Source organism: Micromonospora sp. BRA006-A, assembly GCF_033433935.1.
Taxonomy (GTDB): domain Bacteria; phylum Actinomycetota; class Actinomycetes; order Mycobacteriales; family Micromonosporaceae; genus Micromonospora; species Micromonospora aurantiaca.
Window position 1 is genome coordinate 5,272,848 of sequence record NZ_JANCLW010000001.1, and the last position, 57,482, is coordinate 5,330,329.

The 57,482-nt window shown below is 72.9% G+C and carries 49 protein-coding genes and 1 pseudogene (1 of these 50 only partly in view); 9 read left to right on the forward strand and 41 right to left on the reverse strand.

Annotation, left to right across the window (positions count from 1 at the left end; all coding sequences use genetic code 11):
• Positions 1–40: 40 nt before the first annotated feature.
• Positions 41–1,660 (reverse strand): hypothetical protein, encoded by a 1,620-nt coding sequence (locus tag NMK34_RS23975; protein ID WP_318335314.1) that lies wholly within the window; start codon positions 1,658–1,660, stop codon positions 41–43.
• Positions 1,596–2,141 carry a hypothetical protein gene (locus NMK34_RS23980; protein WP_318335315.1) on the reverse strand — a complete coding sequence of 182 codons (546 nt, stop codon included), beginning with the start codon at positions 2,139–2,141 and terminating at the stop codon, positions 1,596–1,598. The genes NMK34_RS23975 and NMK34_RS23980 overlap by 65 nt, the downstream gene beginning before the upstream one ends.
• 546 nt (positions 2,142–2,687) lie before the next feature.
• On the opposite strand from NMK34_RS23980, the gene NMK34_RS23985 reads away from it, so the two are divergent.
• Complete coding sequence (locus tag NMK34_RS23985; protein WP_318335316.1) at positions 2,688–2,999, forward strand: hypothetical protein; 312 nt, start codon at positions 2,688–2,690, stop codon at positions 2,997–2,999.
• Positions 3,000–3,169: 170 nt separating this feature from the next.
• Positions 3,170–3,631 carry a hypothetical protein gene (locus tag NMK34_RS23990; protein WP_318335317.1) on the forward strand — a complete coding sequence of 154 codons (462 nt, stop codon included), beginning with the start codon at positions 3,170–3,172 and terminating at the stop codon, positions 3,629–3,631.
• Between the two features lie 137 nt (positions 3,632–3,768).
• Here the strand turns inward: NMK34_RS23990 and NMK34_RS23995 are convergent, their stop codons facing one another.
• The 18 genes and pseudogenes from NMK34_RS23995 to pepN all read right to left on the reverse strand — a co-directional run bounded on the left by NMK34_RS23995 (position 3,769) and on the right by pepN (position 23,408).
• The gene (locus NMK34_RS23995) at positions 3,769–4,473 is read right to left on the reverse strand and encodes a hypothetical protein (RefSeq protein WP_318335318.1); all 705 of its coding nucleotides are present in this window, start codon (positions 4,471–4,473) and stop codon (positions 3,769–3,771) included.
• A gap of 28 nt (positions 4,474–4,501) precedes the next feature.
• Positions 4,502–5,530 (reverse strand): tyrosine-type recombinase/integrase, encoded by a 1,029-nt coding sequence (locus tag NMK34_RS24000; protein ID WP_318335319.1) that lies wholly within the window; start codon positions 5,528–5,530, stop codon positions 4,502–4,504.
• A gap of 32 nt (positions 5,531–5,562) precedes the next feature.
• Positions 5,563–5,793 carry a hypothetical protein gene (locus tag NMK34_RS24005; protein ID WP_318335320.1) on the reverse strand — a complete coding sequence of 77 codons (231 nt, stop codon included), beginning with the start codon at positions 5,791–5,793 and terminating at the stop codon, positions 5,563–5,565.
• Entirely contained in the window at positions 5,790–5,975 is a 186-nt protein-coding gene (locus tag NMK34_RS24010) for a hypothetical protein (RefSeq protein ID WP_318335321.1), read from the reverse strand. Before NMK34_RS24010 ends, NMK34_RS24005 begins: the two co-directional genes overlap by 4 nt.
• Positions 5,976–6,374: 399 nt before the next feature.
• Positions 6,375–8,786, reverse strand: a complete 2,412-nt coding sequence (locus NMK34_RS24015; protein WP_318335322.1) for a bifunctional DNA primase/polymerase — start codon at positions 8,784–8,786, stop codon at positions 6,375–6,377.
• Positions 8,787–8,794: 8 nt separating this feature from the next.
• Positions 8,795–10,405, reverse strand: coding sequence for a DEAD/DEAH box helicase (locus NMK34_RS24020; protein ID WP_318335323.1), 1,611 nt, complete (start codon positions 10,403–10,405; stop codon positions 8,795–8,797).
• Positions 10,402–10,980: a hypothetical protein gene (locus NMK34_RS24025; RefSeq protein ID WP_318335324.1), complete on the reverse strand. Its 579-nt coding sequence runs from the start codon at positions 10,978–10,980 to the stop codon at positions 10,402–10,404. The genes NMK34_RS24020 and NMK34_RS24025 overlap by 4 nt, the downstream gene beginning before the upstream one ends.
• A 74-nt stretch (positions 10,981–11,054) precedes the next feature.
• Positions 11,055–11,222, reverse strand: a complete 168-nt coding sequence (locus tag NMK34_RS24030) for a hypothetical protein (RefSeq protein ID WP_318335325.1) — start codon at positions 11,220–11,222, stop codon at positions 11,055–11,057.
• Positions 11,219–11,506: a hypothetical protein gene (locus NMK34_RS24035; RefSeq protein WP_318335326.1), complete on the reverse strand. Its 288-nt coding sequence runs from the start codon at positions 11,504–11,506 to the stop codon at positions 11,219–11,221. Before NMK34_RS24035 ends, NMK34_RS24030 begins: the two co-directional genes overlap by 4 nt.
• 852 nt (positions 11,507–12,358) lie before the next feature.
• Complete coding sequence (locus NMK34_RS24040) at positions 12,359–13,921, reverse strand: recombinase family protein (RefSeq protein ID WP_318335327.1); 1,563 nt, start codon at positions 13,919–13,921, stop codon at positions 12,359–12,361.
• Positions 13,922–13,947: 26 nt separating this feature from the next.
• Positions 13,948–16,122, reverse strand: a pseudogene (locus tag NMK34_RS24045) (ComEC/Rec2 family competence protein); the annotation flags it as partial.
• Positions 16,119–16,904, reverse strand: coding sequence for a helix-hairpin-helix domain-containing protein (locus NMK34_RS24050; RefSeq protein ID WP_412098966.1), 786 nt, complete (start codon positions 16,902–16,904; stop codon positions 16,119–16,121). The pseudogene NMK34_RS24045 and the gene NMK34_RS24050, both read right to left, overlap by 4 nt.
• A 478-nt stretch (positions 16,905–17,382) precedes the next feature.
• A complete protein-coding gene (locus NMK34_RS24055) occupies positions 17,383–18,159 on the reverse strand; it encodes an SDR family NAD(P)-dependent oxidoreductase (protein WP_318335328.1) in 777 nt (258 codons plus the stop codon).
• Between the two features lie 9 nt (positions 18,160–18,168).
• Positions 18,169–19,023 carry a DegV family protein gene (locus NMK34_RS24060; protein ID WP_318335329.1) on the reverse strand — a complete coding sequence of 285 codons (855 nt, stop codon included), beginning with the start codon at positions 19,021–19,023 and terminating at the stop codon, positions 18,169–18,171.
• 48 nt (positions 19,024–19,071) lie between these two features.
• Complete coding sequence (locus tag NMK34_RS24065) at positions 19,072–19,701, reverse strand: histidine phosphatase family protein (RefSeq protein ID WP_318335330.1); 630 nt, start codon at positions 19,699–19,701, stop codon at positions 19,072–19,074.
• Positions 19,698–20,102 (reverse strand): ribosome silencing factor, encoded by a 405-nt coding sequence (rsfS, locus tag NMK34_RS24070; RefSeq protein ID WP_013287996.1) that lies wholly within the window; start codon positions 20,100–20,102, stop codon positions 19,698–19,700. Before rsfS ends, NMK34_RS24065 begins: the two co-directional genes overlap by 4 nt.
• Positions 20,103–20,212: 110 nt before the next feature.
• The gene (gene nadD, locus NMK34_RS24075; RefSeq protein WP_013475510.1) at positions 20,213–20,809 is read right to left on the reverse strand and encodes a nicotinate-nucleotide adenylyltransferase; all 597 of its coding nucleotides are present in this window, start codon (positions 20,807–20,809) and stop codon (positions 20,213–20,215) included.
• Positions 20,810–20,891: 82 nt separating this feature from the next.
• Complete coding sequence (gene pepN / locus NMK34_RS24080) at positions 20,892–23,408, reverse strand: aminopeptidase N (protein WP_318335331.1); 2,517 nt, start codon at positions 23,406–23,408, stop codon at positions 20,892–20,894.
• 66 nt (positions 23,409–23,474) lie between these two features.
• Between pepN and NMK34_RS24085 the strand changes: the two genes are divergently transcribed.
• A complete protein-coding gene (locus tag NMK34_RS24085; protein ID WP_013287999.1) occupies positions 23,475–23,693 on the forward strand; it encodes a DUF397 domain-containing protein in 219 nt (72 codons plus the stop codon).
• 7 nt (positions 23,694–23,700) lie between these two features.
• On the opposite strand, the gene NMK34_RS24090 is transcribed toward NMK34_RS24085, so the two are convergent.
• Entirely contained in the window at positions 23,701–24,087 is a 387-nt protein-coding gene (locus tag NMK34_RS24090; protein ID WP_318335332.1) for a hypothetical protein, read from the reverse strand.
• 238 nt (positions 24,088–24,325) lie between these two features.
• Here NMK34_RS24090 and NMK34_RS24095 point away from each other — a divergent pair, with 238 nt between their 5' ends.
• Both NMK34_RS24095 and NMK34_RS24100 read left to right on the forward strand, forming a co-directional pair.
• Positions 24,326–25,609, forward strand: a complete 1,284-nt coding sequence (locus NMK34_RS24095; protein ID WP_318335333.1) for a cytochrome P450 — start codon at positions 24,326–24,328, stop codon at positions 25,607–25,609.
• A 129-nt stretch (positions 25,610–25,738) separates the two neighbouring features.
• Positions 25,739–26,824: a glycosyltransferase family 2 protein gene (locus tag NMK34_RS24100; protein ID WP_318335334.1), complete on the forward strand. Its 1,086-nt coding sequence runs from the start codon at positions 25,739–25,741 to the stop codon at positions 26,822–26,824.
• A 65-nt stretch (positions 26,825–26,889) separates the two neighbouring features.
• On the opposite strand, the gene NMK34_RS24105 is transcribed toward NMK34_RS24100, so the two are convergent.
• The 3 genes from NMK34_RS24105 to NMK34_RS24115 are packed head-to-tail and all read right to left on the reverse strand — an operon-like array spanning position 26,890 to position 28,794.
• Entirely contained in the window at positions 26,890–27,528 is a 639-nt protein-coding gene (locus NMK34_RS24105) for a DUF3618 domain-containing protein (protein WP_318335335.1), read from the reverse strand.
• Entirely contained in the window at positions 27,525–27,977 is a 453-nt protein-coding gene (locus NMK34_RS24110) for a phage holin family protein (RefSeq protein WP_018787295.1), read from the reverse strand. The genes NMK34_RS24105 and NMK34_RS24110 overlap by 4 nt, the downstream gene beginning before the upstream one ends.
• A gap of 31 nt (positions 27,978–28,008) precedes the next feature.
• Positions 28,009–28,794: a hypothetical protein gene (locus tag NMK34_RS24115; RefSeq protein WP_318335336.1), complete on the reverse strand. Its 786-nt coding sequence runs from the start codon at positions 28,792–28,794 to the stop codon at positions 28,009–28,011.
• 206 nt (positions 28,795–29,000) lie between these two features.
• Between NMK34_RS24115 and NMK34_RS24120 the strand changes: the two genes are divergently transcribed.
• Positions 29,001–29,465 (forward strand): DUF4383 domain-containing protein, encoded by a 465-nt coding sequence (locus NMK34_RS24120; protein WP_318336410.1) that lies wholly within the window; start codon positions 29,001–29,003, stop codon positions 29,463–29,465.
• Between the two features lie 99 nt (positions 29,466–29,564).
• On the opposite strand, the gene NMK34_RS24125 is transcribed toward NMK34_RS24120, so the two are convergent.
• The 10 genes from NMK34_RS24125 to NMK34_RS24170 all read right to left on the reverse strand — a co-directional run bounded on the left by NMK34_RS24125 (position 29,565) and on the right by NMK34_RS24170 (position 42,566).
• Positions 29,565–30,014, reverse strand: a complete 450-nt coding sequence (locus NMK34_RS24125) for a GNAT family N-acetyltransferase (RefSeq protein WP_318335337.1) — start codon at positions 30,012–30,014, stop codon at positions 29,565–29,567.
• Positions 30,015–30,073: 59 nt separating this feature from the next.
• Positions 30,074–31,525 (reverse strand): GTPase ObgE, encoded by a 1,452-nt coding sequence (obgE, locus tag NMK34_RS24130; RefSeq protein ID WP_318335338.1) that lies wholly within the window; start codon positions 31,523–31,525, stop codon positions 30,074–30,076.
• Positions 31,526–31,614: 89 nt separating this feature from the next.
• Complete coding sequence (gene rpmA / locus NMK34_RS24135; protein ID WP_013288010.1) at positions 31,615–31,869, reverse strand: 50S ribosomal protein L27; 255 nt, start codon at positions 31,867–31,869, stop codon at positions 31,615–31,617.
• Between the two features lie 11 nt (positions 31,870–31,880).
• Positions 31,881–32,195, reverse strand: a complete 315-nt coding sequence (rplU, locus tag NMK34_RS24140) for a 50S ribosomal protein L21 (RefSeq protein WP_018787289.1) — start codon at positions 32,193–32,195, stop codon at positions 31,881–31,883.
• A gap of 302 nt (positions 32,196–32,497) precedes the next feature.
• A complete protein-coding gene (locus NMK34_RS24145) occupies positions 32,498–35,833 on the reverse strand; it encodes an Rne/Rng family ribonuclease (protein ID WP_318335339.1) in 3,336 nt (1,111 codons plus the stop codon).
• Between the two features lie 130 nt (positions 35,834–35,963).
• Complete coding sequence (locus NMK34_RS24150; RefSeq protein WP_318336411.1) at positions 35,964–36,683, reverse strand: TIGR03936 family radical SAM-associated protein; 720 nt, start codon at positions 36,681–36,683, stop codon at positions 35,964–35,966.
• Between the two features lie 324 nt (positions 36,684–37,007).
• Positions 37,008–38,450 (reverse strand): type VII secretion-associated serine protease mycosin, encoded by a 1,443-nt coding sequence (gene mycP, locus NMK34_RS24155; RefSeq protein WP_318335340.1) that lies wholly within the window; start codon positions 38,448–38,450, stop codon positions 37,008–37,010.
• A gap of 10 nt (positions 38,451–38,460) precedes the next feature.
• On the reverse strand, positions 38,461–39,957 hold the full coding sequence (locus NMK34_RS24160; RefSeq protein ID WP_318335341.1) for a hypothetical protein: 1,497 nt from the start codon (positions 39,955–39,957) through the stop codon (positions 38,461–38,463).
• Between the two features lie 14 nt (positions 39,958–39,971).
• Positions 39,972–40,409: a hypothetical protein gene (locus NMK34_RS24165; RefSeq protein WP_318335342.1), complete on the reverse strand. Its 438-nt coding sequence runs from the start codon at positions 40,407–40,409 to the stop codon at positions 39,972–39,974.
• Between the two features lie 171 nt (positions 40,410–40,580).
• Entirely contained in the window at positions 40,581–42,566 is a 1,986-nt protein-coding gene (locus NMK34_RS24170) for a TIGR03960 family B12-binding radical SAM protein (RefSeq protein ID WP_318335343.1), read from the reverse strand.
• A gap of 206 nt (positions 42,567–42,772) precedes the next feature.
• Here NMK34_RS24170 and NMK34_RS24175 point away from each other — a divergent pair, with 206 nt between their 5' ends.
• Positions 42,773–44,626, forward strand: a complete 1,854-nt coding sequence (locus tag NMK34_RS24175; RefSeq protein WP_318335344.1) for a hypothetical protein — start codon at positions 42,773–42,775, stop codon at positions 44,624–44,626.
• A 4-nt stretch (positions 44,627–44,630) separates the two neighbouring features.
• Here NMK34_RS24175 and NMK34_RS24180 read toward each other — a convergent pair whose 3' ends face one another.
• From NMK34_RS24180 to NMK34_RS24190, 3 genes are all read right to left on the reverse strand, one after another.
• Positions 44,631–45,338, reverse strand: a complete 708-nt coding sequence (locus tag NMK34_RS24180) for a lysophospholipid acyltransferase family protein (RefSeq protein WP_318335345.1) — start codon at positions 45,336–45,338, stop codon at positions 44,631–44,633.
• A 157-nt stretch (positions 45,339–45,495) separates the two neighbouring features.
• Entirely contained in the window at positions 45,496–48,642 is a 3,147-nt protein-coding gene (ileS, locus tag NMK34_RS24185; RefSeq protein WP_318335346.1) for an isoleucine--tRNA ligase, read from the reverse strand.
• A gap of 376 nt (positions 48,643–49,018) precedes the next feature.
• Positions 49,019–50,578 (reverse strand): alkaline phosphatase D family protein, encoded by a 1,560-nt coding sequence (locus tag NMK34_RS24190; RefSeq protein ID WP_318335347.1) that lies wholly within the window; start codon positions 50,576–50,578, stop codon positions 49,019–49,021.
• Positions 50,579–50,774: 196 nt separating this feature from the next.
• Between NMK34_RS24190 and NMK34_RS24195 the strand changes: the two genes are divergently transcribed.
• On the forward strand, positions 50,775–51,215 hold the full coding sequence (locus NMK34_RS24195) for a carboxymuconolactone decarboxylase family protein (protein ID WP_318335348.1): 441 nt from the start codon (positions 50,775–50,777) through the stop codon (positions 51,213–51,215).
• Positions 51,216–51,275: 60 nt separating this feature from the next.
• Here NMK34_RS24195 and ndk read toward each other — a convergent pair whose 3' ends face one another.
• Positions 51,276–51,701, reverse strand: coding sequence for a nucleoside-diphosphate kinase (ndk, locus tag NMK34_RS24200; protein WP_013288023.1), 426 nt, complete (start codon positions 51,699–51,701; stop codon positions 51,276–51,278).
• A 145-nt stretch (positions 51,702–51,846) separates the two neighbouring features.
• On the opposite strand from ndk, the gene NMK34_RS24205 reads away from it, so the two are divergent.
• Positions 51,847–53,226, forward strand: a complete 1,380-nt coding sequence (locus tag NMK34_RS24205; protein WP_318335349.1) for a VOC family protein — start codon at positions 51,847–51,849, stop codon at positions 53,224–53,226.
• A 72-nt stretch (positions 53,227–53,298) separates the two neighbouring features.
• Here NMK34_RS24205 and NMK34_RS24210 read toward each other — a convergent pair whose 3' ends face one another.
• The 3 genes in view from NMK34_RS24210 to NMK34_RS24220 are tightly spaced (at most 58 nt apart) and all read right to left on the reverse strand, a layout consistent with a single transcriptional unit that may run on beyond the window.
• Positions 53,299–53,760, reverse strand: a complete 462-nt coding sequence (locus NMK34_RS24210) for a DUF4233 domain-containing protein (protein ID WP_318335350.1) — start codon at positions 53,758–53,760, stop codon at positions 53,299–53,301.
• Positions 53,757–55,100 (reverse strand): folylpolyglutamate synthase/dihydrofolate synthase family protein, encoded by a 1,344-nt coding sequence (locus NMK34_RS24215; RefSeq protein ID WP_318335351.1) that lies wholly within the window; start codon positions 55,098–55,100, stop codon positions 53,757–53,759. Before NMK34_RS24215 ends, NMK34_RS24210 begins: the two co-directional genes overlap by 4 nt.
• 58 nt (positions 55,101–55,158) lie before the next feature.
• Positions 55,159–57,482, reverse strand: the 3' portion of a protein-coding gene (locus NMK34_RS24220) for a valine--tRNA ligase (RefSeq protein WP_318335352.1). Its footprint extends 295 nt past the window's final position; 2,324 of the gene's 2,619 nt are visible here — the last part of the coding sequence; its start codon lies off the right edge, out of view; its stop codon occupies positions 55,159–55,161.

Genomic DNA, 57,482 nt, shown 5'->3' on the forward strand with positions numbered 1-57,482 from the left:
CCGGCGACGAACAGTCAACACACCCGCCCCCTTCACCTGGTCACACGACCATCAGCTCTGCGTTGTCGTCCTCATACGCCGACCGGCGCTTCTGCGGCTTCACCGCCAGCACCGCCCACGTCCCCAACGTCACCGCCAGCAGCGGACCCGCCGCCGGATCGGTGTAGTCCCACGCCGTGCCGCCCGCCAGGGGTCGCGTGCCGCACACCCCCAGGGCCACGTTCAGCGGCCCCTCATCGAGGTGGAACAGCCGGCCCTCATCGACGACAGCGTCCAGGAACAGCCCGTACGCCATCGCCACGTCCGCCGCCCACGGCACCACCAGGTCACCGCGGCGCGGCTTCTCCCGATCCGCCGCCGGCACGATCCCCAGATCCGCCAGCTCCGGCAGCAGCGAGCCCGTCGGGCCCTTGTCCTGCGCCACCACGAACAGCGGGTTGTGGCGCCGCTTCAGGTCCGCCAACCGGCCCGGCGCCCACCGGGTACCCGACCGGTGATCCACGATCGACGCCAGCAGCGTCCCGTCAGCCCGGGCACCCACCGCAGCGATCGTCGTGTGCGAGCGGTTCGCGTTGACCTGCACCACGAACACCACATCGCGGGGACGCACCACCGACGCCGGGTCGTCGCATCTCGGGTCACGCTGTCTGCGCCACACCTCGTCAGCGATGACACCAGACTTGCCGGTAGCCCGCCGAGGCCAGATCCCCAGACGCTCCCGGGCGTAGCCGGCCGGGTCGCCCTTCGTTGCCCGCCGCTCGCGGGCAACCGTCTCATGCGTCAGCCCCGACCCGTTCGACCGGCGGATGCCCAGCGCCGGATTCGACGCGGCAGCCAACGCCATGTCATCAAGGTCCAGGTCATCCAGATGATCCAAGTCGCCGGCCAGACCCCAGTCCCGATAGCCCAGCGACGGATCCTGCTCCCACGGGCCGTCCTCGGCCACCCGCGGCGCCGTCTGGTCACCGCGCTGCCGCAGGGCGAACATGATGTCGCCGGTGTCGCCCGTCAACGGCGGCGACGACGTGTAGATGAACTGCGGGTTGGGCCGCGAGCTGACCGTGTAGAGCAGCGCGCTGTGCTGCTCCGGGGTGTACGCGAACGCCTCGTCGATGATGTTCACATCGCCGGAGAAGCCCCGGCCGGACCCCTTGCTGCGGGCGATGAACTTGATGCGCGCGCCGGTGTCGAGCCGCTCGAACGCCTCTTCACCGTTCGTGTTGTTGACCTTGATGAGGATGCCGTCAACGTCGAACAGGTTCCCCGCCGCGTCGACCTGCGTGCCCAGCGCCCGGATGATGCCCTTGACCCGCCGGAACGCCTCCATCGCGGTCTTGTACTCGTGCGCCGACCACATGATCAGCTCTTCGCCGAGCAGCAAGAACCCCGTCAGCGCCCGCGCTTCGAGGATCGCGCCCTTCCCCTGCTGTCTACAGACCCACTCGCAGTACTCGAAACACGCCCACTTGGCGTCGTCCCGGACCGCGAGCATCAGCGTCACCGCGTCGACCTGCCACGGGTCCAGCGGCCGGCCGGCCCGAGCCATCAGCTCGGCGGCCTCCTCGCCGTAGCTGAACGCGTAGTCGGGGTGGGTCTCAACCCGCGGCTTGAGCGCGCCGAGCGGCAATCCGAGCGGCGATGTCAGCGACGCCTGCGACACCTCCGCCTCCCGTCCCGGCCGACGCCGGCTGTTTCCCGCCGACCGGCTTAGCCGGCCCGCCCGCCTGCGACGTCCGCAACTCCGCCAGCAGCGCCTTCAACGCCACCTGCTGCTGCCGCGCCTCCGACAGCACGTTGTTGACCACCACCGACACCACTGAGCCGTCATCGTTCAGCGACCGGAACCGCATCCACACGTCCTCATCGCCCCGCAGGATCCGATCCAGCACGTCCAGGCGGTCGGCGGTCCGGCACGCCTCCTCGGCGAGCACCCGCTCAGCCGGCTTCAGCGGCGGCGCCGTGCCGGTGAGTTGATCCCAGAGCAGCCGGCCACGCGGACCGAGCTGCGAACCGTCCGGTGTTACGGCGTTACCCGTAACGCGCTCCGTGACGGACGACGTAACGCCCTGAGCGCCGCCGCCCTGCTCAGCACGCCTCCGCTCGCGGTACCGGCGCTGCCGCTCAGCGTTCGAAAGCGCCACAAGCCGCCTCCAAGATCAGTCCGGGGGGAGAAAAGGGAGACGTAGCGCGGGGTCTCCCTGCCTGGGCGGCCGAGCGATTCCGACCCCCCTACCCCTGTGACCTGCGGTTTCACCACCGCAGCGCGGGCTTGAACACCTGCGAGGTGCGTCGTGCGCCGCGCTCTTGGTTGCAGCGTCGGCCGCAGCGAGGGCAGGGGTTGTCCAGTCCGCGCTTGGGGTCGCCTGCTCCGTGGGCTGGGCGCATGGTGTGCGGGTCGATGGGCTGGCCGGGGTCCACGCTGATGGGTGTGAGGTGGTCTGCCTGCCGTGCCCCGCGGTGGCCGCAGATGTGGCAGCGGTCGCCGTAGAGGGCGAACATCTGCTGCCTGGCGATGCGGTAGGCGTGGCCTACTCGGTGTCTGCTGCGGGGCATGGTTGTGCTCCTGGTGGACACTGAGCGCTCGCGCGACGCAACACGCTGGACCGGGGAATGCGCCGCAGCGGCAGCTAGGTTGACCGGTAGCAATGGGCCAGCAGTGGGCTGGCCACTGTCGAGAGGGCCATTGCATGCGCGCGACGATTTACCAGGGCGGGATCCGCATCGACCTAATCCGCTCCGAGACTCAGATCGGGGAGCTGATCCAGATGGTGACCGGGTGCGGTCTTCTGGACGTCCGCATCAGCCCGGACGGGGAGGGCCCGAGCGTGGCCGTGGACATCCGGTTGCCGGAGGGCCAGTTCGCCAGCGACGCGCTGGCTGCTCTGCTGTCTGTGGTGGCGGCGGTCAATGGCCGGACCGTGAAGGACGAGTTGGACCAGTGGACCCAGCAGTCGCAGCGATCGGTGTCCTCGGTGGAGCGGTACCTCGCCGAGCGCTGACGGGCGTGGTGCGGGCCGGCTTCCCGCCGCGATGGCTTGTCCGCTTTCCCCGCGCCCAGATGTCCCGACCCGAGACGCACCCCGGGGGTGTCGGCGTGTGGGCGGTGAACGCACCCGCTCGGCCTTGAGTATGGTCGCCTGCGGTACCCAATCCCACGCTCTGGAGCGACATGACCACCACACCTCTGAAGTCTTGGCAGTGCGACCGGTGCCCCGATCTCATCACCGACCCCGACATGTCGCTCGTGATGTGGCGCCGCGAAGACGGCAAGTTCACGGACTTCTTGATCGTGCACAAGTCCACCGACGGCCGGAGTTGCGATCCGGGCAGCCGAGCCGGATACCAAGAGAGTGTTGAGCTGAGCAACTTCCTCGGGGACACGGGGGTCGCGCTGATGCTCAGCTGGCTGAGCATGGGTCCGGTGCGGGGCGTGCCCGACACCAACCGGGTCGGCGACCTCGACAAGTTCGTTGATCTGTTCCGCCGGCTGCAGGTGCCGTGGTACGAGGAGGCACGTCCTCGCTTCCAAGATGAGGAGACCCAGCACTGGCTCGGGGACACGAACGAGTACTACCCGTACCTCCCTGACACCCTTAAGCGGACCGCTGAGGGGCGTCTTGGCGGCAGGTAGACGAGCGGGGCCGCCGGACCCTGGTTAGAGACGTCTACAGCCCGGAAGCGTCAAGGGCGCTCAACCGGGCTGTAGACGTACTCGTCCACAGCGATCATGCGTTAACTTCGGACATTCTGCAAGCTGCGACGCGCCGTCTACCCGATCGGCCGATCCGTCAGCCATCCGCCGTACCCCTGCCGTCCGGAGCGGATCCGGTTCGGGCGATGCGCTGCGGGTTCGGCGACGGCCTGGATGTACGCGGCGAGCGCGACGTACGAGCCGTCGCTGTCGTCCCAGCGGGCCTGGCAGGCGGTGCAGTACGCCAGGCGGCGCTCGGTGTGGATCCGCAGGCTGGTGGTGCGCCCGCAGTCCTGGACGGGGCACGCGATGCTCGGCGCCCACATCGGTGTCGACCAGCCGGTCATGACGGCCGCGATGTGCCGCCAGCGGCGCATCTGGCCGAGCAGCTCGGCGGCGGTGTCGTCGTCCAGCGTGGAGGCGTGGTTGGCGAGCGCGCGCACGTTCGCGGTGACGGTGTCGGCCTGCGGGAGTTCCAGGTCGATGACCCAGGCGAACACCTCGACGCAGATCGTGGTGTGGGTGCTGAGCGCTTCCCACTGGCCGGGTGGCCGGCTGCCGGGGGTTGGCCGGCCGCCGCCGCTGTCGCCGGGCTGGCCGGTGCTGCTCTCGGCGGCGTCGGCGAGCTGGTCGAGCAGGCCGGGCTGGGTGGTGACCCACACCGAGCGCATCGTCTTGTTGCGGTGCCGGTCGCGGGAGTGGACGGGTTCGATGTGCTGGCGCGCGTCGGCCAGTTCTTCGGCGAGCTGGGCGATGTCGAACGCCTGGCTGGTGGTGGTCATCGTCTACTCCCTGGTTCGTGTTGTGCGCTTACAGGCCGATGCCGGCGAGCGGGTTCTTCCGCCACCGGTCGACTTCCTCGATGTAGCCGAGCAGCGTGGCGCTGCCGTCTTTCCATCCGCCGTGGCGGGCGATGCGCAGCACGTCGGCGTCGGGGGCGGCGTACGCGGCGGTGGCGAATCCGCGGCGCAGGCTGTGCCCGGAGAAGGCGTCGGCGGCGTCGAGGCCGGCGGCGGTGGCGGCGTGGCGGACTACTCTGGCGACGGTCGCGTCGGCAATGCGCCCGTCGTCGCCGCCTCGGCCGTCGGGCGACCGGCCGAGCACCCCGTGCTTGTCGATGCGGACGAACAGGGGGCCGGTGGTGCGTCCGCCGGCGGCGAGGGTGGTCGTCCAGTCGCGGAGGGCGCGTACGGGGCAGGTGGGCACGTTGGAGCCGTAGGGCAGGGCGACGGGGCGGCCGTGGGCGTCCTGGTCGGTCTTGGACTTGCGGATGAGCACCTGGACGCCTTCCTCGTGGGGGGTGATGTCCTCGATGTTGAGGGCGGCGAGTTCGGAGCGGCGGGCGCCGAGGGCGAAGCCGACGACGAGGATCGCGCGGTTCCGGATGCCGCCGAGGGTGTCGGGGTTGAGGGTGGCGACCATGGCGCGCAGGGCGGTGACGCTGACGGCGGGGGCCTTGCGGGTTTTGCCGCCGCGCTCGGCGTATTCCTGCCGGTAACCGCGGAGCACCTTGTCGAGCAGGGTTCTTACCGGCTTGGGTTGGCCGGCGAGTTCGTGTGCCTTGCCGATGGCGGCCATGGCGCGGTCGATGGTGGACGGGGCGCGGCGGAGGTCGGCCAGGTGTGAGGCGTAGTCCGCGATGGTGCGCTCGGAGGCGGGGACGGCGGTGCGTTGCTGCGTGGTGCACCACTCGACGTACCGGCGGAGGTCGCCCTGGTAGGCGCGGCGGGTGGAGTCGGGGACGGACTTCTCGATGCGGCGCCACGCGTTGTCGGAGAGGTAGTCGTCGCGGGTGGCGACCGCGCCGGCTGTGGGGTGTGTGGGGGTCAGATCGGTCATGGGTCGGATCACCTCCTGGTTGATCTCGTGTGTCACGAACGGGAAGGAGGGTTATCGTTCGTGAGCGTTGAATCGGGACGTGAGCCTTGGCCCGGCTTGCTGTCCCGCCGGATCCGGTCGAGGTCGCGCCTCAGCGCGGTGATCTCGGTGAAGAGCAGGCTCAGCTTCTCGACCTGATCGGGGTCTACCTTGGGTCGCCGGTCCAGCCAGGCGAAGAAGCAGACGGTGGCGAGCAGCGCGACGAGAGCCAGGACGGACGTCATCGGGCGCTCCGGGTGGCGGACTTGATCAGGGCCAAGGCGCGGGCGAGGTGCTTGGTGCAGAGCAGGACGTCCCCGGTGGGGTCGACCGCTTCGGCGGTGCACAGCTCGTCGTTGCGGCGCATGTAGCGGCACCGGACGGTGCGGCCGACGGCGCCGGCGGGGCTGGGGGTCGGGGTGGGCATCAGGGCCTCCGAGTTAGTTCGCAGGTTCTTTCGCAGTTAGTTCGCAGTGGCCGGTGTGGCCTGGATGTGGGCTCTGGGCTGGGCTTTCGTAGATCAGCCGGGGGGTTAGTTCGCAAGTTCGCTTTTTTCGCAGGGCTCGGGTTGGGGGCGTTGGTAGCCAGGAGGGAGGAGGGGTGTCTATAAGGGCTCTGAACAGGAGGTATATAACGTCATCTATATAATCTTCCTACGTTATAGAGCCCTCTCCCCCTCCCCTCTCTCCCGTCCTTCCTTCGCCTGTCCCTAGCGAACTAAGCGAATTAAGCGAACTAACCCCACCTGGAGGGCTGTTTTCGCAGGTCAACCGCCATGCCCTCACCTCCTCGCCGGTTGCGAACTAACTGCGAAAGAACCTGCGAACTAACTCCCGGCCAGCCGGACGTACCGGGTCGCCGGGCGCCCGCCGTTGGGTCCGGGCACCTTCTTGACCCCGTAGCCGCCGCGCGCCAGCAGCTTCTCCAGCAGCAGGTCGAGCTCGGCCTTGGTCTTGTGCCGCGCGAAGAGGTCGACGGAGATGTCGGTGCGGCTGCGCCCGGCGGACTCGTTGACGTACTCCATCAGTCGGCCCAGGTCCCGGTCGCCGGCCTCGGATCCGAACACGTACCGGGTGGAGTCCTCTACGTAGTCCCAGGCGGCCAGGGCGGCGCGCACGTGCACCTCGTCGACCTTCAGGCACCCGTCGAGCAGCGCGTAGATGACGGACAGGCGGGCGCTGTTGGCGTGCCACCGGGCGAGCAGCGACTTGACCGGCGACTCGGACTGCTTGCGCCGCTCCTCGAACCGCCGGTGGTACTCGGCGGTCCACAGGTCGCGGGCGGCGGGGGTGCGGGTCAACTCGGCCTGGTCGCGGCAGGCCTTGAACAGCCCGGTGGCGACCTGGTTCAGGCGGTCGCCGAAGGCATGGAGGGCGTCCGGGTCGGGTGCTGAGCCTTCCGGCAGCACCTTGCTCATCCGGGACGCCACGATCATGAACCGGTTCGCGAGCCCGTTGGCGACGTCGGTGGCGGTGAGCTTGGCGACCAGTTCGGCGGGGGTGACCTGCGGGGTGATGACGATGTGCGTGTTGGTGGCCTTCAGCGGCGACCCGGACGTCATGGACTGGAGGACGCCAGCGTCGTACGCCTCTCGTAGAGTGCCGGAGAGGCTGTTGCCTTCGCGGCGGGACTTCTCCAGCACGCTGGCGAACTCGGGCGCGTCGACCCAGAGCCGCTTGTCGTGGACGCCTTCGTCGAAGCCGGGCGCGCTGGGGTCGTCGCCGTTGGCGTCCCGGACGGCGCGGATGAGGCCTTCGCCGGTGGACAGGCCGGTGGCGGTGTTCATCAGCATGAAGTGGCTGTCGAACTCCCGCCAGAACGACTTGACCACCGCGATCGCGGTGCCCTTGGCGCCGGTGGCGGTCTCGCCGGTGATGACGGGCCACACCTTGGGGGCGTGGCGGGTGTTGCCGCCGGCGATCCAGTAGCCGTACCCGAACCGGCAGCCGACGGTGGCGAGGAACGCGTGCAGCACCGCGGCGGGGTCGGCTTCGGTGTGCGGGTCGTAGAGCCGGACGAAGTCGCCGGCGAGCCCGAGCATGGCGTCCTGGCCGAGGGTGGGCCAGGGCGGTCCGCCTGGCCCGGCCGGCTCGGTCGGCCCGGCGGCCGGTTCGGCCACATCGGGCTCCGGCTCGGCGACCACCGCCGCCGGGGCCGGCACCGACGTGGGCGCCGGGCGGGTGCGGTCGCCGTATCCGGCGCGCCGCAGGTCGGAGGCAGCGGACCGATCGTCGCCGCCGTGGTTGAGGATGGCGAACGCCCGGAACTTGGTGATGCTGACCTCGGTCGGGAACTCGGTGCTGGTCGACCAGACGTACAGGCCGTCGTGGGTGCCGCCGGTGCGCGCGGACCAGCCGATGCGCTTGCCGGGGCGCCGCCAGAAGTCCATGTCGCCCTGGCGGTGCACGAGCTGCCAGCCGTGGGGGGTGAGGATGTCGTCCCATGGCGTCTGCCGGGCCCAGGCGTCGCCCGGGCGCTCGCCGTCGCTGTCGTCGCGCGGCCGTGGGTCGCGTGACTGGATGGGCTCCGGCTCGGGCATCTCGTCGAGGGCGGCGTGGATGGCGGCGAACAGGGCGACCCGCTGCTCCCAGGTGATGGTGGGGACCAGGCCGGGGGTGGAGTCGCCGGAGAACGACCAGGGCTTGCCGGTTTCGTGGGTGGTGCCGTGGCTGGGGGCGACCACGACGAAGCCGCCCTCGCCGCGCGTCTCGGCCAGCACCCGGGTGAACACCTTGTTCGGCTTGCGCCGTAGGACGTTGCGTTCCTGATCGGTGAGTTCGTCGGGTCGCGCGGGCCGCTCGGCCACCTTCTTGTTGCCGGGCACGGGATGGTCGGTGATGCGGTAGAGGATGTGCAGGCCGCCGCTGGGGCTCCACTCGGCGTATCCGCTCCGGGTGAGGTGTCGCCACACCTCGATGACCCCTGCGGCCTTGAGGGCGGGGACCAGGCGGTCGCGGGCGCCGTCGGCGATGGCGCGCCCCTCCAGCTCGAACATCTCCAGGCCGCCTGAGATCGAGCCGGTGACGACGCCGAGGCCGGTGCGGCCGGTGCCGTCGAACCATGCGCGCATCTGCTGGGTGCTGGGCTGCTCGTGCTGGTATCGGGTCCAGCTGGGGACGTCGGGCCGCTTGGTGCCGTCGGCCTTGGCGGGCAGGACGCAGAAGCCGGCGGTGTGCCAGCGGCGGGCTGCCTCCGTGATGTCGGCGGCGGTCGCCAGATCGGTGCTTGGCTCGCTCATGGTCGCGGTCACGCGGCCACCCCGTTCCTGGTGATGCGGGCCAGCGCCCGGCGGGCGTGGTGCGCGGCGATGAGGTCGGACGCTTCGCCGGAGGTGGCGGCGGGACCGAGGCGCAGGGAGTCGAGCAGGCGGCGCTGCGCGGCGCTGACCGGCCGGGCCCGCCACGGCGCGTCGGCGCGGGCGAGCTTGGCGCGGGTGCCTCGGGCGAACTCCTCGGCGACGCCCTGCGCGTACTCCAGCGTCAGCTTGTCGCCGAGGATGGCCGGGGCTCCGGCGCGGGGCACGTTGATGGCGCGCCACCGGTCGGGTTCCCCGGCGGGCCGGACGATGAGCGCCGCGTCGCCGCAGGACAGGACGAACGAGTCGTCGACGGGAACCCAGGACAGGCCGGATCGGCCGAACATGGCGACGGCCTTTCCGCGGACGGCGCTGCCGACGAGCTGGCGGCGTTCGGCGTCTTCGGCGTCGAGCCGGACGGCCGCCTCGGCGAGGGACTCCCCCGGCTTCGGTTCGACCTTCGGCCCGTCCTGCTTGCCGGCGAGGGTGGCGATGGTGGCCAGCCCGGATCCGGGCGGTCCGGCGAGGGTGAGCGCGAGGCAGTCCTTCTTGCCCGGGTAGAGCCGGAGCCCGCGGCCGACCATCTGGATGAACAGGGTGGCGCTGGTGGTGGGCCGGGCGACGAGGACGCACCCGACGCGGGGCTCGTCGAACCCTTCGGTCAACACCTGCGCGTTGGTGACGACCTGCGTCTCCCCGGTGTGGAGCCGGCCGAGGATCGCGGCGCGTTCGTCGCGGGGGGTGAGCCCGGACAGGTGCTCGGCGGTGATGCCGCGCTGGTTGAGGTGCCCGGCGAGGCTTTCGGCGGTGGCGATGGTGGGGGTGAACGCCACCCCGGACCGGTCGGCGGCGTACTTCTGGTACGCGATGGCGGAGGCCTCGATGGCGTGGCTGTCCTCCATGGCCTGGCCGAGGCTGCCGTCGGTGAAGTCGCCGCGGCTCGTGGACACGGTGCCGTAGTCCAGGTCGGTGGTGACCTCCATGCCGCGCACGTCGACGAGGTGCCCGTCGACGATCATCTGGAGGATGCCGCGCTGGTAGACGATCTCCTGCCACGCGGATCCGAGGGCGACGCCGTCGGCGCGGCCGGCGGTGGCGGTGACTCCGACGGTGAGCGGGCCGTCGGGGTCGAACGATCCGAGGGTCCGAAGGGCGTCGAGGTAGGTGCGGGCGGCGGCGTGGTGCGCCTCGTCCACGATGATCGTGGCGATGGTGCCGACGAGCGGCGCGATCCGGTGTTCCCGGGACAGCGTCTGGATGGACGCGACGATCACCTGGGCGTCTTCGTGCTCGTTGCGGTTGGCCTGGACGACGCCGACGCGGAGGTCGGGGGCGACGAGCTGGATCTTCTCGACGGCCTGCCGGATCAGTTCGTCGCGGTGCGCGATGACGAGCGCCCGTCCGGCCTGGGCGCGGCGGCGGATGAGGTGGGAGAACACGACGGTCTTTCCGGCGCCGGTGGGCAGGACGATGAGCTGTCGGCGGATGCCGCGGGCCCAGTGGTCGCGGACGGCCTCGACGGCTTCGCGCTGGTAGGGGCGCAGGGTCAGCGGGGCGGTCACCGGTTGGCCCCGGTCTCGTGGTCGACCGGCTCGGGGTTGCCGGTGGGGACGTAGATGGCTTCGCCGGTGTCGCGCACCTGGCCGTCTTCGGCCTCGCAGCCGGCGACGGTGTGGTCGCCGTAGTCCTGGAGGTACTCGCCCTCGTCGAGCCACCCCTGCTCGTACGGCTGGCCGTAGTTGGCGGCGGACGCGCACAGGTAGATGGACTGGAGCGAGCGGAGGATGTCGGCCGGCAGGGTGTGGCGGTGCGCGTAGAGCACCTCGACGGCGTCGTGGACGGTGACGCCGGGCGTGCCGTGGGCGAGCCACCGGAGGTTCCGGGTGGCGTCGTCGGCGGTGGCGCCCCAGGCGTACTGCCGGTCGGGGCGGTAGGGCAGCGCCTGGGGTCCGTCGGGGGTGGAGAGGACGGGGGCGGAGCCGGTCCAGCCCTCGCCGGGGTCGCTCCACCCGATCACCTGCTGGGTGTCGACGGTGGTGCTGTCCGGGTTGGTGAAGGCGATGTACTGGGCCCCGGGGTCGTCGTTGGGCTTGGTGACGGCGTGGGGGTTGGTGGTCTGACGGTGCTCGGCTAGCATGGATTCACCCGCTTGGATAAATCACCCCGGTCTGGCGCCCACCGCCACCGGGGTGATGGCGTTCTTGGGCTGGCTCAGGCGGCCTGGCGCACGGTGGTGCGCGGCGCGGCCTTGCCGGTGGTGATGGCCCGCTTCGGGGCGGCCAGGATGCGGACGACAGCGGCGCGCTGCTCGTCGGTGGTCCTGGGCAGGGTGTTGAGCGTCTTGGCGACCCAAGCGTCGATGCGCTCGTCCCGGGTCACGCGGCACCCGTTTCGGCGTACGCCTTGAGGACCGCGGCTGCGGCGATCTCGGCGGCGGCGAGGGCTTCGCGCTGGATGCGGTTGCGCCGCCTGGCGGCGTGGCTGGCCCGGGCCAGGTCGGCGTACCAGGCGCTGACGCGGGCGGCGACCCGGCGGTTGAGTTCGGCCGGGTCGGTGGCGGCGAGAACGCCGTCGGGGTCGACCTCGCGGGTGAGCTTCGCGCGCTGCGCGTCGCGGGCGCGCCGTAGCGCGTCGACCCGCCTCTCCTTGCTGTGAGCAGCCATTACGGCCCCCTTCGATGGGGCCTTGGCGGCAGCGTGTGACATCTCGCGACCCCGAGGGGGTAGTTCTTGATGCCACTCCTGCAACCCGTTACGGTTGCAGTTGGCCGTCGGTGCTGGAACACCGGCAGCCCGATTGCCGCCAAGGCGGTGATTGAATCCGGTGATGGGGTCGGGCTTCGCGCTCGGCCCCATCGCTTTTTGCGCCGTCTGGAAACGGATGGTGCTACGTACGGGACTCGTGTGAGTCCGTCCGGTTGCGTGTCACGCTACCCGCTTGAGGGTGTGTGGTCCAGCCGCCACCCGTGACAGAGCGTATTTCTCGAACGAACACTCCCCCGTTGCTCCCCGTTGTTCCCGGTTGCGATTCCACTGGAGTCCACTGGCGTCCACTGGCGCCATCGAGCAACGCCGAAGTATCGAACGCTGTGCGGTGTTGCACGCGTGCAACAAGGGGAAACCGTGCGCCGGGGAACGCCTGGGGTGGTCGCAGTCGTTGGCAGTCACTGGCAGTCCGGAGCAGTCCGGAGCAGTCCGGAGCACCACTGAGGCCCACTGAGCCGCACTGAGCCGCACTGAGCAACATATACGGAGAGTTACAAGAATTCGTGATCAACCCAACGGGGTAGGTCCGCCGCTGTATCAGCATTGAATTGGCCACTGTCGCTATTTCCTGCTTCCGCCCTTCGCGATGTCTCACCCCTGATACGCGGGGCCTTTTCGGAACCGCCGACAGTTCGGTGACGGTGTGTAGATCAACCCTGCGCATGACCACAGTCATGGGGTCTTGACCTGCGAGAACCCCCGGCTTCCCCGGGTCGCCACTCAGCCGACCCCGCCCGCCCGCGCCGGCCCTCATGCGCCGTGCTCCTGTGCACGCGCCCGCCCTGCCGGGACCACCTCAACCCGACCCGGGTCGAACCGGGCCAGCCCTCTGACGGCAGGATGGATAATGATCTGGCTCACGAACAGGCGCAGGAGACGCTGCTTCTGATCCAGGTCGAGATCGGGCCACCTGCTCGCCAGCTCAGGCAGGTCATCCTGGCCCGCCTTCGGCACGCTGGCGAGCCGGCCGAACTCGGCGCGGGCGCCGCGCAGACGCTGCCGGATCTCCCGGATCGACCCGACAACCTCCGGCAGGTCGTCCTCGTCTCCGTCGTCTAGCGCGCTCTTCAACACCACCAGGCGCCGCTCGTCGGCCTCGATCTGCTCCACCAACCCTGCGGTCGCGGTGGTGGCGTCGGCTTCCCGGGCGGCGAGTTCCCGGAGGGTCTTCGGGTCGGACATCTTCGCGACCATCAGCCGGCCGATCAGCTCCTCGAGGTCGGCCAGGCCGATGACCCTGCCGTTGCAGCCGCCGATGTCAGCGAGGCACTTGTACTTCAGCTTCCCGTGCTGCGGGGCGACGCGCATCTTCACGCCCTTGCCCACGCAGTTGGAGCAGTAGACGAACCCCGACAGGTAGTGGATCCGCACCCGGGATCCCGGTGGGCGCTGGTTCTCGCCGAGCATCACCCGGAGCTGCTCGTGCTGCTCGACGGTGATGATGGGATCCCAGACGGCCTTGGCGACCACCTGCCTGCGGTGCTCGCGCAGCCCGGCGATCCGGCCCGAGGTGAGCATCGTGCGGAGTCCTTGCTGGGACCACTGGCGGCCGGTGCTGGTGGTGATTCCTTCACGGTTGAGCCACCGAACCAGGGTCCGGAGGGTGTCGCCGGCGAGCGCCCGGCGGGCCAACTCGCGGATGATCGCAGCCTCGGAGGGGTTGATCTCGTCGCGCAGGATCTTCCGCCGCGGGCCGTCGCTGTCGTAGATGCGGTTGTAGCCGTACGGCCTGGGTCCGCCGCCGTAGATGCTGCCCGCTTCGGCCAGCTCTTCCACCTTGCGGCGGATCCGCTCGCTCTTGTGCTCGGACTCGTGTCGGGCGACAGCGCAGTGCACGCGGGCGGTCATCCGGCCGGAGGCGGTGGACAGGTCGATGACGCCGGCCTTGACCGTCTGGACTGGGGCGCCGGTCGCCTCGATCAGGTCGATGAAGTCTTCGAGCTCGCGCGGCGTCCGGTGGAGGCGGTCGGTGTGCCAGGCGATGACGCCGCGCCGGCCGGGTCGCTCCTGGAGCAGGGCGCACAGCTGCTCGTAGTCGGGGCGCGGCTTGTACCGGCCTGACTTGTCGTACGCGGTCAGATCATTGTCGGTGAGGACGCAGAGGATCCGGCCGCCGAGGCCGGCTCGCTTGTGGAGCGCCCGCCCGTCGTCTTCCTGGCGCTTGACGCCGAGCCCGGCGCCTTCGCGGTCGTCGCTGATGCGGACGTAGATGATCCACTCGAAGTCGTCGAGGGGGGTGGTCGACCTCGGTCTTGCCCGTGGTCGGCCTGGGGGTCCAGATTGGGGTGTGGGGGCATGTGCAATCGGCGTCACGCCATGTATGCTAGCGGAAGAACCGGATGGGCGACCTTCAGCACGTCGGCCCGGATCGCGGCGGCCGGTGTGGTCTCCAGCATCGCCCGCTGCTCCTCCGTCTCGGCGTCACCGGTGAGCAGGATCCGTACCCCGCCCACGGTGGCGGCCAGCACCAGCGAGTTGTTGTTCGGGTCCGACCGGCTGCCCCGCAGCGGGTACGGCGGCCCCACCGCGACCAGGTCCACCGCGCCCGCCGACCACCGCCAGCCCGCCTGCACCGGGGCCAGCGGCGCACCGGCCCCGCGGGCCGCCTCGCGTACCCGGGCGGCACCGAAGGGTGGCTCGGACCAGGACGGGCCCACCACCGCGCCCACCCGCCGGCCCCGGAACACCCCGGCCACGCCGCCGACGTGGTCGACGTGGAAGTGGCTGACCACCAGCAACGGCACCTCGCGTACGCGAAGACGGCGCAGGCAGGCGTCCACGCCGGACGGCTCCGGGCCGGCGTCGACCACCACGGCCCGGCCCGCGGCGACCGGCAGCACCACCGCGTCCCCCTGCCCCACCGCGCACGCCACCACCACCCAGCCGCGCGGCGGCCAGCCCGAGGCGAGCAGCCGGATCGGCACCGCGCCCAGCACCACCGCCACCACGACGACAGCGATCAGCCGCCGCGCCCGGCGTCGCCGGCAGGCGAGCAGCAGCGCCACGCTCACCGCCGCCAGCAGCAGGGCCCCCGCCACCCCGCCCGCCCACGGCAGGTTCCCGGCCGGCAGGTCCGCCCCGTACGCGGCCACCGCCACCAGCCAGCGCGCCGGCCAGCTCGCCAGCCAGGCCAGGAACTCCGCACCGCCCGGCCACAGCGGCGACAGCACCGCCGCCAGCACGCCGAGCACGGTGGCCGGCGCGACGGCCGGCACCGCGAGCAGGTTCGCCGGAACCGCCACCAGGCTCACCGTCGCGGACAGACCGGCGATCACCGGGCCGCAGGCCAGTTGCGCGGCGGCCGGCACCGCGAGCGCCTCCGCGAACCCGGCCGGTACGCCCCGGCGCCGCAACGCGTCCCGCCATCCCGGCGCGAGCAGCAGCAGTCCCCCGGTGGCACAGACCGACAACGCGAAACCCGGATCGCCCGCGAGGTCCGGGTCGTACAGGACCAGCCCGGTGACAGCGGCGGCGAGCGCCGGCAGCGCCGACCGGGACCGCCCGGCGGCGAGCGCGGCGAGCCCGATCGCGCCCATCGCGGCGGCACGCACCACGCTCGGCGAGGGCCGCACCAGGATGACGAACCCGACGAGCGCGAGGACGCAGAGCACGGCGGCGGTACGCGGACCGGCGCGCGCCCAGCGGGCCAGCAGCAGCACCGCTCCGACGACGATCGCCACGTTGGAGCCGGACACCGCGTTGAGATGCGTCATCCCGGTGGCCCGGAAGTCCTCCTCCACCTCCGGCAACAGCCGGCTGGTGTCGCCCACCACCAGACCCGGCAGCAGACCGCCCGGCGCGTCGGGCAGCGGCTCGCAGGCCCGTTGCAGCCCGGCCCGAAGCACGCCTGCCGCCCGTTGCGGCCACGACGCGTCGCCGCGCGGCGTGGGCGGGTCGGCGGTGGAGAGCACGGCGGCGGTCAGGTCACCGCCGCGCGGGGCGGCCAGCCTCCCCCGGCTGGTGACCCGCTGCCCGGGAAGCAGTGGACGCCAGGCCGGGTCGGTGGCGAGCACCAGGGCGCGTACCGGGCCGGTGACGCGGGCGCCGCCGGGTCCGGTGAGCCGGACCAGATCCACGCGGACCAGCAGCATCGGTTGCCGGCCGGGCGCGCCGCGTACCGGGCGAGGATCGTCGCGCAGCACCAACTCGGCGGTGACCAGGGCACTGTCGGCGACGAGCGCGCGGATCGGGGCGGCGTCGCGGACCGCGACCCGCGCGCCGGTGGCCGCCGCCCCGCAGAGGACGCCGAGCAGTACGGCGACCGCGATCCAGCCGTAGCGGCGGGCCGTCACGCCCGGCCGGCCGAGCACGCCGCCCAGGTGCAGGCCGGTGAGCAGGGCGAGCGCGGCGGCGACGGCGGCCATCCACACGCTCGACCGGACACTCAGGTGCAGCCCGGCCAACGCGGCGAGCCACGCCGCCACCGCCAGCCCGGCCAGCCGCAGGTCGGGCACATCGCGGCCGGCCGCGTCACCGTCGAGAGCCGCGGGGCGTGGCCCGCGTCGGGCGGTCACACCGTCACCAGTTCCTTGAGCTGCTCGTACCGGGCGTCGCCGATGCCGTCGACCTGCCGCAGGTCGGACACGGACCGGAACCCGCCGTTGCGGTCCCGGTGGTCGAGGATCCGCTGGGCGAGCACCGGGCCGACGCCCGGCAGCGCGTCGAGCTGGGCCAGCGTGGCGGTGTTCAGGTTGACCGGGCCCGCCGGTGCCGCCGAGCCGCCCGGTGCACCACCACCGGCCGCCGGACCGGGCGCGGCCTGCCCGGGTGGGGCGGTGACGCCGACCAGGATCAGCTCCCCGTCGGTGACCTTGCGGGCCGGGTTGAGCAGCGCCACGTCGACGCCCGGCAGTGCGCCGCCCGCCGCCTCGATCGCGTCGGCCACCCGCGCGCCAGCCGGCAGGCGGACCAGGCCGGGACGCCGGACCTTGCCGGCGAGCGCGACGACCACCTGACCGGGTGAGCCCGCCGGCACGGGCGCCCCGGGAGCCGCTTCGGTCGCCGTGCTCACCGGCGCCTCGGAGGACGCCGCGACCGGCTGGACGGGCTCGGCGCTGGGACGCGCGCGCCACGCCCAGACGGCGGCCACCACGACCACCACTGCGGCCACCGCCGCGAGCGCGCGGACGCCCCGGCGGCCGGGATCGAACGCCCCGGGACCGGGCAGCCGGGGCGCCAGGCCACGCTCGGCTGCCGGGGCCTCGCGGAGCCCGTCGGCGTCCGGCCCGGCCGAGGCCGGCTCCGCGCGGAACTGATGCTCCCGGCCGCCGTAGCGCTCCGGGAAACCGGGGCGCAGCCCGGAACCCGGCGCGATCTCGTCCGGCGCACGGCCGAGCCGCCCTCGCGCACCCGGCCCAGTCCCTCCACGGGCGTCCCCGAGGCCCGCACCGGACCCGCCGTGGACCGGCCCGGCATCGTCATCCCCACGCTCGGGGTCCGGCCCGGGCAGGGAAAGTCCGGACCGCCGGGAGGACCGCGCCGCCCGGCCGCCCTGCTCGACGAGATCCGGGCCGGGCTGGGCCTCTCCGGCGCGATGGCCGGACTCGCCCACGCGGTCGGCGCGGATCGGCGGGTCGGCGGCGGCATCCGTGAACCCGAACAGCCGGGCGAGCCGCCGCCGTACCGTCGTCTCCTCGTCGTCTGGCACGGCTCGGGACGCTACGGCGACGGCTCGTCAACAGTCGGCCGGTGAACTCTCACCTGTGGACAGCGGGCGCACTGTGGACAGGATCCCGATCAAGCCGTGACTGTGCTAGGCGGCCGGGAGGCGAAGCTCAGCGTGCCTCCGGGTCCAGCCCGAGCGCGGCCCGTCCACCGTCGACCGGCACCGTCGCGCCGTTGACGAACGAGGCGCGGTCGGAGAGCAGGAACGCGACCACCTCGGCGACCTCGTCGGTACGCCCGATCCGGCCGAGCGGGTGCAGCCGGGCCATCTCCGAGTCGACGCGCTCCACCCCGGCCGGGTCGAGTCCGGCCAGGTAGGCGGCGTGCCGTTCGGTGTGGATCGAGCCGAGCGCGACCGCGTTGGCGCGGATCCCGCGCGGACCGTAGTCGACGGCGAGCGCCCGGGTCAGCCCCTCCAGCGCGGCCTTGGCGGTGGCGTACGGCAGGGCGCCCTGCACGGCCCGGCGGGCCTGGTGGGAGGAGACGTTGACGATCGCGCCGCCGGTGCCTGCGGCCAGGAACCGGCGTACGGCGGTGCCGGCCCCGGCCACCGCGGGGCGCAGGTTGAGCGCGATCAGGTCGACGACCTCGCTTGCGGGCGCGCGGTGCAGGTCGGCGTCGCGGAAGACGGCGGCGTTGTTCACCCAGCCGGCCAGCGGCGCGTGCGCCTCGGCACGGTCGGCGGCCCGCCCGGTGACCGCCTCGTCGCCGGCGTCGCCGGTCACGGCGTGCAGCCGGTCGGTGAGCGGATGGCGGGCCAGCCAGTCCAGCGCGCTGGTGTCCCGCTCGACCACGACCACCGTGCCGCCGTCTGCGGCCAGCCGTTCGACGATCGCCCGTCCGACGCCGCGCCCGCCGCCGGTGACGACGTACGACAGTGGGCTCATCCGGCCACCCTAGGGCGTGCGGCGGTGCACCACCACGCATGCCAACCCGGGTCCGGCGTGGGCGGCGACGACGGCTCCGGCCTCGGTGACGTACGTGTCGTGCAGGCGGTCGCCCAGCCGTTCGGTCAGCGCCGCCAGCAACTGCTCGGCCCGTTGCGGCGCGGCGAGGTGGTGCACGGCGAGGTCCACCTGGGCGTCGCCGGCTGCCTCGACGGCGAGGTCGACAAGGCGTGCCACGCCCCGGCCGGCGGTACGGACCTTGTCCTTGACCACGATCGCGCCGTCCGGCATGTGCATGATCGGCTTGACCGAGAGTGCGGTACCGAGCAGTGCCTCGGCCGCGTTGATCCGGCCGCCCCGGCGCAGGAACTCCAGCGTGTCGACGTAGAAGTAGATGGTGGTCCGGGCGACCGCGTCGAGCGCCGCGTCGCGTACCCCGGTCAGGTCGTCGCCCCGCGCCGCGGCCGCGGCGGCGGCGAGCGCCGGGAAGCCGAGGCCCATGCCTGTGGATCGGCTGTCCACGACGGTGACCCGGTCGTCGCCGACCTCGGCGGCGGCGAGCCGGGCGGCCTCGACGGTGCCGGACAGCTCGGCGGACAGGTGCACCGACACCACGCCGTCGGCGCCCTCGGCGAGCAGCGTGCGGTAGACCTGCGCGAACTGTTCGGGCGCGGGCCGGGACGTGCTCACCGAGACCCGCCGGCCGCTCAGCGCGCGGGTGGCGTCGGCCGGGGAGGTCTCGACGCCCTCCAGCCCTTCCGCGCCGTTGAGGACGACTGTGAGCGGGACGACTGTGAGTCCGCGTGCGCGGACCAGGTCGGGGGGCAGGTAGGCGGTGGAGTCGGTGACGACCGCGACGGGCATGACCGGCACGCTAGCCGATGGCGCTGTAACGTGCCGGGGCCGGAGGTGTCAGACGGCGTCGGTGAGCGCCGGCTGGGTGATCAGGCCGACGTTGTACGCGCGCAGGTGCCAGCCCCGCACGTCGTCGTGGCGCAGTTCGGTCCAGTGGCAGTTCGCCAGGGCGCCGAGGCTGCGCAGCACCGTGTGGTCCCAGCCGAGCAGGTGCCCGACGCCCTGCCGGGCGCCGCCGCCGTGGGTGGTCACCACGACGGTGCCGTCGACGGCGAGGTCGGCCGCGTCCTGGAACCCGGCGCCGAGCCGGGCGCCCAGGTCACCGAGGGGCTCGATGCCGGCGCCGGGGTCCGGGTCGCCGGCCCGCCAGCGGGCGTACTCGTCGGGGAACCGCTCGGCCGCCTCGGTCAGGGTGAGGCCCTGCCACTGGCCGAAGTGCCGTTCGCGCAGCCGGGCGTCGGAGCGGACCGGCAGCCCGGTCAGCGCCGCGAGAGCGGCGGCGGTGTCGGCGGCCCGGCGCAGGTCGCTGGCGACGATCGCGTCCGGGCGCAGCGCGGCCAGCACCGGCGCGGCGGCGCGCGCCTGCTCCCGGCCGAGGTCGTTGAGCGGCACGTCGGTCTGGCCCTGGACGCGGCTTCCGGCGTTCCAGTCGGTGTTGCCGTGCCGCCAGACGATCAGGCGGGTCATTCGGCGGTGGCGGTGCCGGCGGCCGAGTCGGCCAGGTCGCGATCGGTGAACGGGATCTGCGGGCAGTCCTTCCAGAGCCGGTCGAGGGCGTAGAACTCGCGCTCCTCGGTGTGCTGGACGTGGACCACGATGTCGACGTAGTCGAGCAGCACCCAGCGGCCACCCCGCTCGCCCTCGCGGCGCACCGGCTTGGCCTTCTCCGGCAGCTCCAGCAGGCGCTCCTCGATGGCGTCGACGATGGCGAGCACCTGACGCTCGTTCGGAGCGGCGGCCAGCAGGAACGCGTCGGTGATCGCGAGCTGGTCGCCCACGTCGATGATGACGATGTCCTGTGCCTTCTTGTCGGCCGCGGCCTGGGCGGCGGCCATCGCCAGCTCGTGCGCGCGTTCGGAAACTGTCACCGTTCTCCTTCGATCAACCGTGCGACTCTCCAAGCGTCTCACACCCGGCGGTGTGGCGACTTGTCAGTTCTGGTCGATTTCAGGCATGAACCGGGACACACGGGGGCGAATCATCGCTGGTAAAGACGCCGTTTCGCGATGTACTGCACCACACCGTCGGGCACCAGGTACCACACCGGCTCGCCCCGGGCTACCCGCGCGCGGCAGTCGGTCGAGGAGATCGCCATCGCGGGCACCTGCACGAGGCTCACCGAGTCGGCCGGCAGGTGCTTGTCGGTGAGTTCGAAACCGGGGCGGGTCACGCCGATGAAGTGGGCCAGTTCGAGCGCCTCGTCCAGGTCCTTCCAGGAGAGGATGCGCTCCAGGGCGTCCGCGCCGGTGATGAAGAACAGCTGGGCCTTCGGGCCGTACTCGGCGTGCAGGTCGCGCAGCGTGTCGACGGTGTAGGTGGGACCGCCCCGGTCGATGTCGACCCGGCTCACCTGGAAACGCGGGTTGGAGGCGGTGGCGATCACCGTCATGAGGTAGCGGTCCTCGGCGGGGGTGACCGCTTCCTCCGCCTTCTGCCACGGTTGCCCGGTCGGCACGAAGACGACCTCGTCCAGGCCGAACCGGTCGGCCACCTCACTCGCCGCCACCAGGTGCCCGTGGTGGATCGGGTCGAACGTGCCACCCATGATGCCGACCCGCCGGATGTCTTCCTCCACCCCGCGATCGTAGGCCGCGCGGCGGGCGGGCCCGGGCGGGGTCGGCCACGCCGGGCGGGTGGCCCCGCCCGGCGTGCCCCGATCAGGCCGACGCGGCGGCCACCGCCGTCCGGGCCACCAGCGCCCGGCGCATGTCGTCGTCCAGGTCGGTCACCCATCGCCGCAGGCCGGGCGTGAGGTCGTCGCGGGCCAGCAGCGCCGCGGCCATCTCCCGGGTGGATTGCGACACGGCGTAGCGGGGGTACGCGGCCACTGTGACCGCGTCGGCCACCCACGCGGTACGCAGCCGCGCCGCCGCCGGCATGTCGGTGAAGTAGCGCTCCACGTACCCGGCGGTCAGCTCGGCCTGCTCGGGCTGCCAGAAGCCCTCGGCGGTCGCCTCGACCAGCCGGTTCGACAACTCGGTGCTGCGCGTGACGATCTCCCAGGCGGCCCGCTTCGCGTCGGCGTCGGGCAGCGCGGCCCGGCACGCGGCTGCCTGCTCGGCGCCGGTGGCGCTGCGGTCGCCGTCGGCCTCGGCGTCGATCTCCGGCGCACCGGCCGCGCCGAGCACCACGAGCCGGCGAAGCACCGCCCAGCGCAGGTCGGCGTCGACCGCCAGGCCCGGCGGCACGTCCTTGCCGGCGAGCCAGCCGGTCAGCACGGCGGTGTCGGTGGTGGCACCGATCAGGCCCCGCGCCGCCGCCAGTTGCAGGGAGCCGCCCGCGGGTGCCGAATCGAGCAACGCCCCGCAGGCGGTCGCCACCCGCAGCAGCGCCGCGTCCCGGGCGAGCGGGTCGAGGTAGCGGTCGATCAGCCGGCGGCTGAGCAGCAGCACGTCCTCGACGATCGTCACCTCGGTCTCGGCGGGCAGCGCCGCCGCGATCAGCCCGGCGAGCACGCCGGCCGGCCGCTCCCCGTCGGTGACCGCGTCCAGCGTCTCAGCCCAGAGCAGCGCCCGGGCCAGCGAGTCGTCGAGCCCCGGCAGCAGCAGCGGCACCGCGTCCGCCGAGGCCGGGTCGAGGCGGATCTTGGCGAACGTCAGGTCACCGGCGTTCGGCAGCACGAGCCCGGTGGCGGGCCGTCCGACCAGCTCGGGCAGCGGCGTCCGGCCGCCGTCGGCGTCGGGGTCGAGGTCGACCTCGACCCGGTACGCCGGGCCGTCCGCGCTGTGGTGGGCCACCCCGATGCGGTGCGGCCGCAGCACCGGGTGGCTCCCCGGGGCGGTCTGCACGATCGCCACGTCGGACCACCGCCCGTCGGCGTCCACGGCGGTGTCGACCCGCAGCGTGTTCACCTGCGCGCGGCGCAGCCAGCGTTCCGCCCAGCCGTCCAGGTCGCGGCCGCTCGCCGTACCCAGGGCGGCCAGCAGGTCGGCGAGCGTCGCGTTGCCGAAGCGGTGCGCGGCGAAGTGCGCGTTCAGCCCGGCCAGGAACGCCTCGTCACCGAGCCAGGCGACGAGCTGGCGCAGCACGCTGGCGCCCTTGGCGTACGAGATGCCGTCGAAGTTCAGCAGCGCCTGGGCGGCGTCTGCGACCTCCTCCGGCGCCACCGGGTGGGTGGAGGGACGCTGGTCGGCGGTGTAGCCCCACGCCTTGCGGCGGCTGGCGAACGTGGTCCACGCCCGGTCGAACCGGGTCGCCTCGGCGGTGACCCGGGTGCCGAGGTATTCGGCGAAGGACTCGTTGAGCCAGAGGTCATCCCACCAGCTCATGGTGACCAGGTCGCCGAACCACATGTGCGCCATCTCGTGCGCGATGGTGGTGGCGCGCAACTCCCGCTGGGTGTCCGTGACAGCGGAGCGGAAGACGTAGTCGTCGCGGATCGTGACCAGCCCGGGGTTCTCCATCGCGCCGGCGTTGAACTCGGGCACGAACGCCTGGTCGTACTTGCCGAACGGGTAGCGCTCGGCGAACAGCTCGTGGAAACGGTCGAAGCACTGCCGGGTGACGGTGAAGATCTCCTCGGCGTCGGCGTCCAGGTGGGCGGCGAGCGAACGCCGGCAGTAGAGGCCGAGCGGGATGCCGTCGTGCTCGGCGTGCAGCACGTGCCAGGGCCCGGCGATCAGCGAGACGAAGTAGGTCGCGAGCGGCTCGGTGGTGGCGAACTCCCAGCGCCCGGGCGCGGGCCGGTCGGCGAGCGGCCCGTTGGCGGCGACAGTCCACTCCGGCGGCGCGGTGACGGTCAGCGTCACCGGCGCCTTCAGGTCGGGCTGGTCGAACGCGGCGAAGAGGCGCGGCCCGTCGTCCAGGAAGGACATCGCGTAGAGGTAGGTCTCGCCGTCGGCCGGGTCGACGAAACGGTGCAGCCCCTCGCCGGTGTTGGAGTAGGCCATCTCGGCCTCGACGGTGAGCGTGTTGTCCTCGGCCAGGCCGGTCAGCGGCAGCCGGTCGCCGGCGAGCAGGGCCGGGTCGAGGTCGTTGCCGTTGAGGCGGGCGGCGAGGAGTCGGCGCGGCTTGACGTCGACGAAGGTCTCGGCGCCGGGGGTGGCCCGGAACCGGATGGTGACGGCGGAGCGGAACCGCTCGGCGTCGCCGGTCAGGTCGAGGTCCACATCGTAGGACTCGACGCTGATCGACGCGCGGCGCGCGGTCGCCTCTGCACGGGTGAGGCTCGGCATCCGCTTATCCTGCCCGATGAGGTCCGCTCGGGCCGTCTCGTTACGCATGGCGATGGAGGAGCAGCGATGGGTCAGCACCCCAAGGGCGATTTCGACCTCTCCCGGGCGGTTTGGCAGCGGGCTGAGGGCGACACCTCCGAGGGAGCGGTCGAAGTGGCCTTCGTCGACGACCTGATCGGTATGCGCAACTCCGCCGAGCCGGACGGGCCGGTGCTGGTCTTCACCCAGGCCGAGTGGGACGCGTTCGTCGCGGGCGCCCAGGACGGCGAGTTCGACCTGGACTGAGCGCACCTCAGTCACCGTCGCCCCAGCCGAGCCCGCCCGGGCCGGGCGCATGGTGGAAGCCGGGGTGACCGGCCACGTCGGCGCAGCGCTCGCCGTCTGGCCCGGCGGCGTCGCAGAACAGCCGCTCGGCGCGGTGCCAGGCGTCCGCCGGGGACAGCGCCGCCGCGCCGAGCGCCAGCTCCGGGCGGAGCAGGCCGAGTGCTTCGGCGTACGCCACGGCGTGCTCCCGCGCGACGGCCGGATCGGCGGCGGCGAAGCCCAGGTGCACGGTGAAGTGGCGCGGCGGGCGGGCGGCGGCGCGCCGGGGCGTGCCGATCAGCGGCCCGTCGCGGCCGTCGCCGCGCAGCCGGGCCGGTGCCTCGCGGTGCCGTCGTGCCGCCCTGTCGTCACGCATCGGTGCCCTCCCCCGTCGTCGATGACGCCCGCCGGGCGTCGCGCCGGCGGGCTGCGGGCCGGTCGCCGCCGGTCCGCGAACCCGAGCCAACCAGCTTCTCCGCGCCCGGGGAGGGGCCAGCGCCCGCCCGCGTGGCCGGCCCCTCCCCCACGGGGCCGGAGCTGCTGGAATGGAGGGTTCGGCCGCGCCGGCCCGGGTAGGTAGGCAGCGCCGCCGACCCGCGTCAGGAGCAGCCGAGATGAGCACCATGCCGAGCGACCGGAGCCCGGACAGCACGCTGGCGTTCCTCCGGGAGGGCTACCGATTCGTCGGCTCCCGCTGCGACCGCCTCGGCAGCGACGTCTTCCAGACCCGGCTGCTGCTGGAGCCGACGATCTGCCTGCGCGGCCGGGAGGCCGCCGAGCTGTTCTACGACGAGGAGCGGTTCGTCAGGCGCGGCGCCATGCCCATGCGCGGGCAGCGCACGCTCACCGGCGTCGGCGGCGTGCAGGGCCTCGACGGGCAGGCCCACCTGGTCCGCAAGGCGATGTTCATGTCGATCATGACGCCGGACTCGGTCCGCCGTCTCGGGGAGATCTTCGACGAGCAGTGGCGGGCCCGGATCCCCGACTGGGCCGAAGGCGGCCCGGTGGTGCTCTACGACGAGGTGGGAAGGATCCTGACCCGTACGGTCTGGGCCTGGGCCGGGGTGCCGCTGGCCGAGGCCGACGTGCCGCGCCGCACCGCCGAGATGCACGCCATGATCGAGGCGCCGGCCGCGGTGGGCCCCCGGCACTGGCGTGGACGGCTCGGCCGCCGGCACGCGCAACGCTGGGCCGGCGAGCTGATCGAGCGGGTACGCGCGGACGCGGTGCCCGCCCCGGAGGGCAGCGCGCTGGCCGTGGTGGCCGGGCACCGGGACGAACGAGGGCTGCCGCTGCCCCGCCGGATCGCCGCTGTGGAGCTGCTGAACGTGCTGCGCCCCACCGTCGCGGTGGACCGGTACGTGGTCTTCGCCGCGCTGGCGCTGCACGACCACCCGCACTGGCGGGACCGGCTGCCGGGCGACGACGCCGCGACCGAGCAGTTCGTGCAGGAGGTACGCCGCTACTACCCGTTCTTCCCGGTCGCCGCGGCCCGGGTCCGCCGCTCGTTCCAGTGGCGCGGGTACACGTTCCCGCAGGGCCGGCGGGTGCTGCTCGACCTGTACGGCACCAACCACCACCCCGACCTGTGGCCCGAGCCGGAACGGTTCCGCCCGGAACGCTTCGCCGGCTGGCGCGACGACCCGTTCGGCCTGGTCCCGCAGGGCGGCGGCGACCACTTCACCGGCCACCGCTGCGCCGGTGAGTGGATCACGATCGAGCTGATGAAGCGGGCGGTGACGAACCTGACCGGCGCGATGAGCTACCGCGTACCGCCGCAGGATCTGGCGCTCGACCTCGGCGCCATGCCGGCGTTGCCGCCCGGCGGGCTGGTGCTCGACGGGGTACGCCCGGCCGACGGCGCACGCCCGGCCGGTGGGGTACGCCCGCTGCGCTGAACCGGGCCAGGCCGGGGTCGACCTCGCCGGCCGCGATATCCGGCTGCGCTACCCGACACAGCCCGCCCGAAACGGTTTCAGCAGCCGCATTCCGGGCAAGTCGCGCCACCCGGCACGAGGGGAGACGACATGACCCGACCGACCGCCGCGCCGCCACGCGACGAGGGCACGGTGTCCGCGCCGGTCCGGCTGCCGATGGCGTACGTCCTGCCGCTGCGCGCCCCCGACGACGGCGGCCTGGACGAGCTGACCGGGTACCTGCGGGAGCTGAGCCGGTGGGTCGACGTGGTGGTGGTCGACGGATCGGCGCCGGAGCTGTTCGCCCGGCACGCCGACGCGTGGCGCGGGCTGGTCCGGCACATGCCGCCGGACCCGGCGCTGCGCGGGCGCAACGGCAAGGTGCTCGGCGTGCTCACCGGCGTCGCGCTGGCCCGGCACGAGCACGTGGTGATCGCCGACGACGACGTCCGGTACGACCGGGCGGCCCTGTGCGCGGTGCACCAGCTGCTGGACGGAGTGGACCTGGTCCGGCCGCAGAACCACTTCGACCCGCTGCCCTGGCACGCCTGGTGGGACACCGGCCGGACGTTGCTGGCCCGCGTGTTCGGCGGCGACTGGCCGGGCACGCTCGGGGTGCGGCGAAGCACGTTCCTGGCGATGGGCGGCTACGACCCCGACGTGCTCTTCGAGAACCTGGAGCTGTTCCGGACCGTGCGCGCGTACGGCGGCAGCACCGCCACCCCGGCGTGGCTGTACGTGCGGCGGCTCCCGCCCTCCGTCGCGCACTTCCTCGGGCAGCGCGTCCGGCAGGCGTACGACGAGACGGCCCGGCCGGTGTGGATGCTGGCCGCGCTGGCGGTGCTGCCGGCGACGGCCGTCGCGCTCGCCACCCGCCGGCCCGGGTTGCTGCTGCGCGCCGGACTGGCGACGGTCGCCGTGGCGGAGCTGGGCCGGCGACGGGCCGGCGGTGCCCGGGTCTTCCCGGCGCACACCAGCCTGGCCGCGCCCGCCTGGGTGCTGGAACGCGGCCTGTGCGCCTGGCTGGCGGTGGGCCGGCGGCTGCGTGGCGGGGTGCCCTACGCGGGCGGCCGGCTGCGGACGGCGGCCCACCCCACAGGGGTCCTGCGCCGGCGGATGACGCGGCACCGCCCCGACGATCTGGTGCTCTGGGTGGAGACCGGGGCGGTGCCCCCGCCGCTGCGCGTTGAGGTGTAAGGAAGGGCCCCTTCTTATCGCCTGGGCGATAAGAAGGGGCCCTTCCCAACCGAGGGCGCGGACCTTCAGGACCGCACCTGCTCGGCGCTGTGCCGGACGTCCTGGGCGGCGGTGCGGCCGTCGTCCTTGACCGCGTACGCGGCGTCCTGCGCGGTGGCCTTCACCGACTCGGCGGCGTGCTGCGCCGGCTCGCGCAGCTCGTCCTTCAGCTCACCGGCGACCTCGCCCAGCTTCTCCTTCACCACCCCGCCGTGCTCGGCGGCCTTCTCCTTGACCTGCGCGGCGACCTGCTGCTCGCGGCGGGTGGCCGGGATCAGCGAGGAGACCAGCATGCCGACACCGAAGGCGATCACCCCGGCGGCGATCGGGTTGCCCTCGGACTTGCGCCGCACCACCTGCGGCGCCCGGTGCGCGGCGTCGCTCACCGTGGCGGCGGCGGACTGCGCCTTGTCGCCCACGGTGGACGCCATCGAGGAGGCGTGGTCGCCCACCGAGTGGGCGGCGTGGCCGGTGCTGTGGCCGAGGTCCGAAGCGGTTCCCATCACCTTGTCCTTCACGTTCGTCAGCGCGCTGCGGACGCGCTGCTTGCGGTCGTCGACGATGCGGCTCGGGCTGACCTTGTACGCCAGGGCGTCCACGTCCGAGCTGAGGTTGTTGCGGGTGGCTTCGATCTCGCGGCGGATCTGCTCGGGATCGGTGCTCATCGGGTGACTCCCTCCGGGTGCGGCTTGAGCGCGTCGGGGATGCGCTGCACGCTGTCGTTCGTCTGCTTCAGGCCGCGGATCCGCTCGGCGTTCTTCTTGCCCATCGAGTACAGGACCGCCGCGACAGCGGCCCAGATGACGGCCACGATCAGCGCGGCCAGCCCGGAGTCCATGACGTTGTCGAGGAACTGCCAGATCGCGATCGAGACGAAGAGCGCCACCATGTAGCCGCCGAAGCCGGCGCCGCCGAACAGTCCGGCGGCCTTGCCCGCCTTCTTGCCCTCCTGGCGGATCTCCGCCTTCGCCAGCTCGACCTCCTGGCGCATCAGCGTGGACAGGTCAGTGGTGACCTGGCGCATCAGATCGCCGAGCGAGCTGCCGCGCACCTCGTCGGCGTGGGGTGGGGCACCCGCCGCCTGATAGCCGGGGTCCTGCGTGGGTACGGTCATGCCGTCGCCTCCCTTCCGCCGGTACGCCCGGTCACGGGCGGGGAGCGCCGGTCGACGGGACACCCGGCAGCGGGTCGGTACGCTCCGGCGGCGGCAGCGGCTGACCGGTGCCACCCGCCGGGTCGGCCCAGGTGTTCGGGGCGCCGTCGGCCGGGTAGGTCGCGCCCGGCGCGGAGTAGCCCGGGTCCGGCTCGGCGTAGCTGCCCGGCGTCGGGTCGAGGTAGCCGCCCGGCGGCACCTGGTCCGGCACCTCACGCGCCGTCGGGATGACGGCGGTGCGGTCCGGGTCGTACGCCGGTCGCGCCGCGCTGTCGTCGCCGATCGCGGCGATGTTGCGGGTGAGCCGCCCGGCGACCACGCCGAGCAGCGCCGCGCCGACGAGGAACGTGCCCGGGTTGCGGCGGGCGTAGGTCTTCACCTCGTTGAGCAGGTCGCCCGGCTCGCGCTGCTCCAGCCAGCCGGCCACGCCGTGCACCCGCTCGGCCGCCTGGTGGGCCAGCTCGGTGACCGGCCCGGAGCCGCCGCCCTGCTGCGCCATGGTGCGCATCTCGTCGGCGAGCGAACGCAGCCCGCTGGCGGCGCGCCGCTGCTGCTGACCGGCCTGGGCGGTGACCTGGTTGCGGGTCTCGCCGTAGAGGTCGCGGGCCTGCCGCCTGGCCTCGCCCACCACCTCCCGGCCCTGCTCCTTTGCGGTCTGCGCGACCGCGCCGCCCGCGCTCGCGGCGTCGGAGCCGACCTGGCGGGCCTGGTCACGTACGCCGCCACCACCGTTCGTCGACTGGTACGTGGCCGAACTGGGGGAAAGATCCTGAGTCATGGTGTCCCTTCCGCTCGTGTTTCCCAGCGGGTGTCTTCGGGGGTACGCGGATTGTTTCCGCATGACAATCGCCCTACCCGAGGTCGGCGGGTCCATGCCTGATTCGTGAATTCTCTGCGGGAGCGCCCCACCCCGGTCAGACAATGGGGTACCCGCCCGCCCGGGCGGCGGCGAGGTCCACGGGGGTGACAGGGATGGCACGTGACGTGCGCGAACACGCACCCGCCCGGCCTGCGGTGCAGAAGGTCGCCCTCGCGGCGGCGGCCCTGTTCGCGCTCATCGGCGTGCTCGGCTTCATTCCCGGGATCACCACGCACTACGGCGAGATGACGTTCGCCGGGCACCACTCCGAGGCGAAGCTGCTCGGGGTGTTCCAGGTGTCGGTGCTGCACAACCTGCTGCACCTGCTGTTCGGGCTGGCCGGTCTGGTGATGGCCCGGCGGGTGGCCGGCGCGCGGGTCTTCCTGGCCGGCGGCGGCGCGCTCTACCTGGTGCTGTGGCTGTACGGCTTCGCCATCGACAGGGACACCTCGGTCAACTTCGTGCCGGTGAACGACGCCGACAACTGGCTGCACCTGGCCCTCGGCTTCGGCATGCTCGCCGCCGGCCTGCTGCTCAACAACAACCTCGGCACCGGCACCCGGGTGGAGGCTCCCTTCGACCGCCCGTGACCAGGTGCGACACGCCGGTGCGGCGTTTGCCCCGGCCCGGTGCCGGGCAGGAGGGCAGGCGCGAGCGGGTCGAGGAGGTCCGGCGATGGTGTGCGAGCGTCAGGCCGCCACCGGCAGCCGCTTGGCGAAGCAGACGCTGTACGGGTTGTCCACGTACTCGCCGTACACCGGGACCGGCTCGTAACCGCTTGATCGGTAGAGCGCGATCGCGGCCGGCAGGTAGGTGCCCGTCTCCAGGCACACCGTGCGGTGCCCGTGCCGGAACGCCAGTTCCTCCAGCGCCACCAGCAACTGCCGGGCGATGCCCCGCCCCCGGTACGCCGGCCGCACGTACATCCGCTTCAGCTCGCCGGTCTCGGCGTCGAGCGCCTGGAGCCCACCGCAGCCGACCGCCCGGCCGCCCACCACGGCGGCCAGGTAGTGGATGTCGGTGTGCACGACGGTGACCTGCCCGTCCAGCCCGCCGTCCGCGTCGCGCAACTCACGCTGCTGGGCGACGACGAGCGCGGCGATCTCCGGATCGGTGGCGGGACGGGACTCGATCAACATGCCCGTACGCTAGATCGGCCGGATTTCGCGCAGGTTTCCCGCCACCGACCCGGGAACGGCTACTCGGCGTCCGCTTCCGCCGCGGGCGCGGCCTCCACCTCGTCCTCCGGCCGGACCCGGCGGGCCTTGCGGGCCGCCAGCCGGTCGGACGCCGAAGGGCGGTTCGACTTCTCCTCGAGCCGTACGTCGGTGCCCCGGTTACCGGGCACGAAGTCGACGCCGGCGTAGAGCGTCGGCTGCCAGTCGAACTCCCGGTCGCCGATGCGCACCAGGTCACCGGCCTGCGCGCCGGCCTTGGCGAGCTTCTCCTCGACGCCGAGGCGGGCCAGCCGGTCGGCCAGGTAGCCCACCGCCTCGTCGTTGTCGAAGTTGGTCTGCTTGACCCAGCGCTCCGGCCGGCTGCCGCGCACCGTGTACGAGCCGTCCGGCTCGGCCTCGATGGTGAAGCCGGCGTCGTCGACCGCCTTCGGGCGGATCACGATCCGGGTCGGCTCGGCCGGCGGGGCGGCGCGGCGACCCTGCTCGACCAGCTCCGCCATCGCGTACGTCAGCTCGCGCAGACCCTCGCGGGTGGCCGTCGAGATGTCGAAGACGCGCAGGCCGCGGGCCTCCAGGTCGGGGCGGACGATGTCGGCGAGGTCCTTGCCGTCCGGCACGTCGACCTTGTTGAGCGCGACCAGCCGGGGCCGGTCGGTGAGGCCGCCGTACTGGGACAGCTCGGACTCGATGGCGTCGATGTCGGCGAGCGGGTCGCGGCCGGGCTCCAGCGTCGCGGTGTCGATCACGTGCACCAGCACGGCGCAGCGCTCGACGTGGCGGAGGAACTCCAGGCCCAGGCCCTTGCCGCTGGCCGCGCCCGGGATCAGGCCCGGTACGTCGGCGACGGTGAAGGTGTGGTTGTCGACCCGGACCACGCCCAGGTTCGGCACCAGCGTGGTGAACGGGTAGTCGGCGATCTTCGGCTTGGCCGCGGAGATCACCGAGATCAGCGACGACTTGCCGGCCGAGGGGAAGCCGACCAGGCCCACGTCGGCGACGCTCTTGAGCTCCAGCACGACGTCGAGCCGGTCGCCGGGCTCACCCAGCTCCGCGAAGCCGGGCGCCTTGCGGCGGGCGTTCGCCAGTGAGGCGTTGCCGCGCCCGCCCCGGCCGCCCCGGGCCGCCTCGAACGTGGTGCCGACGCCGACCAGGTCGGCCAGCACCTCGCCGTCGAGGCTCTGCACGACGGTGCCGTTCGGCACCTTGATGAGCAGGTCGCGGCCGTTGGCGCCGTCCCGGTTCGAGCCGGCGCCACCCTTGCCGTTCTCGGCCTTCAGGTGCGGCCGGAAGTGGAAGTCGAGCAGCGTGGTGACCTGCGGGTCGACCACCAGCGACACGCTGCCGCCGTGGCCGCCGTTGCCGCCGTCCGGCCCGCCGAACGGCTTGAACTTCTCCCGGTGGATCGAGACACAGCCGTGCCCGCCGTCGCCGGCCTGCATGTGCAGGACGACCCGGTCAACGAACGTCGTCACGACGCCAATCCTTCCAGCGGGGTCCGCCCCGCACGGGGAAAAGCGAAGCGGGCCGGGACTCGAGGTCCGCGGCCCGCTTCGCAGGAGAACTACTGCTGCGGCACGATGCTGACGGTCTTGCGACCGCGCTTGGTGCCGAACTGCACCGAACCGGCGGCCAGCGCGAACAGCGTGTCGTCGCCGCCACGGCCGACCAGGTCACCGGGGTGGAACTTGGTGCCACGCTGACGGATGAGGATCTCACCCGCGCTGACGACCTGACCACCGAAGCGCTTCACGCCGAGCCGCTGGGCCGCGGAGTCACGGCCGTTACGCGAGCTGGACGCACCCTTTTTGTGAGCCATTGGAGGACGACCTACTTCCCGCTGGAGATGCCGGTCACCTTGACCTGGGTCAGCGGCTGGCGGTGACCCTGGCGCTTGTGGTAGCCGGTCTTGTTCTTGAACTTGTGGATCCGGATCTTCGGGCCCTTGGTGTGCGCGGCGATCTCGCCGGACACCGCGACCTTGGCGAGCTTCGCCGCGTCGGTCACCAGGTCGTCACCGTCGACGAGGAGCACCGCGGTGAGCTTCACCGCGTCGCCGGGGGCACCGGCGAGCTTCTCGACCTCGATCACGTCGCCCTCGGCGACCTTGTACTGCTTGCCGCCGGTCTTGACGATCGCGTACATCGGAGGCGGACTCCCTGTCGTTGAGGCTACTGGCGTCTATTCCACCGCAGTCGGCTGTCACACCGTTCGCGGTCGTTCCCACGGCGTCTCGCCGGGAGCCGTGACACCGGCAGCGCGGGCACGCGGGAACTCGGCACACCAAAGTGCGCCGCAGGCAAGCGTACGCCATACCCGACCCGCCCCCCAAACCGGGCTACCGTCCGGCGCCCGCCCGCCGGGCTCGACCGGCACGGCAGGGCCCCCGCTCCGCCGGGTAACGGCGGAACGGGGGCCCTGTTCGCGCAGGTCAGTGGCTTACGGCCTCACGGCCGCGTACGCCGCCGGGCGCCACCACGGCGTGCCCGCCGGCGCGGGGCGCCGCTGTCGTCGTCGTTGTCGCCGTCACCGATCGCGTCCGGGTCGTCGGCGGCGGCCAGCCGGGCCGAGTCGCCCTCCTGGCTGTCCGCCACGGCCGGGGCGGCCGGCGTGTCCGTCTCGAACCGGGACAGGTCGTAGCCCTGGGTGTCGTAGTAGTCGTCGTCGGTCTCGACCACCTCGGCGACGGTCCGCTCCGGCGTGGCCGGCGGCGCGACGGCGGCCGGCGCCTCGGAGACGGTCTGCGGCTGCTCGGCTGAGGGCTCCGGCGCGGCCTCCACGGCGGGCTTCTCCGCGGTCGCCTTGCGGCCCCGGCGCCGGCCGCTCTTCTCCTCGGCCGGCGCGGTGACAGCCGAGGCGACCGCCTTGACCTTCTCCCCCGCCCCGCCGCGCGGCTTCTCCGGCACCGGCTCGGTGTGGATGATCACGCCCCGGCCCTTGCAGCACTCGCAGGTCTCGCTGAACGCCTCCAGCAGGCCCGCGCCGATGCGCTTACGGGTCATCTGCACCAGGCCGAGCGAGGTGATCTCGGTGACCTGGTGCTTCGTGCGGTCCCGGCCGAGGCACTCGGTGAGCCGGCGCAGCACCAGCTCCCGGTTCGACTCCAGGACCATGTCGATGAAGTCGATCACCACGATGCCGCCGAGGTCACGCAGCCGCAGCTGGCGCACGATCTCCTCGGCAGCCTCCAGGTTGTTGCGGGTGACCGTCTCCTCCAGGTTGCCTCCGGAGCCGGTGTACTTGCCGGTGTTGACGTCGACGACGGTCATCGCCTCGGTGCGGTCGATCACCAGCGAGCCGCCCGACGGGAGGAAGACCTTCCGGTCCAGCCCCTTGAGGATCTGCTCGTCGATCCGGTACTCGGCGAACACGTCCGCCACCCCGGCGTGCCGGCGCAGCCGCGCCACCAGGTCCGGCGACACGTGCGACAGGTACGACTCGACCAGGTCGTACGCCGGCTCGCCCTCGATGACCAGCTCGCGGAAGTCCTCGTTGAAGAGGTCCCGGACCACGCGGATGACCAGGTCCGGCTCCTCGTAGAGCAGCACCGGGGCGCCGCCCTCGGTCGCCTTGGCCTGGATGTCCTCCCACTGCGCCTGGAGCCGCTTGACGTCACGCGCCAGCTCGTCCTCGCTGGCGCCCTCGGCAGCGGTCCGGACGATCACCCCGGCGCCGTCCGGCACCAGCTTCTTCAGCACGTCCCGCAGCCGCTTGCGCTCGGTGTCGGGCAGCTTGCGGCTGATCCCGGAGGCGTTGCCGTTCGGCACGTAGACCAGGTGCCGGCCGGAGAGCGCGATGTGGCTGGTCAGCCGCGCACCCTTGTGCCCGATCGGATCCTTGGTCACCTGCACCAGCACCGAGTCGCCGGAGCGCAGCGCCTGCTCGATCGAACGGGCCCGGCCCTCCAGGCCGGTGGCGTCCCAGTTGACCTCACCGGCGTACAGGACCGCGTTGCGCCCGCGCCCGATGTCGACGAAGGCCGCCTCCATGCTCGGCAGGACGTTCTGGACCTTGCCCAGGTACACGTTGCCGGCCATGGTGCCGGACGAGTTCCGCGTGACGTAGTGCTCCACGAGCACGCCGTCCTCGAGCACGGCGATCTGGGTGCGGTCGCCGCGCTGGCGGACCACCATCACCCGGTCCACCGCCTCGCGGCGGGCCAGGAACTCCGACTCGCTGAGGATCGGCGGGCGGGTACGCCGCTGCTCGCGGCCGTCCCGGCGGCGCTGCCGCTTGGCCTCCAGCCGGGTCGAGCCGGAGACACCCTGCACCTCGTCGACCGGCTTGCGCGGCTCACGGATCTTGACGACGGTCGGCACACCGTCCTCGGCGGCGGTGTCCGCCTCTCCGGCGCCCCGGCGGCGGCGGCGGCGACGGCGGCGGGTCATCCCCTCGCCCTCGGCCTCCTCGTCCTCCGCGGACTCCTCAGCCTCACCCTCGGCGGTCTCGGCCCCGACCGGTGGCTCGCCGTCCTCGTCGTCGGCCTCGTCCGCGCCGCCCTTGCCCCGGCCACGACCGCGGCGGCCCCGGCGACGGCGACGCCGGCCCGCGGCCGTCTCGTCGTCCTCGTCCCCCTCGACGGCCTCCTCGGCCTCGGCGGCGGACTCCTCCTCGGCGACCTCCGGCTCGACCTCGGCCTCGACCGGCTCGACCTCACGGCGGCCGCGACGGCGGCGCCGGCCGGTCTCGACCGCCTCCTCGATCGGCTCCTCCGCCGCCGGGTACGTCACCTGGACGGCCGGCGCCTCGTCGGGCTGCGGCGCCATGAACAGGACGGTCGGCGCGGAGAGCGCGGCACGACGGCGGCGGCTGGTGGGCGGCGGCGTCTCGGCCGGCTCCTCGGCCACGCGCGGCACAGCGGCACCCGTCGACACGACGCCCGTCGCGTCCGCCGGGCCGCCGCTGCGGGCCAGGTCGACCTCCTGGGTACGCGCGGCAGCGGCGCCCGCGTCCTCGGCGGTCCCGCCGGTCTCGCTCTCGGCGTCCTCGTCCTCGACGTCCTCGACGGTGCTCTCAGCGGCGCCGATGCTCGCCGTACCGGCGGCGGCCCGGCTCCCGCTGGTGGTCTTCTCGCCGGCGGCGGTGGTCTTGGCGGCGGCGCGCCGGCCGCTGCGGGTCCGCCCGCCGGTCCCGGCGGCGGTACCGGCGGTCTCCTCGGTGGCGGTCCCGCCCGGGACGGTTGCTTCGCCGCCGTCGATGTCGGCGCGTCCCTCGGCGATCAGATCGCCACCGGGCGCGGACACCGGCCCGTCGATCACGCCGTCCGCGGGCGCCTGCCCCGCGGCGGCGGTCTCGTCCGGGGCGACGGTCTCGGCAGCCGGCGTGGCCTTGCGGCGACGGGTCCGGGTCACCTTGACCGGCGGCACGACCTCCTCCGAGGCGGCCTCCACCCCGGCCGCGGCCACCGGCTCCTCGACCGCCTTCGCCGGCGTCGCCTTACGACGCCGCCGGGTGGTCTTGGGCGCGGTGTCCAACTCACCGGCGATCGGTGCGAACACCTCGGCCTGCGGCGACTCGCCGCTGCCGGTCACCGTGGTGGACGCCTCGACCGGCGCGTCGGTCTGCTCCGGCTGGTTCAGCGGAGCGGCCTTGCGGCGGCTGGCCCGCTTACGGGCCGGCGGCTTGGTCTCGGCGACACCCTCCACGGTGCCGTCCGTGGTGGCTCCCTCGGCACCGGCCGGGGTCGCGCCCGCGGCGCTACCGGAGGTGGTGACACTGTCGGCGGTCGTCCCGGCCGGCTCTGCGCCGGTCCGTTCGCCGCCCTCGGGCTCGTTCTCGAGCATGGACGTTCTCCAGTTCTGGCTGCCCCGGGCGCGGGTGAGCGCTGCCACGCAGGGTTGCCGCAAAGGTGTTTCCGCCGGGCGCGCAAACGCGCGACCGCCGAAGTCTGCCTGCCAGAGCGTTGACCGACGGTCAGCGCTCTCCGATGGTTGCCCCGTCGCGATCCGCTTCCAACGGATCGACGATCTCGCCCTGCGCGGTCAGCGTGCCCTGCGCCAGCCGGATCACCTTCGGGGTGACCGGCGGCTCCAGGGCGGCCACCGCGCGGAGGCCGGACAGGACGTCATCGGGCCGAACGGACGGGGTGACCTGCCGCACGACCAGTTCGAGTATCGCACACGGTACGGCCGCCGCCCCGGAAGGCGTCTCAGCCGGAGCCATCACATCGATGGATACCACTGCTGCTCGGGCGTCGAACGTACGCCGCCCCTGCTTGGTCATCCGCTCGACCTGGATCTTGTCGGCGGCGGTGAAGGCCGCCACCGCCTGCGCGAGCACCTTCGGATCGACCTCGGGCAACTCGATGCGCCAGTACGACGCCTCGATCCGGTCGGCCAGACTGCCGCCGGTGGCCTCCACCGCGTCGAGTACGTCGAGTCCGGGCGAGAGGGCACCGTCGAGGGCTTCGCGCAGCTTCGCCGGGTCGACCGGCTCACGGAGCCCGATCTCCAGGTACTCGGCCTCACTCGCCACACCCGTCGGGGGGGCCGAGGCGTACGAGATCTTCGGGTGCGGGGTGAACCCCTGGGAGAAGGCGATCGGTACGCCGGCCCGGCGCAGCGCGCGCTCGAAGGCCCGGGCGAAGTCCCGGTGCGAGGTGAACCGCAGCGGGCCACGCTTGGCGTACCGGATACGGACCCGCTGGACGACGGGGGCCTGGCCGCCCTCGGGTTGAGGCTTTCTGGCGATCGTGAGCTCCTCGGCTGTGCCTGCGTATCGGTCTCATCCTGACGCAGCGCCCGCCACGTCCCACACCCGGGGCCACCCCACCCACCCCAAACCCACCCAAACCCCACCCCCGCCCGCTCCACCCCGCGCCCGCCCCGCTGATCATGAAGTTGGCGGCGAAGTCGATCTCCGAATGTGCCGCCAACTTCATGATCGTCGGGCCGAGGGCGGGCCGGGGTTGGTGGGTGGGCGCGGGTGTGCGCGGGGCCGGGGCGGTAGCGGGGTGGGTCAGGAGCGGTTGTCGCCGGGTGGGGCGTAGGGGCTCTGGCCGGGTGGGGCGTGGTGGGCCTGCCCCTGGGGCGGGTAGGCGCCCTCGCCCGGCGGCGGGTACGCCCCCGGCTGCGGATATCCGCCCTGCTGGGGATACCCGCCCTGGTGGGGGTGCGCGCCGGGCTGCGGGTAGCCGCCGGGTGCGCCGTAGCCGGGCGGCGGGGCGGCCGCGTGACCGGCGGGCACCGGTGGGCCCTGACCGTTCAGCCGGTCCAGTTCCTCGTCCGGGATCGTGCCGGCCCGGGCCAGTTCACGCCGGTGACGGCGGCGGTTCCAGATCAGGAACGCCACGAGCGCCAGCAGCACCACGAGCGCCACGGCGATGCCGATACCGATGACCATCACCTGCTGGTCGGTGGGACCGCCCCGGTCGCCGTACTTCGTCACGTCGAAGTTGTCGTCCTCGGCGGCGGCCGGTGGCGCCGACGCGTTCGGCGCGGCGGCCCCGAGCAGCGGGTTCGCCGACACCCCCGGTACGTCGGCGGTGAGTGCCGCCACCGGGTCGATCCGGCCGAAGCCGAACCGCGGGTCGCGGCCGGGCGGGCCGGCGTCCCGGGCGGTGCGGATGATCCGGTTGATCACGTCGGGTGCGGAGAGCTTCGGGTACTTCGACCGGATCAGCGCCGCGACGCCGGAGACGACGGCGGCGGCGTCGGAGGTGCCGTCACCCCAGCCGTAGCCCCGGTCCGGTCCGATGTTGTAGACCTCGTCACCGGGCGCGGCGATCACCGCCTCCGGCCCCGAGGCCGATCCGGACCAGAAGCCCCCGCCCCGGACCGTGCCGGTCACCGCGATCACGCCGGGGATCTTGGCGGGTGAGGTGACGTCCGGGCCGGCCTGCCGGGCGTTACCTGCGGCGGCCACCACGACCACGTCGCGCTCCAGCGCGTACCGGATCGCGGCTGCCTCGACCTCCTCCACGGCTCCGGCACCGCCGTACGACAGGTTGAGCACCTTCGCCCCGCCGTCGACAGCCATCCGGATGCCCCGCGCGGAGTCGTCCGAGGTGAACGCGTCGCCGGCGGGCTTCCGGATGGGCAGGATCCGGGCGTCGGGCGCGATGCCCACCACCCCGGTCCCGTTGGCCGCGATGATCCCCGCCATGTGGGTGCCGTGACCGTCCGGGTCGCGCCGCCCGTCGCCGGAATCGCGGGTGCTCCCCCCGGCCAGCAACTGGCCCCGCATGTCGGGGTGCCCCGCGTCGACGCCGGTGTCCACCACGCCCACGACGACGCCGCGGCCGGTGGAGATCTGGTGCGCCCGGTCGATCCGCAGCTCGTCCAGATACCACTGCTCGGCGCGACGCGGAGCGGCGACCGCCGGCTGGGCGGCGCCCAGCAGCATCAGTCCGGCAAGCAGACCGGCCGCCACCGGCCGGAGCGCGCCGACGTGCACCTTCATCCGTCCGTCCTCATCGCAGGATGCCCGGGGACGCACCGTCACCGGCGCCCCACGGATCGTCGTCCTCAGTCAACCATGACGAGTGCCCTGCCGCGTCGCCGCCGTGACCGGCTCCGCCGTGACCGCCCATCATTCCGCCGCCCATCATTCCGGCGCCGGCCAGCCCGCCACGCGTACCGGCCGCGCCGCCCGGTCCCGCCGCGGCCGCGGCCTTCAGCGCGCTGGCCGCGCTGGTCAGCGGCGGAACCTTGCCGTTACCGCCGCCGACCATGCCGGGCAGGCCGCCCATGGCCATGCCGCCGGCCGCGCCGATCCCACCGCCGCCGATCCCACCGGCCGAGCCCAGGCCGGCGCCACCGCCGCCGAAGCCGCCGCCACCGGCGCTCAGTCCACCCGCGCCACCGCCGACGCCGCCGGCCCCGAGGCCGAGCGTGCCCGGCCCACCGGCGGTGACCGTGCCGGGCCCGCCCGCGCCGGCCAGGCCGCTGCCGTACTCCGGTGTGCCCGAGCCGGGGGCGCCACCGAGCTCGGGGATCCCCCCGGTGGTCGGCGGGGTGTAGGAGCCGCCGCCCGGCAGGCCGCCGCCGGGACCACCCGGGGGCGGCGTGTACGAGCCGCCACCGGGCGTGCCACCACCGATGCCGGTGCTGCCGATGGACGGCATCGGGCCGCCGCCGGGCATGCCACCACCGGGCATACCGCCGCCGGGTGCGCCGCCGCCGGGCAGGCCACCACCGGGTACGCCCGACGGGGGAACACGCGGGTCGCCCCGGTAGCCGTCGCCGAAGTCGTCCTTGTGCTGGGGTACGGCCAGCTTGGGGCGCTCGGCCTCGACCGCGGCCGGCAACGGCGCCATCGCCGCGTTCGCCGCCTTCTGGTTGTCGTTGTACCAGTTGTCGAGGTGCGACTTGGTGTCCCACCAGCCGCCACGCTTCTGGTCGCTGGCGTTGCCGTCGATCTTCATGGTGGCTTCGAGGTCGTCGGCCTTGTCGCGGAACGCGCCGTCGGCGTACAAGGACTGGTTGCCCTGGTAGTCGCTGCGCAGCGCGGCGAGGAAGCCGGACTGGCTCTCCCCGTCGCGGGCGTCGTCCAGCTCGGTGCCGCCGGGCAGGCTCCACTCGTTCCAGCCGAAGTTGTCCATCAGCGGGATCGGGATGCTCGCCACCGTCTTGCGGATGTCACCCTCGATCCGTGACAGCGCGCCACTGACGTTGCTGGCGTGCGTGATGAGGTCCTCGATGTCCTTGCCGATCTCGGACAGGTGCTCGCGGTACGCGTCGCCGCCGCTGCCCTTCCAGCCGGCGAGCATCCCGGGCAGGCCGCCGGTGTGCGGGCGCTCCTGACCGGCCGCGATCGGGCCGACGAACGACCGGCCGACGAGGGAGTCGCGCAGGTGGCCGAGACCGGTGGAGAGGTTGCTCCACCCCGAGCCGACCAGGCCGACGGTGTACGGATCCGCCGACAGCGTCACCTCGCGGACACAGCGTTCCCAGGTGGCTCCAGCCATGACCGTCTCCTCTCTCAGGCCGGGTACGGGTAGGTGGGCGGCTCGGCGCCGCCGGGCGGCGGAGCAGCGGCCTCCAGCAGCCGTTCGATGTCCTTGCCGTTCGCGGCGTTGCGCTCCTCGGCGTCGCGGAACGCCTTGGCGATGTCCTCGGTGCCCTTCTTCAGGCCGCTCAGCTTGGCGGAGAGGCCCTTGAGGTGGGCCTCCATGTTGGCCGTGGAGCGTTCCAGCGCCTGCCACTGCAGCCGGGCGTCGGCGAACGCGCCGAACGGTGTGCCGTTGGACATGATCTGCGGGCTGTTGCTGTCGCCCTTCATGTTCTCCTTGATGCGCTCCATCTCCCAGGAGATGGTGTCCTCGACGTACTGCTTGAGGCGCTCGATGTACTCGGCCGCCGCATCCAGGTCCTCGACGCTGACGTGCAGATCGCCGGTGTCCGGCGGATTGATGCCCATGTCTGCTGTCCTCCCCGCTACCGGCCCCGGCCGGTCCATTACGGACGCAGCGTATCGAGGAAGGACCAGTCGGGGCACCCCCACCCCGCGTACCGCGCCGGTCACCGGGAAAAGACGGCGGAGCGCGGAAACCCGGTCAGGTTCCCGCGCTCCGTGGTGGTGCCGGCGGCCTCAGCCCTGGGCGGCTGCGGGCAGCTTCAGCCCGTTGACCGGGGTGAGCGGCAGCAGCTTGCGGCCGGTCGGGCCGATCTGGATCTCGGTGTCCATGGACGGGCAGACGCCGCAGTCGAAGCAGGGCGTCCAGCGGCAGTCGTCCTGCTCGTACTCCGACAGCGAGTCCTGCCAGTCCTGCCAGAGCCAGTCCTTGTCCAGGCCGGAGTCGAGGTGGTCCCAGGGCAGAACCTCCAGCTCCTCGCGCTGCCGGGTGGTGTACCAGTCGAGGTCCACGCCGTATGCCGGCAGCACCTCGGTGGCGGCGTCCACCCACCGCTGGTAGGAGAAGTGCTCGCTCCAGCCGTCGAACCGGCCGCCGTTCTCCCAGACCTTGCGGATCACCGCGCCGACCCGGCGGTCGCCTCGGGAGAGCAGGCCCTCGATCAGCGACGGCTCGCCGTCGTGGTAGCGGAAGCCGATGGCCCGGCCCAGCGACCGGTCGCTGTTGATCGCCTGCTTGAGCAGCTTGAGCCGGCCGTCGATGACCTCCGGCCGCTCCATCGAGGCCCACTGGAACGGGGTGTGCGGCTTCGGCACGAACCCGCCGATGGAGACCGTGCAGCGGATGTCCTTGGACCCGGTGGCGGCGCGGCCGGCCCGGATCACCTCGTGCGCCATGTCGGCGATCTCCAGGACGTCCTCGTCGGTCTCGGTGGGCAGGCCGCACATGAAGTAGAGCTTCACCTGCCGCCAGCCGTTGGAGTACGCGGTGACCACGGTGCGGATGAGGTCTTCCTTCGACACCATCTTGTTGATCACCTTGCGGATCCGCTCCGACCCGCCCTCGGGGGCGAAGGTCAGACCGGTCCGGCGGCCGTTGCGTGACAACTCCTGGGCCAGGTCGATGTTGAAGGCGTCCACCCGGGTGGACGGCAGCGACAGCGAGACGTTGGTGCCGGCGTACTGCTCGGCCAGGCCGGAGCACATGTCGCCGATCTCGGAGTGGTCGGCCGACGACAGCGACAGCAGGCCCACCTCGTGGAAGCCGGAGAACTCCAGCCCCTCCTTGACCATCTGGCCGACGGTGGTGATCGAGCGCTCCCGCACCGGACGGGTGATCATGCCGGCCTGGCAGAACCGGCAACCGCGGGTGCAACCCCGGAAGATCTCCACCGCGTACCGCTCGTGGACCGTCTCGGCGAGCGGTACCAGGGGCTTCTTCGGGTACGGCCAGGCGTCCAGGTCCATCGTCGTGCGCTTGTGCACCCGGAACGGCACGTCCGGGCGGTTCGGCACGACCCGCTGGATCCGGCCGTCCGGCAGGTAGTCGACGTCGTAGAAGCGCGGCACGTAGACGCTCTCGGTCCGGGCCAGCCGCAGCAGCAGCTCGTCCCGGCCGCCCGGGGAGCCCTCCGCCTTCCACTCCCGCACGATGGCGGTGATCTCCAGCACCGCCTCCTCGCCGTCGCCGAGCACCGCGGCGTCGACGAAGTCGGCGATCGGCTCCGGGTTGAACGCGGCGTGCCCGCCGGCCACGATCACCGGGTCGGCGTCGGTGCGGTCGGCGGCGAGCATCGGAATGCCGGCCAGGTCGATCGCGGTGAGCAGGTTGGTGTAGCCCAGCTCGGTGGAGAACGAGACGCCGAACACGTCGAAGTCACGCACCGGGCGGTGGGCGTCGACGGTGAACTGCGGCACGCCGTGGGCGCGCATCAGCTTCTCCAGGTCCGGCCAGACCGCGTACGTCCGCTCGGCCAGCACGTCGGGCAGCTCGTTGAGCACCTCGTACAGGATCTGCACGCCCTGGTTGGGCAGGCCCACCTCGTACGCGTCCGGGTACATCAGCGCCCACCGGACGGTCGCGGCGTCCCAGTCCTTGACCACCGCGCCGAGTTCTCCACCCACGTACTGGATGGGCTTGGTCACCTGCGGCAGCAACGGCTCCAGCCGGGGCCAGACCGAGTTGGCGGCGGCGGGACGCGGGGTCGTGGACGGGGCACTCATGATGCCCAAGCGTACGCGGTGCCCCCGCCCTCTCCCGCGCCCGCGCCCACCCCCACCGGGTTGATCAAGGAGTTTGTGCGCTGCCCCGCGCTCCCACCGGACACGAACTCCTTGATCAGCGGAGTGAGGGCCGGGAGCGGGCGGGATTCGTCCCGGGTGGCGGGGCGGTACTAACCTCGCAACGGGCGCGAGAGGAGATAGCCGCGATGCCGCAGCCGCAGCCGGGGGCGGACCGGCCGGCCGACGGGGCCGAGATGCCGTCCGTCACCGAGCCGGCGACCGCCGCCGACACCGAGGACGCCACCGGCGCCTCGGCTCCGGCGTCCCCGTCCACCACGCCGGAGGCCGCCGACGACCGGACCTCCGCCGGGGTCTCGGCCGAGGAGCCGTCCGGCGCCGCCGGGAGCAGGGCGCACGACGGTACGCCCCACCGCCCGCCGACCCCCGTCGCGCCGGATGAGCAGCCGCACCGCGCCGAGCCCGATGACCAGCCGTCCGGCGACGAGGCACCCGCCTCACCGCCCGACGTCCCGGTCACGCCCAGCCCGGCGACCTCGACCCCTGACCCGCAGTCGGCACCGGCACCCAAGCAGCAGTCGGAGCCGAACGAACCGGCCGAGCAGGCGGGCGAGCCGGCAGACCCGGCCGACACCGCCGCGCTCGACGACGTAAGCCCGCACTCACCGGCCGGCGACGCCGCCCCCACCGCCGAGGCCGGCCCACCTGCCGGCATCGACGCCACCCCGCCCGTACCGGTGACCCGGGCGCGGGGATCCGCAGCGGTTCCCGGCCGCACCACGCCCGTCCCCACTCCGCGTACCGGGGGCCGGCCGGATCCGACCCGCATCGACGTCGCGCCACAGCCAGCCCCGGCCACGACCACGCCGGATCCCACGAAGGTCGAGAACGCCCCGGCCTCCACCCGGGCCGGGAACACGCCGGACCCGACGCGGGTGGAGAACGCCCCGAACCCGACCCGGGTCGAGGCGCCCCGCTGGAGCGGTTCCGCAGCCGTCCCGCCACCGCCGGCACGCCGGCCCGCCTGGGGCGAGTCCGCCGAGCCCACCCCGGTGCCGCCGCTCGCGTCGCCGGAACACGCCACGCCTGTCGACCCGTGGGCGGGGGTGGACACCACCGGCTGGGAGCTGCACGCCCCGGAGCTGCCGCCACCGACGCCGACGCTGCCGTACACCGCGCCCTGGGCCGTGCCGGACAACCCGCACCCGGCCCACCCGGCGCCACCGGCGGCCCACCCCGCCCCGCAACCGGCCCGTCCCGCGCCGCCCGCCGCCCGGCCGGTCTCGCCCCCGCCGCACAGCCCGCCGTACTCCGGACCGGCCCGGCCGGTCTCGCCGCCGCACCATCCCGCTCCGCCCGCCGCCCGGCCCCTGCCGCCCGCGGCACCCGTCGCGCCGCCGGCGAAGCCCGGACGGCCGCCGAAGCAGCGCCGGGTCAAGGCCGGTCCGCCTGTCGCACCGCCGGGCTGGCAGCAGCCGCCGAAGCGGACCCGCCGCCGGCGCCGCTGGCCCTGGGTGCTGCTGCTCTCCATCGCCTGCTGCTGCGGGCTCCCGCTCTGGTGGTTCCAGCCGATCTCCAACCAGTACCCGGCCAGTGCCACCCTCCCGGACCAGATCGACTCGATGCGGCTACGCCAGGACGAGAGCAGCCGGGCCACGGCCGAGGAGCTGAAATCCCGGGTACGCGAGTCGAACCTGCTCGCCGAGGACACGTTCGCCGGCATCTACACCACGAGCGACGGCAAACGGGTGACGTTGTTCGGCAGCACCGGCCTGCGGTTCAGCCCGGAGTCGGACGCCGAGTCGGAGATCGACCGCCTCGCCGGGGACTACGCGCTGAAGGAGTCGGTGGCAGTGGACACCGGCGTACGGGGACGCTACGAGCGCTGCGCCGTCGGCCGCGCGGACGGCGACTCGGTGGTGGTCTGCGTCTCGGCCGACCACGGCAGCCTCACCACCGGCGTGTTCACCCGGCTCTCGGTGGACGACAGCGGGCGGCTGCTGAACGACCTGCGCCAGCGCGTGGTGGTGCCGAAGTCCTGACCGCTCAGGCGGTCTGCTCGCCGCCGGCCTGGTCGCCGCCGGTCTGGTCGGCGCGCTTCGGGGCGTAGCGCGGGACGTACTCCTGGCCGCTGAGCTTCTGGATCTCGGCCATCATCTCGTCGGTCATCGCGCGCAGCGACGTGCGGTCGTCGGGACGGCCGGTGAAGTCCAGCGGCTTGCCGAACTTGATGGTGATCTTGGCGCGGCCCGGTCGCGGGATCCGCGTACCGATGGGCTGGGCCTTGTCGGTGCCGGTCACGCCGACCGGGATGATCGGCACGCCCGCGGCGATGGCCAGCCGGACGGTGCCGGTACGCCCGCGGTAGAGCCGCCCGTCCGGCGAGCGGGTGCCCTCCGGGTAGACGGCGACCAGGTCACCGGCCTTGAGCACCGGGATCGCCGCGTCGAACGCGGTCAGCGCGGCCCGGCCGCCGGCCCGCTCGACCGGGATCGCGCCCAGCCCGGTCAGCACGAACTTGGAGAAGCCGCCCTTGAGGCCGGTGCCCTTGAAGTACTCCGACTTGGCCCAGAACGCCAGGTGCCGGGGCACCACGGTGCCGAGGAGCAGTTCGTCGGCGACGGAGAGGTGGTTGCTGGCGAAGATCGCGCCGCCGGTCGCCGGGATGTGCTCCAAACCCTCCACGTGCGGACGGAAGGCCAACCGGAGCGCGGGCGCCACGGTGAGCTTGCCGATGGTGTAGAGCAGGGGCACGGGTCCTCCGGCGGTCGTACGTGAAACAGGCGCTGTCACGGTAGCCGACGCGGCCGTCCGCCACCGAGCGGGTGGTCCGCAGTCCACTCGCTGGGTGCGGGTGTCAAGCAGGGGCCCTTCCTCTACCTGAGGCGTTGAGAAGGGCCCCCGCCTTACATCACACCTTGCGGACCGTCACCGTCACGCGCTCGCCCTCGCCGGCCTCGCCGGCGAAGCCGTCGAGGCCCTCGGCGAAGTCGATGCTGTCGGCGAGCACCTCCCGCGCCACGAACCCGGTGTACGCGGCGACCGCCGCCCGCACCTCCTCGGACGCCGAGACCGCCACCGTGATCCGGTCGGAGATGTCCAGATCGGCGTCGCGGCGGGCCTGCTGCACGACCCGGACCACGTCCCGGGCCAGCCCCTCGGCGGCGAGTTCCGGCGTGACCTCGGTGTCCAGCACGACCACTCCCTCACCGCCTGGTAGCGGCGCGGAGTGCTCGGCGTCGGCGGCGACCAGGCGCAGCTCGTACTCGCCCTCGGCGAGCGTGACCCCGGCGGCGACCGGGGCGCCGTCGCGCAGCTCCCACTCCCCCGCCTTGACCGCCTTGATGACCTGCTGGACGGCCTTGCCGACACGCGGGCCGAGCGCCCGCGGCACCACGGTGAGCACCTGCTGGCAGTACGCGGACACCTCGTCGGTGAGCACGACCTCCTTCACGTTGACCTCGTCGGCGACCAGGTCGGCGAAGGGCCGCAGCTGGGCCGCGACCGGCGAGGCCACGGTCAGCGTCGCCAGCGGCAGCCGGACCCGCAGGCCCTTGGCCTTGCGCAGGGACAGCGCCGCCGAGGCGACCGCCCGGACGTTGTCCATCGCGGAGACCAGCTCGTGGTCGGCCGGGAACTCCTCCGCCTGCGGCCAGTCGGTCAGGTGCACCGACCGCTCGCCGGTCAGCCCGCGCCAGATCTCCTCGGCGGTCAGCGGCGCCAGCGGCGCCACCACCCGGCACAGCGTCTCCAGCACGGTCCACAGCGTGTCGAACGCGTCCGCGTCGCCGGCCCAGAACCGGTCCCGGGACCGGCGCACGTACCAGTTGGTCAGCGCGTCCAGGTAGGACCGCACGGTGGCGCAGGCGCCGGAGATGTCGTACGCGTCCATCTGCGCGCCGACGGTCGCCACCAGCTCGTTCGTCTTCGCCAGCACGTACCGGTCGAGCACGTTCGCCGAGTCGGTACGACGACGCGCGGTGTAGCCGTCGGCGTTGGCGTACAGCGAGAAGAAGTACCAGACGTTCCACAGCGGCAGCAGCACCTGACGCACCGCGTCCCGGATGCCCGACTCGGTGACCGCCATGTCGCCGCCGCGCAGCACCGGCGAGGACATCAGCATCCACCGCATCGCGTCCGACCCGTAGGAGTCGAACACGTGGTAGACGTCCGGGTAGTTGCGCAGGCTCTTGGACATCTTGCGCCCGTCCGAGCCGAGCAGGATGCCGTGGCTCAGGCAGTTGCGGAACGCCGGCCGGTCGAACAGTGCGGTGGCCAGCACGTGCATGGTGTAGAACCAGCCGCGGGTCTGCCCGATGTACTCGACGATGAAGTCACCCGGGTAGTGGTGCTCGAACCACTCGCGGTTCTCGAACGGGTAGTGCACCTGGGCGAACGGCATCGAGCCGGACTCGAACCAGCAGTCCAGCACCTCCGGCACCCGGCGCATCATCGACTTGCCCGTCGGGTCGTCCGGGTTGGGGCGGACCAGGTCGTCCACCGCCGGCCGGTGCAGGTCGGTCAGGCGTACGCCGAAGTCCCGCTCGATGTCGGCCAGCGAACCGTAGACGTCGACCCGCGGGTAGTTCGGGTCGTCGGAGCGCCACACCGGGATCGGCGAGCCCCAGAACCGGTTACGGCTGATCGACCAGTCCCGGGCGTTCGCCAGCCACTTGCCGAACGAGCCGTCCTTGATGTGTCCCGGGGTCCAGTTGATCTGCTGGTTCAGCTCGACCATCCGGTCCTTGAACGTCGACACCGCGACGAACCACGACGACACCGCCTTGTAGACCAGCGGCGTGTCGCAGCGCCAGCAGTGCGGGTAGGAGTGGGTGTAGGTGTCCTGCCGCAGCACCACCCCCCGCTCCTTCAGCTCCCGGATCACCGGCTTGTTCACGTCGAAGACCTGCTCGCCCTGGTACGGCGGCACCAGCGCGGTGAACCGGGTGTGGTCGTCCACCGTCACGACGGTGGGGATGCCGGCGGCGTTGCAGGTGTTCTGGTCGTCCTCACCGAAGGCGGGCGCCAGGTGGACGATCCCGGTGCCGTCCTCGGTGGTGACGAAGTCCGCGCCGAGCACCTGGTACGCGTTCGGGCCGGCCGGCTCGACGAGGAAGTCGTACAGCGGCGTGTAGCGGCGTCCGACGAGGGCCTTGCCGGTCACCCAGCCGACCTGCTCGTACCCCTCCAACTCCTTGGCGTACGCCCCGAGGCGGGACTCCCCGACCAGGTGTCGCTGCCCGTCGCGCTCCAGCACCGCGTACCGGATGTCGGGGCCGACGGCGAGCGCCAGGTTCGACGGCAGGGTCCACGGGGTGGTGGTCCAGACGCCGAGCTTCACCGGGCCCCGGATGAGTTCCGGCGCGTTCTCGTCGGCGGTCAGCTCGAACCAGACGGTGAGCGTCGGGTCGTGCCGGTCCCGGTAGACGTCGTCCATCCGGGTCTCGGTGTTCGACAGCGGCGTCTCGCACCGCCAGCAGTACGCGAGCACCCGGAAGCCCTCGTAGACCAGACCCTTGTCGTGCAGGGTCTTGAAGGCCCACATGACGCTTTCCATGTAGTCCAGGTCGAGCGTCTTGTAGTCGTTGGCGAAGTCGACCCAGCGGGCCTGCCGGGTGACGTACCGCTCCCAGTCGTGGGTGAACTCCAGCACGGAGGTGCGGCAGGCGTCGTTGAACCGGGCCACGCCGAGGTCGAGGATCTCCGCCTTGGTGGTGATGCCGAGCTGCTTCTCCGCCACCACCTCGGCGGGCAGGCCGTGGCAGTCCCAGCCGAACCGGCGCTCGACGTGCTTGCCGCGCATGGTCTGGTAGCGCGGCACCACGTCCTTGACGTAGCCGGTGAACAGGTGGCCGTAGTGCGGCAGGCCGTTGGCGAACGGCGGGCCGTCGTAGAAGACGTACTCGTTCTCGCCGTTCCGGCCGGCGTCGCGGGCCTCCACCGACGCCTCGAAGGTCTTGTCGGCCGTCCAGTGCTCCAGCACCCGGCGCTCGACCGCGGGCAGGTCCGGGCTCGCCGGGACACCGGCGCCGGTCGGGTCGTGCAACGGATAGGCCATCGCCTGTCGCTCTCCCTCAGCAGCTCACTCGTCTGTGGTCTGCGAGGACGAGCCGAATCCGGTACGCCGTGACCGGCGCCCGGGTGTGGCCCGCGGTACCACCCCGCTTGGCGGCCGAGGTGCGACCGCCCGCTCGTTGGCCGGCTGTGACGGGCCGTCCCGTCCGGTTCTACTGAGCCGGTCACCCGGCCGTTCTTCCGGAGGCTCGCCGGTGATGGCCGGGTCGTCGCCTGTGCATTCAAGCGTACTCGACCCCCCACCCCCCGCGCCGCCGAGTATCTCGCCGCCCGCTTCTCACCCGGCGATCATGAAGTTGACGGCGAAATCGGAGATCCACATCGCCGCCAACCTCATGATCAGCGGGGTTCGGCCGGGGTCAGCGGCGCGCCGGGGCCGGGAGGGTGGTGGTCCAGAGGGAGGCGCCGGCGCGGTCGCGCAGGTGGACCGTCAGGGCCCGCGACGGGCCGTCGATGGTCACCTCGCCGAAGTGCTGGAAGCCCTCGGCCGGGGAGGTGTTGGCGCGCGGCGGGGCGTGCACGAAGACCGCCCTCGGGCCGAACGTGCCGTCCAGCGTGTTCGGGCCGAACGCGCCGGCGTGCGCCGGGCCGGAGACGAACTCCCAGAACGGGCTGAAGTCCCGCACGGCGGCGCGCGCCGGGTCGTAGTGGTGGGCGGCGGTGTAGTGCACGTCGGCGGTGAGGAACACCAGCCCGGTCACCCCGGCCCGGTGCGACGCGCGCAGCACCTCGGCGAACTCCAGCTCCCGGCCGGCCGGCGCGCCGTGGTCGCCCTGCGCGACGCCCTCCTGTGCGCCCGCCCCGTCCGGCACCACCACGCCGATCGGCAGGTCGTTGGCGATCACCTTCCAGGTGGCGCGGGAGGCGCGCAGCTCCCGGATCAGCCACTCCCGCTGCGCCTTGCCGAGCAGCCCGCGATTGCGGTCGGCGTACGTGTTGCCGTCGTTCGGGTCCTTGTAGGTGCGCATGTCCAGCACGAACACGTCGAGCAGCGGCCCGTACGACAGCTTGCGGTACATCGGCCCGCCCGACGGCACCGGCAGCCACTCGTGGAACGCCTGCCGGGCCCGGGCGGCGAGCACGTCCACCCGCTTCTCGCCGTACCGCTCGTCGGTCAGGATCTCCCCCGGGTACCAGTTGTTCACCACCTCGTGGTCGTCCCACTGGTTGATCTGCGGCACCTCGGCGGCGAACGCCCGCAGGTGCTCGTCGAGCAGGTTGTACGCGAACTGCCCCCGGTACTCGGCGAGCGTCTCGGCCACCTTGCTCTTCTCCGGCGTCACCAGGTTGCGCCAGGTGCGGCCGTCCGGCAGCACCACGCTCTCGGCCAGCGGGCCGTCGGCGTACACGGTGTCGCCGCTGCACAGGAAGAAGTCGGGCCGACGTTCCCGCATGGCCCGGAAGATCGCCAGGCCGTCGAAGTCGGGGCTGATCCCCCAGCCCTGCCCGACGATGTCGCCGGTCCACACGAACCGCACGTCACGCCGCTGGTGCCGCCCGGGGGCGGTGGCGAACGAACCGGTCAGCGGCTCGCTGCACAGGCCGTGCCGGTCCAGGCTCTCCACCCGTACCCGGTAGTGCAGCCGCTCCCCCGCGGGCAGGCCGCGCAGGCGGACCTTGCCGGTGAGGTCGCCGGTGGGGTCGACCACCGGGCCGCGCACCAGCCGGGCGCCGCGCAGGTCCGGCCGGCGGCTGACCTCGACGAGCATCCGGCCGGGCCGGTCCGCGCGGGTCCAGACCAGCGCCGAGTCGGCTGTCACGTCGCCGCTCTGCACGCCGTGGGTGAGCAGTGGCCGGCCGCTGCGCCGCAGGCCGGGTGCGGCGGGCGCGCCGGGCGCGCCGAGCAGCGCGCCGCCAGCGACTCCGGCACCGGCGACCAGGCCGGCGCGGAGCAGGGTACGTCGATCGAAGTGCGTCATGGGTTCTCCCGGTCTCGGCAGTGTCGCCAGCCCGGTCTACCGGCCGCAGGTGGCCGGGAACTCCGGTCGAGGTGACCGGCACGTCAACGACTGCCGTCCAGCGCCCCGGCATGACCACCGTCACACCGCCGGGCCGTCACACCGCGCCCACCGTGCCCCGTCCTGTGCGCGTACCCGAACCCTCAAGGAGGCGGCGATGAGCCGGATGAACATGGCGGCGGTGGCGCCCGAGGCGTACCAGGCCGTGCTGGGCCTGGAGAAGTACGTCCGTGCGAACGTGGACCACACCGTGCTGGAGCTGGTGAAGCTGCGGGCGTCGATGCGCAACGGCTGCGCGTTCTGCGTCGACATGCACAGCCGCGAGGCGCTGGCGGCCGGGGAGGACAGCCGCCGGCTGTTCGCTGTCGCGGCGTGGCGCGAGGCGCCGTTCTTCGACGAGCGGGAGCGGGCCGCGCTGGACCTCACCGACGCGGTGACCCGGCTCGGCGAGCACGGCGTGCCGGACGACGTGTGGGACGCCGCGGCGAAGGTGTGGTCGGAGAAGGAGCTGGCGGACCTGGTGATGGCGATCGCCACCATCAACGTGTGGAACCGGGTCGCGGTGACCTGCCGGACGCAGCCGCCGGCGCAGGTCTGACCGCTGACACACGACGGCCCCGGTCCCGCCAGGAGCGGGCCGGGGCCGTCGGCACGTCGGTCAGGCCAGCTCGGGGAACCAGAGCGCGATCTCGCGCTTGGCGCTGTCCGCCGAGTCGGAGGCGTGCACCAGGTTCTCCCGGTTCGACAGCGACAGGTCGCCGCGGATGGTGCCGGCGGCGGCCTTGCGGCCGTCGGTGCTGCCGATCATCGCGCGCACGACCTCGACCACCTGGTCGCCGGAGAGCACCAGCGCCACCAGCGGGCCGCTGGTCATGAACGTCTTCAGCGGCGGGTAGAACGGCTTGTCGACGTGCTCGGCGTAGTGCTGGTCGGCGAAGTCGCCGTCCATGGTCCGGCTCACCATCGCGTCGATCCGCAGGCCCTTGCGCTCGAAACGGGACAGGATCTCGCCCACCAGACCGCGGCGCACCGCGTCGGGCTTGATCAGTACGAGCGACCGCTCGTCCGGGCTGCTGCTGGACACGCTGGGTTCCTCCTGCGCACTCAAACGGGGTTCGGCTGGGTACGGTCAGCGTAGCGACCCGGTCCCGGCGCCGGCGCGGCGGCTGCGTCTTCCCTGGCCCGCCGCGGCGGCCTAGCCTGGCCCTGGAACCCCTGGGAGGTCCACTGTGGCGAATGGCGGGAACCGCACGATCGCGCCGGTACGCAAACTGATCGGGGCGGTGCTCGGCACCGTCGCCACCTTCGTGACCGTTTTCGGTCTCGGCATGACCAGCTGGGCCATCGTGGCCCTCGGCGTGGCGCTGCTGGTGCTGGCGATCGCCCTGGCCACGGTCCGCGGCGGCGGCCGCACCTGGGTGATCGGCCTGGGGCACGTGCACAGCGCCTCCGAGCCGCCCACCCAGTACGCGTTCGGCCGGTGCGAGCTGCAACTGGTGATCGACGCGCCGGGGCTGCCGCCCCGCTCCAAGAAGATCATCGAGCCTCGGGTGCCGGTCGCCAAGTGGCCCTCGCTGGGCCAGGCGCTGCCGGTCCGGGTGGCGCTGGACGACCAGCGGCACGTACGCGTGCTCTGGGACGAGGTGCCCACGCACGCCGAGAGCGCCGCCGCGGTCGCCGACCTGCCGCCCGAGTACGCCACCGAGCCGGACCCGCTGGACGAGCCGCTGATCGCGCAGGAGGCGCCGCCGTGGGCCGGGCGCGCGCCGGAGGATGACTTCCGTGACGACTACCCGCCCGCGCCGGACCCGTACCTGGACGACGTACCGCCCCGGGCCGAGGACCGCGAGCCGGTGGTGCTGCACCAGAGCCCCGGCGGCCCGGTGGTGCTGGAGGGGCAGCTCGTCGAACGGGCCGAACGCACGGCCGGCCCCGGCCCGCTCCCCCGCCGCGCCCCGGCGCCCCGCTCGCCGGCCGAGGAGCCGGTCGACACCGTGCCGGTCGAGACAGTGCTCGTCGACTCCCCGCCGGCTGACTCGGTGCCGGCCGAGACCGGACGGGCCGACGCCGGACGGGCCGGATCCGGGCCGGCCGACATCGGGCCCGACCCGATCGACGTGGCGCTCGACGACCCCGCGGACGCGCCTCGGCGCTCCGACGCGCCGCCGACGCCCGAGGAACTGGACGAGGCGATCTTCGGCCCGTCCGGCGCGACCGAGCCGGACGAGCTGGCCAGCCCGATCAGCGGCGTCGGCATCACGCTGCTCGTCACCGACCTGGACCGGTCCCTCGACTTCTACCGCGAGCTCGGCTTCGACGAGCTGGACCGGGGCGAGGGCAACGCCGTGCTCGCCTCCGGGCCGACCCGGCTGGTGCTGCGCCGGGTGACCGGCGCCGCCCCGATCAGCCGCCGCCTGGTGCACGTCAACCTGGAGGTGGACGACATCCAGGGGGCGTACGAGCGGCTGCGCGACTCCGGTGTCCGGTTCACGTACGCCCCGCGCGTAGTGAACCGGGGCACCAAGCTGGAGGTGTGGGCGGCTGCCTTCCGCGACCCCGACGGCCACGGCGTCGCGCTGACGCAGTGGCGCACCCTCGCCCAGGTGTAAGGAAGGGCCCCTTCTTAACGCCTCGGGTAGAGGAAGGGGCCCTTCTTAACACGCGTAACCGCGCGACGACGCTCAGCCGAGGATGACCCGCCGCACGTGCAGCGCGTACGCCCACACCAGCGCGAACATCACCCCGAGCGCGAACAGCGACCAGTGCAGCAGCCCGGAGAGCAGCAGCAGGCCCTGGATCACGGTGCCGGCGTGCCACGCCCACGGGCGGCGCATCATCCCGGCGAGCACCACACAGGCGACCGCCAGCGCCACGATCGCGCCGATCGCCGCGCCGCTCAGGTCACCGCCGACCACCCGGATCGGCTGGATGGCCAGCAGCAGCACCAGCGCCTCCAGCGACATGGTGCCGGCGCCGAGTCCGCGTACCGCCTTGTCCGGGTTCCGCAGCCCGGACCGCCGCACGCCGCCCACCGGCTCCGAACCGCCCGCCGGCTCCGAACCGCCTGCCTGCTCCGGGCCCACCGGCCGCTCAACGCCGCCCGCCTGCTCCGGACCGGTCGGGCGCTGCTGCGGCCCGGTCATCGCTTGAGCAGCCGGCGGGCGTCGGCCACTGTCACCACCGATCCGGTGATCAGCACGCCCACCCCGGCCAGCTCGCCCGGCACGTCCGCCTCGGCCTCCGCCACCGCCGCCTCGATGGCGTCGGGCATCTCCCGGGTCACCTGCACCCGCTCCGGCCCGAAGATCTCCCGCGCCAGCGCGGCCAGCTCGTCCACCGGCATCGCCCGGGCCGAGCTGTTCTCCGCCACCACGATCGAGTCGAGCACCGGTTCGAGCAGTTCCAGCAGGCTCGCCGCGTCCTTGTCGCCGAGCACCGCCAGTACGCCGACGAGCTTGCTGAACGCGAACTCCTCCTGCACCGCGGCCACTGTGGCGGCCATCCCGTGCGGGTTGTGCGCGCCGTCGAGCAGCACCGTCGGGGCGCTCCGCACCCGCTCCAGCCGGCCCGGCGAGCTGGTCGCGGCGAATCCCTCACGGACCGCCTCGATGTCGAGCTGCCGCCGGGCGCCGGCACCGAGGAACGCTTCCACGGCGGCCAGCGCGACCGCCGCGTTCTGCGCCTGGTGCGCGCCGTGCAGCGGGATGAAGATCTCCTCGTACACTCCGCCCAGGCCCTGGATGGTCAGCACCTGGCCCCCGACCGCGACCGCGCGGCGCAGCACGCCGAACTCGGCGCCCTCGCGGGCGACGGTGGCGTTGACCTCGGCGCAGCGTTCCAGGATCGGGCGGGCGGCCTCCTCCTCCTGCGCCGCCGCGATCACCGTGGCGCCGGGGTGGATGATGCCGGCCTTGTGCAGCGCGATGTCCTCGATCGTGTCGCCGAGCCACTCGGTGTGGTCCAGCCCGATCGGGGTGATCACGGCGACGCCGGCCTGGATGACGTTCGTCGCGTCCTCCGCGCCGCCGAGTCCGACCTCCACCACCGCCACGTCGACCGGGGCGTCGGCGAACGTGGCGAACGCCAGCGCCGTGGTCATGTCGAAGTACGTCAGCGGCTCGGCGAACCGCTGGTCGACCAGCTCGGCCAGCGGCGCGATCTCACGGTACGTGGACACGAACCGCTCCTCGCTCACCGCTTCGCCGTCCAGGCTGATCCGCTCCCGGACGGTCTCCAGGTGCGGGCTGGTGTAGCGGCCGGTGTGCAGCCCGAACGCCCGCAGCAGCGAGTCGATCATCCGGGCCGTCGAGGTCTTGCCGTTGGTGCCGGTCAGGTGGATCGACGGGTACGCCCGCTGCGGGCTCCCCAGCAGGTCGAGCAGGGTCTCGATCTTCTCCAGCTCGAAGTGCATCCGGGTGAAGCCGCGCGCGTTGAGCGCGGCCTCCACCTCGGCGAACTCGGTGCGGTCGGTGCGGTCGCTCATGCGGAGCCATCTTTCGTTCGCGACTGCGGGGCTCGCAACCCCGGCTCACTCCTCGCGCTCACGAGGGAAGCGCCTCCAGGGCGGCGTCGATCCGGACCAGGTCCGCCTCAGCCACCGCCAGCCGTTCGCGGATCTTCGCCACCACCGGCTCGGGCGCCTTGCCGACGAACGCCGGGTTGTCCAGCTTCGCCCGCGCCTGGGTGGCCTCCTTCTCGGCTGCGGCCCGGTCCTTGGTGAGCCGGGCCCGCTCGGCGGCCACGTCGATCGAGCCGCGGGTGTCGAGCGCGACGCTCACCTCACCGGGCATGGCCAGCGTGGCGCCGGTCTGGAAGTCGTCACCGGGGGCGTCGAGCCGGGCCAGCGAGCGCACCAGCGGCTCGTGCGCCGCGATGCCCGCGCCGGCCAGGCCGTCGAGACGCGCGGCGACCCGCTGGGTCGGCCGCAGTCCCTGGTCCGACCGGAACCGCCGGACCTCGGTCACCACCCGCTGGAGGGTGCCGACTTCGCCCTCCGCGGCGTCGTCGATCAGGGTACGGTCGGCGACCGGCCAGGACGCCGTGAGTACGGTCTCGCCGCCGCTGAGCGCGGACCACAGCTCGTCGGTGACGAACGGGATGACCGGGTGCAGCAGCCGCAGGAGCTGGTCCAGCACGTGGCCCAGCACCCGGCGGGTGGCGTCGGCGGCGGGGCCGCCCTCGGCCAGCACCGGCTTGCTCAGCTCCACGTACCAGTCGCAGACGTCGTCCCACGCGAAGTGGTAGAGCAGGTCGCAGACCTTCGCGAACTCGTACGCCTCGAACTGCTCGTCGACCTCGGCGGTGACGTGCGCCAGCCGGGACAGGATCCACCTGTCGACGGTGGAGAGGTCAGCGGCGGCCGGCAACGGGCCGTCGGTGTGCGCGCCGTTGAGCAGCGCGAACCGGGTGGCGTTCCAGAGCTTGTTGCAGAAGTTGCGGGAGCCCTGGCACCACTCCTCGCTGACCGGCACGTCCTGGCCGGGGTTGGCGCCCCGGGCCAGCGTGAACCGGGTGGCGTCGGCGCCGAACCGGTCGATCCAGTCCAGCGGGTCGACCACGTTGCCGAACGACTTCGACATCTTCTTGCCGTGCTCGTCGCGGACCATGCCGTGCAGCGCCACCACGTCGAACGGCTGCACGCCGTCCATCGCGTACAGGCCGAACATCATCATCCGGGCGACCCAGAAGAACAGGATGTCGTAGCCGGTGACCAGCACGCTGGTCGGGTAGAACTTCGCCAGATCGGGGGTGCGCTCGGGCCAGCCGAGCGTGGAGAACGGCCACAGGCCGCTGGAGAACCAGGTGTCCAGGACGTCCTCGTCCTGCCGCCAGCCCTCGCCGGACGGCGGCTCCTCGTCTGGGCCGACGCAGACGATCTCGCCGTCCGGGCCGTACCAGACGGGGATGCGGTGGCCCCACCACAGCTGGCGGGAGATGCACCAGTCGTGCATGTTGTCGACCCAGGCGAAGTAGCGCTTGGCCAGCTCGGCCGGCTCGATCTTCACCCGGCCGTCGCGCACCGCGTCACCGGCGGCCTTCGCGAGCGGGGCGGTGTTGACGAACCACTGCAACGACAGGCGCGGCTCGACAGTCGTCTTGCACCGTGAGCAGTGCCCCACCGCGTGCAGGTACGGCCGCTTCTCGGCCACGATCCGGCCCTGCTCGCGCAGCGCCGCGACGATCGCCGGGCGGGCCTCGTACCGGTCCAGGCCCTGGAACGGGCCGGGCGCGGTGATGACGCCGCGCTCGTCCATGATCGTCAGCGAGGGCAGGTCGTGCCGCTGGCCGATCTCGAAGTCGTTCGGGTCGTGCGCCGGGGTCACCTTGACCATGCCGGTGCCGAAGCTCGGGTCGACGTGCTCGTCGGCGACGATCGGGATCCGCCGGTCGGTGAGCGGCAGCTCCACCTCGGTGCCGATCAGGTGCCGGTAGCGCTCGTCGTCCGGGTGCACCGCCACCGCGGTGTCACCGAGCATGGTTTCGGCCCGGGTGGTCGCCACCACGACCTCGTCGCCGTAGCGGATCGAGACCAGCTCGCCCTCGTCGTCGGTGTGCTCCACCTCGATGTCGGACAGTGCGGTCAGGCAGCGCGGGCACCAGTTGATGATCCGGTTGGCCCGGTAGATGAGCCCGTCGTCGAAGAGCTTCTTGAACATGGTCTGCACGGCCCGGGACAGGCCCTCGTCCATGGTGAAGCGCTCACGGTCCCAGTCGACGGCGTCGCCGAGCCGGCGCATCTGGCCGAGGATCGCGCCGCCGGACTCGGCCTTCCACTGCCAGACCCGCTCGACGAACTTCTCCCGCCCGAGGTCGTGCCGGGACAGCCCCTCACCGGCGAGCTGCCGCTCGACCAGGTTCTGGGTGG

Bases quoted from the DNA above. Each gene is read 5' to 3' on its own strand.
- NMK34_RS23985 (WP_318335316.1), top strand. From the start codon at position 2,688: ATGCGCGCGACGATTTACCAGGGCGGGATCCGCATCGACCTAATCCGC.
- NMK34_RS23990 (WP_318335317.1), top strand. From the start codon at position 3,170: ATGACCACCACACCTCTGAAGTCTTGGCAGTGCGACCGGTGCCCCGAT.
- NMK34_RS23995 (WP_318335318.1), bottom strand. From the start codon at position 4,473: ATGACCACCACCAGCCAGGCGTTCGACATCGCCCAGCTCGCCGAAGAA.
- NMK34_RS24000 (WP_318335319.1), bottom strand. From the start codon at position 5,530: ATGACCGATCTGACCCCCACACACCCCACAGCCGGCGCGGTCGCCACC.
- NMK34_RS24005 (WP_318335320.1), bottom strand. From the start codon at position 5,793: ATGACGTCCGTCCTGGCTCTCGTCGCGCTGCTCGCCACCGTCTGCTTC.
- NMK34_RS24010 (WP_318335321.1), bottom strand. From the start codon at position 5,975: ATGCCCACCCCGACCCCCAGCCCCGCCGGCGCCGTCGGCCGCACCGTC.
- NMK34_RS24015 (WP_318335322.1), bottom strand. From the start codon at position 8,786: ATGAGCGAGCCAAGCACCGATCTGGCGACCGCCGCCGACATCACGGAG.
- NMK34_RS24025 (WP_318335324.1), bottom strand. From the start codon at position 10,980: ATGCTAGCCGAGCACCGTCAGACCACCAACCCCCACGCCGTCACCAAG.
- NMK34_RS24035 (WP_318335326.1), bottom strand. From the start codon at position 11,506: ATGGCTGCTCACAGCAAGGAGAGGCGGGTCGACGCGCTACGGCGCGCC.
- NMK34_RS24055 (WP_318335328.1), bottom strand. From the start codon at position 18,159: ATGAGCCCACTGTCGTACGTCGTCACCGGCGGCGGGCGCGGCGTCGGA.
- NMK34_RS24060 (WP_318335329.1), bottom strand. From the start codon at position 19,023: ATGCCCGTCGCGGTCGTCACCGACTCCACCGCCTACCTGCCCCCCGAC.
- NMK34_RS24065 (WP_318335330.1), bottom strand. From the start codon at position 19,701: ATGACCCGCCTGATCGTCTGGCGGCACGGCAACACCGACTGGAACGCC.
- pepN (WP_318335331.1), bottom strand. From the start codon at position 23,408: ATGCCGAGCCTCACCCGTGCAGAGGCGACCGCGCGCCGCGCGTCGATC.
- NMK34_RS24085 (WP_013287999.1), top strand. From the start codon at position 23,475: ATGGGTCAGCACCCCAAGGGCGATTTCGACCTCTCCCGGGCGGTTTGG.
- NMK34_RS24090 (WP_318335332.1), bottom strand. From the start codon at position 24,087: ATGCGTGACGACAGGGCGGCACGACGGCACCGCGAGGCACCGGCCCGG.
- NMK34_RS24095 (WP_318335333.1), top strand. From the start codon at position 24,326: ATGAGCACCATGCCGAGCGACCGGAGCCCGGACAGCACGCTGGCGTTC.
- NMK34_RS24100 (WP_318335334.1), top strand. From the start codon at position 25,739: ATGACCCGACCGACCGCCGCGCCGCCACGCGACGAGGGCACGGTGTCC.
- NMK34_RS24105 (WP_318335335.1), bottom strand. From the start codon at position 27,528: ATGAGCACCGATCCCGAGCAGATCCGCCGCGAGATCGAAGCCACCCGC.
- NMK34_RS24110 (WP_018787295.1), bottom strand. From the start codon at position 27,977: ATGACCGTACCCACGCAGGACCCCGGCTATCAGGCGGCGGGTGCCCCA.
- NMK34_RS24115 (WP_318335336.1), bottom strand. From the start codon at position 28,794: ATGACTCAGGATCTTTCCCCCAGTTCGGCCACGTACCAGTCGACGAAC.
- NMK34_RS24125 (WP_318335337.1), bottom strand. From the start codon at position 30,014: ATGTTGATCGAGTCCCGTCCCGCCACCGATCCGGAGATCGCCGCGCTC.
- rpmA (WP_013288010.1), bottom strand. From the start codon at position 31,869: ATGGCTCACAAAAAGGGTGCGTCCAGCTCGCGTAACGGCCGTGACTCC.
- rplU (WP_018787289.1), bottom strand. From the start codon at position 32,195: ATGTACGCGATCGTCAAGACCGGCGGCAAGCAGTACAAGGTCGCCGAG.
- NMK34_RS24145 (WP_318335339.1), bottom strand. From the start codon at position 35,833: ATGCTCGAGAACGAGCCCGAGGGCGGCGAACGGACCGGCGCAGAGCCG.
- mycP (WP_318335340.1), bottom strand. From the start codon at position 38,450: ATGAAGGTGCACGTCGGCGCGCTCCGGCCGGTGGCGGCCGGTCTGCTT.
- NMK34_RS24160 (WP_318335341.1), bottom strand. From the start codon at position 39,957: ATGGCTGGAGCCACCTGGGAACGCTGTGTCCGCGAGGTGACGCTGTCG.
- NMK34_RS24165 (WP_318335342.1), bottom strand. From the start codon at position 40,409: ATGGGCATCAATCCGCCGGACACCGGCGATCTGCACGTCAGCGTCGAG.
- NMK34_RS24170 (WP_318335343.1), bottom strand. From the start codon at position 42,566: ATGAGTGCCCCGTCCACGACCCCGCGTCCCGCCGCCGCCAACTCGGTC.
- NMK34_RS24175 (WP_318335344.1), top strand. From the start codon at position 42,773: ATGCCGCAGCCGCAGCCGGGGGCGGACCGGCCGGCCGACGGGGCCGAG.
- ileS (WP_318335346.1), bottom strand. From the start codon at position 48,642: ATGGCCTATCCGTTGCACGACCCGACCGGCGCCGGTGTCCCGGCGAGC.
- NMK34_RS24190 (WP_318335347.1), bottom strand. From the start codon at position 50,578: ATGACGCACTTCGATCGACGTACCCTGCTCCGCGCCGGCCTGGTCGCC.
- NMK34_RS24195 (WP_318335348.1), top strand. From the start codon at position 50,775: ATGAGCCGGATGAACATGGCGGCGGTGGCGCCCGAGGCGTACCAGGCC.
- NMK34_RS24210 (WP_318335350.1), bottom strand. From the start codon at position 53,760: ATGACCGGGCCGCAGCAGCGCCCGACCGGTCCGGAGCAGGCGGGCGGC.
- NMK34_RS24215 (WP_318335351.1), bottom strand. From the start codon at position 55,100: ATGAGCGACCGCACCGACCGCACCGAGTTCGCCGAGGTGGAGGCCGCG.